The organism is Nocardia sp. GTS18, assembly GCF_013839555.1.
GTDB classification, from domain to species: Bacteria; Actinomycetota; Actinomycetes; order Mycobacteriales; family Mycobacteriaceae; genus Nocardia; species Nocardia rosealba.
Genome location: NZ_JACBIU010000033.1, coordinates 1 through 51823, shown reverse-complemented (window position 1 = coordinate 51823; position 51823 = coordinate 1). Strand labels below are relative to the sequence as shown.

General features: G+C 67.6%; 52 protein-coding genes. 29 read left to right on the top strand and 23 right to left on the bottom strand.

What is annotated here, in order from left to right:
* Positions 1–112: 112 nt before the first annotated feature.
* The 3 genes from HYG95_RS21100 to HYG95_RS21090 all read right to left on the bottom strand — a co-directional run bounded on the left by HYG95_RS21100 (position 113) and on the right by HYG95_RS21090 (position 4832).
* Complete coding sequence (locus HYG95_RS21100; RefSeq protein WP_181700321.1) at positions 113–1183, bottom strand: hypothetical protein; 1071 nt, start codon at positions 1181–1183, stop codon at positions 113–115.
* Positions 1184–1269: 86 nt separating this feature from the next.
* A complete protein-coding gene (locus HYG95_RS21095) occupies positions 1270–2781 on the bottom strand; it encodes a serine/threonine-protein kinase (protein WP_181700318.1) in 1512 nt (503 codons plus the stop codon).
* 116 nt (positions 2782–2897) lie between these two features.
* On the bottom strand, positions 2898–4832 hold the full coding sequence (locus tag HYG95_RS21090; protein WP_220139670.1) for an N-6 DNA methylase: 1935 nt from the start codon (positions 4830–4832) through the stop codon (positions 2898–2900).
* Positions 4833–5154: 322 nt separating this feature from the next.
* Here HYG95_RS21090 and HYG95_RS21085 point away from each other — a divergent pair, with 322 nt between their 5' ends.
* The 3 genes from HYG95_RS21085 to HYG95_RS21075 all read left to right on the top strand — a co-directional run bounded on the left by HYG95_RS21085 (position 5155) and on the right by HYG95_RS21075 (position 6758).
* Positions 5155–5742 (top strand): DUF4352 domain-containing protein, encoded by a 588-nt coding sequence (locus tag HYG95_RS21085; RefSeq protein WP_181700316.1) that lies wholly within the window; start codon positions 5155–5157, stop codon positions 5740–5742.
* Between the two features lie 72 nt (positions 5743–5814).
* Complete coding sequence (locus tag HYG95_RS21080) at positions 5815–6258, top strand: MarR family winged helix-turn-helix transcriptional regulator (protein WP_181700314.1); 444 nt, start codon at positions 5815–5817, stop codon at positions 6256–6258.
* Positions 6259–6320: 62 nt separating this feature from the next.
* Positions 6321–6758: a hypothetical protein gene (locus HYG95_RS21075; RefSeq protein WP_181700312.1), complete on the top strand. Its 438-nt coding sequence runs from the start codon at positions 6321–6323 to the stop codon at positions 6756–6758.
* On the opposite strand, the gene HYG95_RS21070 is transcribed toward HYG95_RS21075, so the two are convergent.
* Both HYG95_RS21070 and HYG95_RS21065 read right to left on the bottom strand, forming a co-directional pair.
* The gene (locus HYG95_RS21070; protein ID WP_181700310.1) at positions 6733–7431 is read right to left on the bottom strand and encodes a type 1 glutamine amidotransferase domain-containing protein; all 699 of its coding nucleotides are present in this window, start codon (positions 7429–7431) and stop codon (positions 6733–6735) included. The genes HYG95_RS21075 and HYG95_RS21070 overlap by 26 nt on opposite strands.
* A 29-nt stretch (positions 7432–7460) precedes the next feature.
* A complete protein-coding gene (locus HYG95_RS21065; RefSeq protein WP_181700308.1) occupies positions 7461–7796 on the bottom strand; it encodes a helix-turn-helix transcriptional regulator in 336 nt (111 codons plus the stop codon).
* A 78-nt stretch (positions 7797–7874) separates the two neighbouring features.
* Here HYG95_RS21065 and HYG95_RS21060 point away from each other — a divergent pair, with 78 nt between their 5' ends.
* From HYG95_RS21060 to HYG95_RS21035, 6 genes are read left to right on the top strand one after another with little or no spacing between them, the layout of a single operon-like run.
* Complete coding sequence (locus HYG95_RS21060; protein ID WP_370465869.1) at positions 7875–9461, top strand: ABC transporter substrate-binding protein; 1587 nt, start codon at positions 7875–7877, stop codon at positions 9459–9461.
* A gap of 20 nt (positions 9462–9481) precedes the next feature.
* Positions 9482–10435 (top strand): ABC transporter permease, encoded by a 954-nt coding sequence (locus HYG95_RS21055; RefSeq protein ID WP_181700306.1) that lies wholly within the window; start codon positions 9482–9484, stop codon positions 10433–10435.
* Positions 10428–11258: an ABC transporter permease gene (locus tag HYG95_RS21050; protein ID WP_181700304.1), complete on the top strand. Its 831-nt coding sequence runs from the start codon at positions 10428–10430 to the stop codon at positions 11256–11258. Before HYG95_RS21055 ends, HYG95_RS21050 begins: the two co-directional genes overlap by 8 nt.
* The gene (locus HYG95_RS21045) at positions 11255–12331 is read left to right on the top strand and encodes an ATP-binding cassette domain-containing protein (RefSeq protein ID WP_255495586.1); all 1077 of its coding nucleotides are present in this window, start codon (positions 11255–11257) and stop codon (positions 12329–12331) included. The genes HYG95_RS21050 and HYG95_RS21045 overlap by 4 nt, the downstream gene beginning before the upstream one ends.
* A complete protein-coding gene (locus HYG95_RS21040) occupies positions 12318–12965 on the top strand; it encodes an ATP-binding cassette domain-containing protein (RefSeq protein ID WP_181700300.1) in 648 nt (215 codons plus the stop codon). Before HYG95_RS21045 ends, HYG95_RS21040 begins: the two co-directional genes overlap by 14 nt.
* A 9-nt stretch (positions 12966–12974) precedes the next feature.
* Positions 12975–14360 (top strand): FAD-binding oxidoreductase, encoded by a 1386-nt coding sequence (locus HYG95_RS21035; protein ID WP_181700298.1) that lies wholly within the window; start codon positions 12975–12977, stop codon positions 14358–14360.
* Position 14361: 1 nt separating this feature from the next.
* Here the strand turns inward: HYG95_RS21035 and HYG95_RS21030 are convergent, their stop codons facing one another.
* A complete protein-coding gene (locus tag HYG95_RS21030; RefSeq protein WP_370465868.1) occupies positions 14362–15465 on the bottom strand; it encodes a cytochrome P450 in 1104 nt (367 codons plus the stop codon).
* Between the two features lie 214 nt (positions 15466–15679).
* On the opposite strand from HYG95_RS21030, the gene HYG95_RS21025 reads away from it, so the two are divergent.
* From HYG95_RS21025 to HYG95_RS21000, 6 genes are all read left to right on the top strand, one after another.
* A complete protein-coding gene (locus HYG95_RS21025; RefSeq protein ID WP_181700293.1) occupies positions 15680–16708 on the top strand; it encodes a 3-oxoacyl-ACP synthase III family protein in 1029 nt (342 codons plus the stop codon).
* Between the two features lie 6 nt (positions 16709–16714).
* Positions 16715–17581, top strand: a complete 867-nt coding sequence (locus tag HYG95_RS21020; protein WP_181700292.1) for a hypothetical protein — start codon at positions 16715–16717, stop codon at positions 17579–17581.
* Positions 17578–17940, top strand: coding sequence for a hypothetical protein (locus HYG95_RS21015; protein ID WP_225278892.1), 363 nt, complete (start codon positions 17578–17580; stop codon positions 17938–17940). The genes HYG95_RS21020 and HYG95_RS21015 overlap by 4 nt, the downstream gene beginning before the upstream one ends.
* A gap of 13 nt (positions 17941–17953) precedes the next feature.
* Positions 17954–18709, top strand: a complete 756-nt coding sequence (locus HYG95_RS21010) for a glycosyltransferase family 2 protein (protein WP_370465867.1) — start codon at positions 17954–17956, stop codon at positions 18707–18709.
* Positions 18706–20232, top strand: a complete 1527-nt coding sequence (locus HYG95_RS21005; RefSeq protein ID WP_370465866.1) for a class I adenylate-forming enzyme family protein — start codon at positions 18706–18708, stop codon at positions 20230–20232. Before HYG95_RS21010 ends, HYG95_RS21005 begins: the two co-directional genes overlap by 4 nt.
* Positions 20233–20370: 138 nt before the next feature.
* Entirely contained in the window at positions 20371–20784 is a 414-nt protein-coding gene (locus HYG95_RS21000) for a type II toxin-antitoxin system VapC family toxin (protein WP_181700290.1), read from the top strand.
* On the opposite strand, the gene HYG95_RS20995 is transcribed toward HYG95_RS21000, so the two are convergent.
* On the bottom strand, positions 20752–22056 hold the full coding sequence (locus HYG95_RS20995) for a hypothetical protein (RefSeq protein WP_181700288.1): 1305 nt from the start codon (positions 22054–22056) through the stop codon (positions 20752–20754). The two genes, HYG95_RS21000 and HYG95_RS20995, sit on opposite strands and share 33 nt — an antisense overlap.
* A 200-nt stretch (positions 22057–22256) precedes the next feature.
* On the opposite strand from HYG95_RS20995, the gene HYG95_RS20990 reads away from it, so the two are divergent.
* The 4 genes from HYG95_RS20990 (at position 22257) to HYG95_RS20975 (ending at position 24752) form a co-directional block, all read left to right on the top strand.
* Positions 22257–22976, top strand: coding sequence for a DUF4352 domain-containing protein (locus tag HYG95_RS20990; RefSeq protein ID WP_255495593.1), 720 nt, complete (start codon positions 22257–22259; stop codon positions 22974–22976).
* Positions 22977–23098: 122 nt separating this feature from the next.
* Positions 23099–23377 (top strand): hypothetical protein, encoded by a 279-nt coding sequence (locus HYG95_RS20985; protein ID WP_067491422.1) that lies wholly within the window; start codon positions 23099–23101, stop codon positions 23375–23377.
* Positions 23374–23697 (top strand): hypothetical protein, encoded by a 324-nt coding sequence (locus HYG95_RS20980; protein ID WP_067637425.1) that lies wholly within the window; start codon positions 23374–23376, stop codon positions 23695–23697. Before HYG95_RS20985 ends, HYG95_RS20980 begins: the two co-directional genes overlap by 4 nt.
* Before the next feature lie 305 nt (positions 23698–24002).
* Positions 24003–24752 carry a peptidase inhibitor family I36 protein gene (locus tag HYG95_RS20975; RefSeq protein WP_181700286.1) on the top strand — a complete coding sequence of 250 codons (750 nt, stop codon included), beginning with the start codon at positions 24003–24005 and terminating at the stop codon, positions 24750–24752.
* Positions 24753–24875: 123 nt separating this feature from the next.
* Here HYG95_RS20975 and secA read toward each other — a convergent pair whose 3' ends face one another.
* The gene (secA, locus tag HYG95_RS20970) at positions 24876–27677 is read right to left on the bottom strand and encodes a preprotein translocase subunit SecA (protein WP_181700285.1); all 2802 of its coding nucleotides are present in this window, start codon (positions 27675–27677) and stop codon (positions 24876–24878) included.
* Between the two features lie 264 nt (positions 27678–27941).
* On the opposite strand from secA, the gene HYG95_RS20965 reads away from it, so the two are divergent.
* The 6 genes from HYG95_RS20965 (at position 27942) to bluB (ending at position 34685) form a co-directional block, all read left to right on the top strand.
* Positions 27942–29351 carry a wax ester/triacylglycerol synthase family O-acyltransferase gene (locus HYG95_RS20965; protein WP_181700283.1) on the top strand — a complete coding sequence of 470 codons (1410 nt, stop codon included), beginning with the start codon at positions 27942–27944 and terminating at the stop codon, positions 29349–29351.
* Between the two features lie 10 nt (positions 29352–29361).
* Positions 29362–29913 carry a hypothetical protein gene (locus HYG95_RS20960; protein ID WP_181700328.1) on the top strand — a complete coding sequence of 184 codons (552 nt, stop codon included), beginning with the start codon at positions 29362–29364 and terminating at the stop codon, positions 29911–29913.
* Between the two features lie 147 nt (positions 29914–30060).
* The gene (locus tag HYG95_RS20955) at positions 30061–31194 is read left to right on the top strand and encodes a ferredoxin reductase (RefSeq protein WP_181700281.1); all 1134 of its coding nucleotides are present in this window, start codon (positions 30061–30063) and stop codon (positions 31192–31194) included.
* Between the two features lie 161 nt (positions 31195–31355).
* Positions 31356–32690 carry a fatty acid desaturase gene (locus HYG95_RS20950; RefSeq protein ID WP_181700280.1) on the top strand — a complete coding sequence of 445 codons (1335 nt, stop codon included), beginning with the start codon at positions 31356–31358 and terminating at the stop codon, positions 32688–32690.
* A gap of 94 nt (positions 32691–32784) precedes the next feature.
* On the top strand, positions 32785–34026 hold the full coding sequence (locus HYG95_RS20945) for a fatty acid desaturase (RefSeq protein WP_181700278.1): 1242 nt from the start codon (positions 32785–32787) through the stop codon (positions 34024–34026).
* Positions 34027–34049: 23 nt separating this feature from the next.
* Positions 34050–34685 carry a 5,6-dimethylbenzimidazole synthase gene (gene bluB / locus HYG95_RS20940; protein WP_181700276.1) on the top strand — a complete coding sequence of 212 codons (636 nt, stop codon included), beginning with the start codon at positions 34050–34052 and terminating at the stop codon, positions 34683–34685.
* Positions 34686–34732: 47 nt separating this feature from the next.
* Here bluB and hpf read toward each other — a convergent pair whose 3' ends face one another.
* From hpf to HYG95_RS20910, 6 genes are all read right to left on the bottom strand, one after another.
* The gene (gene hpf / locus HYG95_RS20935; RefSeq protein WP_181700273.1) at positions 34733–35428 is read right to left on the bottom strand and encodes a ribosome hibernation-promoting factor, HPF/YfiA family; all 696 of its coding nucleotides are present in this window, start codon (positions 35426–35428) and stop codon (positions 34733–34735) included.
* A 183-nt stretch (positions 35429–35611) separates the two neighbouring features.
* Positions 35612–36256, bottom strand: a complete 645-nt coding sequence (locus HYG95_RS20930) for a ComF family protein (protein ID WP_181700271.1) — start codon at positions 36254–36256, stop codon at positions 35612–35614.
* A gap of 33 nt (positions 36257–36289) precedes the next feature.
* Positions 36290–38086, bottom strand: a complete 1797-nt coding sequence (gene lpqB / locus HYG95_RS20925) for an MtrAB system accessory lipoprotein LpqB (protein WP_181700268.1) — start codon at positions 38084–38086, stop codon at positions 36290–36292.
* Positions 38083–39807 (bottom strand): MtrAB system histidine kinase MtrB, encoded by a 1725-nt coding sequence (mtrB, locus tag HYG95_RS20920; protein WP_181700266.1) that lies wholly within the window; start codon positions 39805–39807, stop codon positions 38083–38085. Before mtrB ends, lpqB begins: the two co-directional genes overlap by 4 nt.
* A gap of 22 nt (positions 39808–39829) precedes the next feature.
* Positions 39830–40507, bottom strand: coding sequence for an MtrAB system response regulator MtrA (gene mtrA / locus HYG95_RS20915; RefSeq protein WP_067491393.1), 678 nt, complete (start codon positions 40505–40507; stop codon positions 39830–39832).
* A 77-nt stretch (positions 40508–40584) separates the two neighbouring features.
* A complete protein-coding gene (locus tag HYG95_RS20910) occupies positions 40585–41232 on the bottom strand; it encodes a dTMP kinase (protein WP_181700264.1) in 648 nt (215 codons plus the stop codon).
* Positions 41233–41351: 119 nt separating this feature from the next.
* On the opposite strand from HYG95_RS20910, the gene HYG95_RS20905 reads away from it, so the two are divergent.
* Positions 41352–41609 (top strand): hypothetical protein, encoded by a 258-nt coding sequence (locus HYG95_RS20905; RefSeq protein WP_181700262.1) that lies wholly within the window; start codon positions 41352–41354, stop codon positions 41607–41609.
* Positions 41610–41690: 81 nt separating this feature from the next.
* Here the strand turns inward: HYG95_RS20905 and ahcY are convergent, their stop codons facing one another.
* The 9 genes from ahcY to cofD form a co-directional block, all read right to left on the bottom strand.
* Positions 41691–43172 (bottom strand): adenosylhomocysteinase, encoded by a 1482-nt coding sequence (ahcY, locus tag HYG95_RS20900; protein WP_067491386.1) that lies wholly within the window; start codon positions 43170–43172, stop codon positions 41691–41693.
* Between the two features lie 56 nt (positions 43173–43228).
* Entirely contained in the window at positions 43229–44386 is a 1158-nt protein-coding gene (locus HYG95_RS20895) for an alkane 1-monooxygenase (protein WP_181700260.1), read from the bottom strand.
* A gap of 153 nt (positions 44387–44539) precedes the next feature.
* The gene (locus tag HYG95_RS20890; RefSeq protein WP_181700326.1) at positions 44540–45088 is read right to left on the bottom strand and encodes a TetR/AcrR family transcriptional regulator; all 549 of its coding nucleotides are present in this window, start codon (positions 45086–45088) and stop codon (positions 44540–44542) included.
* 77 nt (positions 45089–45165) lie between these two features.
* Positions 45166–45348, bottom strand: a complete 183-nt coding sequence (locus tag HYG95_RS20885) for a rubredoxin (protein WP_181700258.1) — start codon at positions 45346–45348, stop codon at positions 45166–45168.
* Positions 45345–45518 carry a rubredoxin gene (locus HYG95_RS20880; protein WP_181700256.1) on the bottom strand — a complete coding sequence of 58 codons (174 nt, stop codon included), beginning with the start codon at positions 45516–45518 and terminating at the stop codon, positions 45345–45347. The genes HYG95_RS20885 and HYG95_RS20880 overlap by 4 nt, the downstream gene beginning before the upstream one ends.
* The gene (locus tag HYG95_RS20875) at positions 45515–46747 is read right to left on the bottom strand and encodes an alkane 1-monooxygenase (RefSeq protein ID WP_181700254.1); all 1233 of its coding nucleotides are present in this window, start codon (positions 46745–46747) and stop codon (positions 45515–45517) included. Before HYG95_RS20875 ends, HYG95_RS20880 begins: the two co-directional genes overlap by 4 nt.
* A 189-nt stretch (positions 46748–46936) precedes the next feature.
* A complete protein-coding gene (locus tag HYG95_RS20870) occupies positions 46937–47458 on the bottom strand; it encodes an NUDIX hydrolase (protein ID WP_181700253.1) in 522 nt (173 codons plus the stop codon).
* Positions 47459–47603: 145 nt separating this feature from the next.
* Positions 47604–48950, bottom strand: a complete 1347-nt coding sequence (locus HYG95_RS20865) for a coenzyme F420-0:L-glutamate ligase (protein ID WP_181700251.1) — start codon at positions 48948–48950, stop codon at positions 47604–47606.
* Entirely contained in the window at positions 48947–49915 is a 969-nt protein-coding gene (gene cofD / locus HYG95_RS24960) for a 2-phospho-L-lactate transferase (RefSeq protein WP_181700323.1), read from the bottom strand. Before cofD ends, HYG95_RS20865 begins: the two co-directional genes overlap by 4 nt.
* A gap of 515 nt (positions 49916–50430) precedes the next feature.
* Between cofD and HYG95_RS20855 the strand changes: the two genes are divergently transcribed.
* The 3 genes from HYG95_RS20855 to HYG95_RS20845 all read left to right on the top strand — a co-directional run bounded on the left by HYG95_RS20855 (position 50431) and on the right by HYG95_RS20845 (position 51775).
* Positions 50431–50664, top strand: a complete 234-nt coding sequence (locus tag HYG95_RS20855; RefSeq protein WP_133733920.1) for a WhiB family transcriptional regulator — start codon at positions 50431–50433, stop codon at positions 50662–50664.
* Between the two features lie 114 nt (positions 50665–50778).
* A complete protein-coding gene (locus HYG95_RS20850; protein ID WP_201449895.1) occupies positions 50779–51261 on the top strand; it encodes a metallopeptidase family protein in 483 nt (160 codons plus the stop codon).
* A gap of 85 nt (positions 51262–51346) precedes the next feature.
* Entirely contained in the window at positions 51347–51775 is a 429-nt protein-coding gene (locus HYG95_RS20845) for a DUF3499 domain-containing protein (protein ID WP_255495587.1), read from the top strand.
* The last annotated feature ends 48 nt before the right edge of the window (positions 51776–51823 follow it).

Here is a 51823-nt window from a genome sequence, read left to right as displayed (position 1 = left end):
ACACCCGCACCGCCCCCGCCTTACCCGCCTAGGGGACGAGCCGTCATCGGCGCCGCCGTCCGGCATCGTCACATCGACGTGCCCGCCACGCGGGACTGGGAGCGTTCGCGGGTCAGATGAGCGGACGGTAGCGGCCGTCGGGGTCGGTGGTGAGTCTGCCTCGACGGGTCGCGAGGGTGAGGGCGGCTTCGATGCGGTCTTCGGCGATGCCGGTGCGTTCGTGGGCGAACTGGGTGAGGGTGGACCAGACCAGGTCGTCGAAGGTGGGGCGGTTGTGCTGGGCGACATGGGTTATCGCGTTCGCGATCTCCTCGCCGCAGATCGTCTCGATGGGGCGGGTGGTGCCGGGTGGGGTGAAGCGGAAGCCACGCCAGGTGCCGGGGTCCACGTTCGACGGCCAGACGAAGACACCGAGCGGGGTCGCGCGCACCAGTTCCTCGGGGACCTGGCCGAGCACGCAGATCTGTTGTTTCTCAGAGGGTTTCGGCACACCGAAGCGTTGGGCGACCAGTGTCACCAGGCGGCCGCGTTCGATCGGGCCCTCGATGGCGATGAGCTCGCGGACCGCGTCACGCACCCGGACCGGGATCGTCGCGGCACTGTCGCGGTCGAGGTCGACGGGCGAACCGAGCACGCTGATCGGTGCGCTCGCGTAGGGAATTCCGGTGGGCAGCCAGTGGTGGATGCTGCGGGTGCTCGTCACCCACTCGGGTGTCTGGGCGACGGTCGCCGCGATCGGCGCCGAAGGCGGAGTGTAGGCCGCGTACGAGAGGGGTTTGGGCGGCGTGACCGGAGGTTCGGGCCCAACGGGTGGCTGTCCGTCGGATGCGTGGCCTGCCGGTGGCGACCCGAAATAGGCGGCACCCGAGGCGACCGGGCCGACGTGCGGGTGGCCGGGGCCTACCTGCGAGGAACCCGAGCCGCCCGCATGCGGGATGCCCGCGGGCGGGGTGTGCCAGGTTTGCCGAGGGTAGCCGCGCCTTTTATGACGGTCGCCGATGACGAGCTGCCAGATCGACACTCCCGCGAGCGCGCACCCCGACCCGAAGAACACCACGGCCAGGGTGATCTCGAACGGGCTGCCGTTGCCGATTCCGGTGAAGTACCCGACGCTGCCGAGCAGCACCCCGAATGCCCCGGCCAGCAGCCCGACGACCCACCCGATTCTGCCGACCCACTGCACGGCACGATCTCCACTTCCGACGGCCGACACCGTCCCCTGTCAGCGATGCGAGCAGCTTACTCCGCCGGGGATGCCCCGGACGCGCCTCAGCAGCGGAGTTCGGCCGCCAGTGCTTCGATCTTGCGGCGCATCGGGTCGTCGGGTGGCCGTAGCACCGCGAGGTCGTCCCGTAACCGGGCGACGAACCTCGCAGCCCGCGCGTGGTCGCCCGCGGCGGGCAGGTGCTCGGCGAGTGCGAGCCGGACCAGCAGCGCGTCGTCACCGAATTCGTTGTCTGCCGAACGTATTTCACCGAGCATCCGGTACAGCTCGTCGACCGCGGCCGCGGCGGTGAGCTCGCCGAGCGCGGCGCGGCAACCGATCGCGGCTACCCGCGCCCGCCTGCCCCTGGTGCCGGTGGGCTCCTCGATCGCTTCGACCCGCTGCCACTGTGCCAGCGCCCGGCGTTGTTCACCGGAGTGCTCGAGCGCGGTGGCGATATCGCGGTGCAGGTCACCCAACTGCGGGCTGTCGGGCCCGAAGCGTTGCTCGGCTTGGTCGACGACGCCGAGCAGCACGTCGGCCGCCTGCGCGGCCCGACCGAGCGCGAACAGTTCGCGATACCGCGCGGCGGCCTCGGAAAGCCCAGCGGCGGGCAGCTCATGGGAAGGCTTGGGCGGCAGCGGTTCCACCACGATGTCTGCGGGCGGATTGGGTCGGCGGAAGAGCCGCGTCGGGTCGGGATGGGTCCGCGAGGCAGGGTCCTCCGGCGCGCCCGGCGCGGGCAGGAACGGCAGCAGCCGCTCGTAGACGAGTTGCGCGCTCGACGGCCGCTGCGCCGGATCCTTGGCCAGCAGCTCGAGGACGAGCTGTTCGATCGGGGCGGGCACGTCCCGGCGCAGTGTGCGCAGTGGTGTCGGCGGGTCGGACAGATGCCGGTTGTGGGTGTCGAACTCCGATCGGGCTTCGAAAACTCTTCGTCCGCTGAACATCTCGTGCATCACGCAGCCCAGCGCGTACAGGTCGGCGCGTGGTCCCGCCTCCTGCCCGTTCACCAGCTCGGGCGGCATGTAGGCGGCGGTGCCGAGAACCGATCCGGTCCTGGTGATCCGGCCCGTGCTCCCGTCGAGCAGCGCCGCGATCCCGAAGTCGATCACCTTCACCGTGCCATCGTGTGCGACAACGATATTGGCCGGTTTCAGGTCCCGGTGCACCACCGGCAGCACATGGGCATACGACAGCACCGTCGCGATCTGCGCGGCGATCGCGACGGCCCAGCCGACCGGCAGCTCACCGATCTCGGCCAGATAGTCCCGCAGCGTCACGCCGTCGATGTGTTCCATCACCAGGTACACGCTGTCGGCCCGCGCGTCGAGCACGGCGTCGAACACCTGGGGCACGCCGTGATGCCTGATCCGGGCCGTCACTCTGGCCTCACGGCGGAACCGGGCGACGAACTCGTCGACCAGGTCGGCACGGGACGCGAACTGGCGCACCGCGATCCGCTTCACGGCGACGGGCCGGTCGAGCACCGTGTCGTAGCCGGCCAGCACCTCCCCCATCCCACCGGCACCGAGCACTCCGGTGATCTCGTACCGCCCGTCGACGATCTCGCCCACCACTACCCCCGCTCGATACCGGCACCGGACGCCAGCACGATACTGCCCGGCACCGACCGGCACCGCCTCGACTACGCCGTCGGGGGTTGGCAGCGATGTCGTCGGCGGCTCCCCGACTACTTCGCCGGTGGCTCCAGTGCGCCCGCGGTGAGGCCCGTGGCGATGAGGTCGGCGGCGGTGCGGGCGGCGTCGGCGGTGGTGCGGGCGCTCACCCGGAGCTGGTGCAGCCGGCGGAATGCCGCGCCGTAGCGTTGCTGTTCGGCGATCGGCAGCAGCGGGATGCGCAGGCGCGCGGGATCGAGGCGGATGGTGGTGGTGCCGAACATGGCGGCCGCGTTGTCGGGGCTGCCGATGAAACCCGCGAAGAACCAGGGATCCACACGGGCGGGATCGGTGCGGAAGACGAGCACGCCCGGCCCGGGAACCGCACCGATATCGGCACCCTCGGCGACGCGGGCGCCCTGGGCGGCACCGTGGTCGTCGCGCAGCCGCGACACCAGGACATCGCCTTCTTCGATCGGCTCCCCCACCGGCGACCCGGGCGTCGTGATGCCCGACGGGTTGCGGCTGCCGAGCAGGTCGTGGCCCGTGAGGACCGGGCGCGCGTCGTCGTCGGCGGGGGCCGGGTCGGTGGTCGCGGTGACGATCCGCACCGCCTTACCGGCGATCAGGTTGCCGACCGCCACGTAACGCCAGTCCGTGCCGGGGGCCGAATTCCATTCGCGCACAGCCTCGGCCACCGCCCGCAGCTCGCCGAGGTGGTCACCGAGTACACCGATCGCGGTGTGCGCGGCGGCCGAGGCGTTGCCCGGGTCGACCGCCGCACGCACCTGACGGGCGGGCGTCAGATCCACATCGTCGTCGAGGACATCCATCACCCGAACCACGGCGGTGACATCGGGGACCGTCGCGGCCTGCGCGTCACCGGCGTCGAACGCACGCCAGGACTCGAGCACCGTGGTCGCCAGGTGCTGCCAGTCCGGCTGGTCCCCGCGATTCGGCAGACGGGTGGTGTCGGCGAACAGCAACGTGTCACCGGGACTACCGACACCGGGCCGGCGCAGCACCCACAGTTGCAGCCCGACCTGACGCGGCGTCGACGCGCCCGGCGGCAGCGCGATCACCGCGCGCAGCGCCCCGGCCCGCAACAGTTCCATGCGGATCCGCCGACCCGAGGAGCGTGCCGCGACGGCGGGCGGCAGGAGAAGTACCGCGGTCGCGCCCGGGCGCAGGTGGGCGATGGCGTGCTGCGCCCAGGCGAGTTCGGACTCACCGCGCGGGGGCACCGAATACACCCAGCGTGGATCGAGCGCGAGCTCGTCGGCACCCCAATCACGTTGCGAATAGGGCGGATTCGAGATGACCGCATCGAATTCGGTCTCGGGGAAGGCGTCGGCGAGCAGGGCGTCACCGGCGCGGATGTCGGACTTCGCCCGCGGGACGAGGATGTCGAGCGCGGCCGCGGTGCGGCCGGCTTGCACCGGGAGGATGTCCTGCCCGTTCAGCTGGGTCGCGCCGATGCGCGCGGCTTCGAGCAGCAGGGTGCCGCCACCGCAGGAGGGATCGAGCACCGAGCTCGGCGTGGGCGAGGACGCGGCGGTGAGCAGGTCGGCCATGAGTGCCGCCACGGGCTGGTCGGTCGGGTAGACGCCGGTACTCGGCCCGTCGAGGCCACGTTCGGACAGCACCGCGAGCGTCTGGGTGACGCCGACTTCGTCGATCGCCTCGCGGATGGCCTTGCGCACGGGATCGGCGGCTTTCGCACGGTTGTCGGCGACGAATGCCATGAGCCCGACGACCTCGTCGGGGGCGACCTCCGAGCGCAAGAGGGTGCGCAGCCGCTGCACCGGGGAATCGGCGGCGGTGACGCCATGGCCGCGCAGCCACTGCTGCACCTCGGCGAGGTCGAACAGCGGCCGTTTCTCCGAGCCGCCCGGCACGGGCGCGGGGAAGTCGGCGTGGCGGCGCCGCCAATTGCTGACGGTCGCACGAGTGACGCCTGCCAACCGCGAGATCTCGGCGGCGGCCACGGTGGGCGTCGAGTCCGGCATGGGTCTCCTCTCGGCCCCCGGCCCTACGGCCAGGTAGTCAAGGTCAAACCTTACATGGACTGATTACTTTTCCGTTCTGTCGTACACATTCGAAATTCGTAAAGCTTGAAAACATTGTTCTTCTGTTGCCAATGATGCATGTTCGGTGTAGCGTCCTTGCCAACGGAGCGGCAACCGGCCAGAAACCGCTCCTACCGCGTAAATCCATTGCGCGACAACACATTCACGCTGCGGCATCCAGCCGGGCAACCCCATCCCCACGACGCCGGACGATCCGTCCCGGCGCGATCACACCTGACCTTTTCCAGACGAGGAGCCAGTCATGTCCCACCCCCAGCACACCAACCCCGGTGCCCCGCAGCAGCCCTACTACCCGCAGCCGCCGAAGAAGCGCAAGGTCTGGCCGTGGGTACTCGGCGGCTTCCTGCTCGCGGTTCTCGCCCTCTTCGGCGGCTGCGCGGCGCTCATCGGCGGGGCAGCCAACGAGGTGGCCAAGAGCGAGCAGGCACGGTCGGTCGCCGCACCCGCGGGAACCGAGGTCCGCGACGGGAAGTTCGCGTTCACGGTGACGCAGGTCGACCCGCCGGTCCGCACGGTCGGCGACAACCCGTACCTGCAGAAGACCGCCCAGGGCGAATTCGTGCTCGTGCACGTCGAGGTGACCAATGTCGGCGATGTCGCCCAGCAGTACTTCGGAGCGAACCAGAAACTGATCGACGATCAGGGTCGCGAGTTCGCCAACGACACCTCGGCGGAGATCAATGTCAACGACGAGCTCGTCGCCGAGATCAATCCGGGCAACAAGATCTCGATGGTCCTGGTGTTCGACGTGCCGACCGGCACCGCCCCGGCAGCGGTCGAATTCCACGACTCGGCCTTTTCCAACGGTGCGCGGGTAGCGCTGAAGTAAGCGACCACGAGACTCGGCGCCCGGCGGTATCCGCCGGGCGCCGAGCCGTGTGCGTACGGGAAAATGCGGGGTATGACCACTGACGACGGGCGACCCGGACCGCCGACCATGAGCCCGAGCATCCTGGTGATCACGCTGTGCCGGCGGGTGGAGGCGGCGTTGGGAGCAGGGTTGGCGCCGTTGGATCTGACGGTGGCGCGGTTGGGGCTGCTCGGGCACATCAACGGCGTGCCGGGGGCCTCGTTCAGCGAGCTGGCGCGGATGTCGGGGACGAGCGTGCAGAGCGTGCACACCTCGGTGAAGGCGCTGGTCGCGGCGGGGTTGGTGCGAGACCGGACCGCACGGGCAGGGTCGGCGTCCACGATCGAACTCACCGAAGAGGGGGTCCGCTTGCTGGCGGCGGCACGAGAAGTGGTGTCGCAGGTCGATATTCAGCTCTTCGGTCCCGGGGCGGATCCGATCCAGCGACAGGTGGGCGCGGCGATTCTCGAGGCATTCTCGGGCGCCGCGCCCTAGTACTTTCAACAACCATGAAGGTTGCGCTACGCTTCAGCCATGTTGAAGGCTGGAGGTCGGTAGTGGAACATTTCTTGCTGTCGGTGCATGTACTCGCGGGCATCGTTTTCGTCGGTGGCTCGGCGGTCGCCACCAGTCTTTTCCCCCGCTACGCGCCGATCGCCGCCCCCGAGCCCGATTCGGTGCGCAGCCGGTCGGTGGCTGTCGCGATGCACCGCATCACCGGCAACTACGCGAAACTGGCGATCATCGTGCCGGTGGTGGGGATCATCCTGGCCACCATCCAGGGCCGGATGAACGAAATCTGGATCACCTCGGCCATGATCACCACGGCCATCGCGGGCGGCCTGCTCGCCGTGCAGATCCACCCGATGCAGCGCGAGGCACTCGACGAGCCCGACGACGGCAAACGCCTGCGGATGCTGTCGATGCTCGCGGGGATCTACAACCTGCTGTGGACGGCCGTCGTCGTGCTCATGATCGTGCGCCCGGGCGGCTGAGCGCGTCGAGGAAGACGGCGACGAGGTCGGAGGTCGAGGCGGGGTTCTGGCCGGTGTGCAGGCAGCGATCCGATTCCACGTGTGGCGCGAAGGGTTCGGCGCAGCGATAGTCGACACTGAGTTCGGTGAGCCGGTCCTGCAGGAGCCAACGCGCCCGATCGGCCAGCCCGTTGAGGTCTTCCTCGGCATTGCTGAATGCGGTCACGCGGTAGCCCGTGAAGTCGTCGCCGGTGGCGAGCAGGGCTGCGGGGCCGTGGCTGATCAGCGCCGTCGGCTTGTCCGCGCGGAGGGCGTCGCGGAGCAGCGCGGCGGAATCGGCGTTGCCTGCGAGGTCTTCCATCGGCCCGTAACCGCCGGGGTAGTAGAGGGCGTCGATGTCGGCGGCGGAGATCTCGCCGAGTGCGACGGGCTTTTCGAGAACCGTCGCGCCCTTGATCGTTTCGGCTACTTCCTGCGCTTTGTCGTTGCCGCCGTTGGCATTCGGCGCGAGGCTGCCCAGGTCGACGGGTGGCACCACCCCGCCGGGCGTCGCCACCGACACCTCGTGTCCCGCCTCGCGGAAAGCCAGGTAGGCGATGGTGAATTCGGCGGCCCAGTAGCCGGTGTAATGCTTGGCGCCGGTGGTGAGACTCCAGCGGTCGGCACCGGTCATCACGAACAGGATCTTCGCCATAATCGCCTCCCGAACAGGGCCGATCGACGTCAGGTGTGTTTGGCGCCGATGGTGTGCAGAATCTCGTGGATGATCGGGTCGGCGAGCCGGTTGGTGACCGTCCGGCCCTCCCGGCTCGATACGACGCACCCCTCGTGCCGCAACACGCGTAGCGCCTGAGAGATCGCGTTCTCGGTGCGCCCGATCGCGGCGGCGAGCTCACCCACGCTGATGCCGGGGGTGCGGTGCAGGCAGAGCAGGATCTCCAGCCGGTTGGGGTCCGACAGCAGGTCGAATCGCTGCGCCCAGGCGCGGATCTCGACATCACCGATCGCGCGCCTGCCGAGCTCGACCGGCGACCCGTCCAGTGTGCGTGGCTCTCCCATAACGCCCTCAGCTTAGTCGCCGTGTTCGGCACCGGACTATCATCTGTCCATCTGTTCAGATAAACAGCTAGGAACATCATGATGCGAATTCGGACCGCCACGGGGGCCGCGTTCGCGCTGGTACTCACCGCCTGCGGTGCGCCGACCGCCACGACCACTGATTCGCTGGTCCTCGCGGATGCCGCCGAACTGGGCGGATACAACCCGATCGCCGGTTACGGCGCGGCAGGCGAGGCGAAGGTCTACGACGGTCTGCTTCGGCTCACCGGTGGTTCCGGGATGCCCGGTTTCGCACCCGCACTGGCCACCGAGTTGCCGACCGCCGAACCTGGCGCCGCCGCGTGGACGGTGCCGCTGCGCACGGGCGTGCGGTTCAGCGACGGAACCACGTTCGACGCGGCCGATGTGGTGGCCACCTATCGCGCGATCCTCGACCCGGCCTCGGCTTCGGAGGTCCGTTCGTCGTTTTCGATGATCGAGCGGGTCGAGGCCGTCGATCCCGCCACCGTGCGATTCACGCTGCGGCATCCGTATGCCGCGTTCCCCACCAAGCTGCTCATCGGGATCGTGCCGTCGGAGGCGGTGGCCGAACCAGGACCCGCCACCGAGTCGGCGCTCAATACGAAGCCGGTCGGCACCGGGCCCTACCGGCTGACGACCCTCGAACCGACCCGCGCCGTCTTCGTGGCGAACGAGAACTATTGGGGCGGTGCGCCTGCCGTGAAGCGGCTCACGGTGCTCCACGTCCCCGACGACAACACCCGCGCCCAGCGGATGGCGAGCGGCGAGCTGGACGGAACCTCGCTGCCGCCGCTGCTGGCCGCCACCTTCGCCGATCGCGCGCCGATGTCGGTGCACGCCAACTCCTCTGCCGATTGGCGCGGTGTCTCCCTGCCTGCCGGTGATCCGGTGGCCGGCGATCCCGCTGTTCGGCTCGCACTGAATTTCGCCGTCGATCGGCAGGCCATGATCGACAACATTCTCGGCGGATACGGCCGCCCCGCTTACACCGCGATTCCGGAGGTATACGGCGAATCGCACAATCCCGCTGTATCTTTCGCGTTCGACCGGGCACGGGCCGAGCAGATTCTCGACGCGGCGGGCTGGTCGCGCGGTGCGGACGGCGTGCGCGCGAAACAGGGTGTGCGAGCCCGGTTCACGGTGATGTACAACTCCACCGACACCTTGCGCCGTGACCTCGCCATGGCTTTCGCCTCCGATGCTCGCCGGGTCGGTGTGGAGGTGGATCTCGAAGCGTTGTCCTGGGATCGGATCGAACCCCGGATCGAACGGGCAGGCATTCTGCTCGGCGGTGGCAGCGAGCCCTTCGATCCCGACACGCAGGCCTACAACACCCTGCACACCGTCGATCCGGGCGCGGGTAGCCCGTACGACAATGCGAGCCGCCACTCCGATCCCGCGATCGATGCCCTGCTCGAAAAGGCCAGGCGCACCCTCGATCCGGCTGACCGGGCGGCTGCCTACCGTGCGGTGCAGACCCGCTACGCCGAGGACCCGAGCCACGTCTTCCTCGTCCATCTGGACCACACCTATGTGGTGAAGGATTCGGGGTGGACGATGTCGGGACCGGTACTCGAACCACACGCGCACGGTGTGACGTGGGGGCCGTGGTGGTCGCTGCAGACCTGGACGCACGGCTCGTGAGGGGGCGTGGCATCGCGCGGATGACGCGGCGGCGGGTGCTGACGATGATTCCGGTGCTGGTCGCGGTGTCGGCGGCGCTGTTCGCGGCGGCCGCGGTGTCACCGTTCGACCCGCTCGTCGGGTACCTCGGCGACCGCTACGAAACCACCGGCGCCGCCGATCGCGCGGTGCTCGCCGGGCAATTGGGGCTCGACGTGCCCTGGTACCGGCTCTACGCGCAGTGGGCCGCCGACCTGTGCACCGGCGACCTCGGGGTGTCGCGCAGCTTCGCCCAGCCGGTGGATGACCTTCTCGCCCAGCGCATTCCGTGGACGATGCTGCTGGTGGCGGTCGCCATGACGGTGGCGGTCGCGGTGTCGCTCGTCGCCGGCGTGGTCGCCGGGATGCGGCGTGGTGGCCTGCTCGACCGGGTGGTGAGTGCCGCCTGCGTCGCCCTGCAGGGTCTGCCGCCGTTCGTGGTGTCGCTGGCCGCGATCGCGGTGTTCGCGGTGGGGCTCGGCTGGTTGCCGCCTGCGGGGCTCACCGATGCGGGCGCCGAGGTCGATGCGGGACAGGTGGCGCGGCACCTGGTGTTGCCCGCCACCGCCCTGGCGGTCTCACAGCTGCCGTGGTTGCTGCTCGCCGTGCGGGAAACGGTGGCCACCAATCGCGGTGAGGATTTCGTGGTGGGCGCGGTGACGCGTGGCATCGACACCGCGACCGTCACCCGCCGCCACATCCTGCCTTCCTCGCTGGCCCCGTTCGTCACGATCCTCGGTGCGCGGCTACCCGAAGTGGTGGTCGGTGCGGTACTGGTGGAGGAGATCTTCTCCTGGCCGGGGGTGGCCGGCGCCTTTGTGCAATCGGCGAAAGACCTGGATATGGCGTTGCTGGCCACGCTGACGGTCGCCACGACGGGTGCGGTATTGCTCGGCTCGCTGCTCGCCGACATCGCGGTGGTCCTGCTGGATCCACGGGTGCGAGCCGATGGGTGAGCGTGCTCGGCGGCGGCTCGTCGTCGCGGTCGCGGTGCTGGTCGCCGTGCTGATCTACGCGCTGGTCGTGCCGTGGCTCGGCGGCGTCGACGACCGGCTCACCGATTTCGCCGAGGCGCGGCGGGCGCCGTCGGCGCAGTGGTGGTTCGGTACCGATGCTGCGGGACGGTCGCTGTTCGTACGGATCGCGGCGGCGTTGCGCACCTCCTTGGTGGTCGCGGTGTGCGCGGCGGCGGTGTCGACGGTGCTCGGTGTGCTGGTCGGTGCGGTATCGGCGCTGGCAGGCGGGTGGGTCGACCGGGTGATGATGCGGTTCGCCGACACCGCCAATGCCCTGCCGCATCTGCTGCTCGGCATCGTGATCGTCGCGCTGTTCCGGGGCAATACCGTGGCCGTGGTGTTGTCCATCGGGCTCACGCATTGGGTTCAAGTGGCGCGGATCGTGCGGGCGGAGAGTCTGAGCCTGCGTGAACGCGACTATGTGGCGGCCGCAGTGCTTGCCGGGGCCGGACGTACCCATCTGTTCACCCGGCACCTGTTGCCCGCCGTGGCACCGCAAGCGTTGATCGCGGTGGTTCTGCTTCTGCCGCACGCGATCTGGCATGAATCGACGCTGTCGTTCCTCGGGTTCGGGTTGCCGCCGCACGAACCGAGTCTCGGCACACTATTGGAGGAGGCGCGGGGTTCGCTGTTGCTCGGCGGGTGGTGGACGTTGGTGTTCCCGGCGGGATTCCTGGTGGTGACGACCATTGCGGTCGCTGTGGCCGGGTCGTCGCTGCGGGGGCTTCTGATGCCGCCCAAACCTTCCCGGATTCCGCGATGAACGGGGCGGCCACAAGCCCCTGGGCGGACCTTCGGAAGGGGCTGCGGATCGATGGCCTGACGGTGCGGATTCCTGTGCGACGTGGCGCTGTCGTGCATGCGGTGAGTGAGGTGACGCTCGAAGTCGCGGCAGGCACGGTCACGGCGCTGGTCGGTGAATCCGGTTGTGGCAAGTCGATTGTCGCGAGTGCGGTGATGGGGGTCTTGCCGCAGGCAGCGGTGGTGAGTGGAGCTGTTCAACTCGATCTGAGTGACCGGAGCGTGCATATTCTCGGTGACCGCGTCGGTTCGAGCTCGTCGGCGAACGCTGGAACTGATTCCAGCCCTACGCGATTCACCAACCCGCAATCGATACCGGGGATCGCGGACACAGATAAACACAGGGGCAGCGCGTCCCGATGGTCGGCGCGTCATCGTCGCCACGTCGAACCGTACCGTGGTCGTCATATCGCGCTGGTACCTCAGTCCGCGAGTACACATTTCACGCCGGTTCGCACGATCGGCTCCCAACTCGCGGAGACTGTTGCGACGCTGGGAACCTCGCACACACCGGCGGACCTGCTACGGCGAGCCGGGCTCGAGCCTGCAACGCTGGACCTCTATCCACACCAGCTGTCCGGCGGAATGGCCCAGCGGGCGGCGGTCGCGGCGGCGCTGGCCGGTGATCCGGCGGTGATCGTCGCCGACGAACCGACAGCCGGACTGGACCGCGACCACACCGATCGGATCGGCGCCCTGCTGCGTGAGTGCGCCGACGCGGGTGCGGCCGTCCTGCTCATCACCCACGATCTGAGCCACCTGCTGCGGGCGGGAATCGCCGACACGGTGGCGATCATGTACGCCTCGCGGTTGATGGAGGTGGGGCCCGCGGCCGAGGTGTTCGCGGATCCGTGGCACGACTACACGCGCGATCTGCTCGCCGCGCTGCCGGAGAACGGTCTGCACCCACTCCCCCATCCACCACGGGAGCTGACGAATCTGTCCGACATCTGTCCCTACGCGGGCGGACCTACTGCGCTGGTTCCGCTGCGGCAACGCATGATTCGGAAAGGAATCGACGGTGCTCATCGCTGATTCGATCACTGTCGGTTACGGCAGCCCCGTACTCGAGGACGTGACGCTGACGATCTCACCCGGTGAGATCGTCGGACTCGGCGGCGAATCCGGTTCGGGCAAAACAACTCTCGCCGCCACATTGGCGGGACTACGCACACCCGCTGCGGGGCGGGTCACGGTCGACGGCGTACCACCCCGACGCGCACGCGGCACCACAGCCATGGTCTTCCAATCCCCCCGCGCCGCGACCAACCCTCACTTCACCGTCGCACAGATCATCGCCGAGCCCGCCCGAATCCATCACCGCCCCATCGATATTCCCGCCCTGGCAGCCGCGGTCGGCCTCACCCCCGACCTCCTCGACCGCCGCCCCCACACCCTCAGCGAAGGCCAGCTCCAACGCGCCTGCCTGGCCCGCGCCCTCGCCCAGAACCCGCGCTACCTACTCCTCGACGAACCGACCGCCATGCTCGACGCGGCGACAACCGCCGCCGTCATCCGCCTGGTCATCCAGCACGCCACCACCCTCGGCGTCCTCCTCATCAGCCACGACCCCGCCCTCCTCGCCGTCGCATGCAACCGCGTCCACACCCTCAACAAGGGCACACTTTCTCCACAACTCCCTCAGGCGGGGCTCAGCGAACCGATTTAGCGTGGCCGGGTGACATCGACGCAGGGGACATGCACGGCAACGCGACGGCGTCTGAGCGGGTGGGGGCGTACCGCACCGAGCGTCGCCGAGCTACTGCGCACCCCCGATCTGGACCTGATCGCCGAACGAGTGCGCACGGCCGGCGCACGCGGAGTGATCGCGCGCGGGCTCGGCCGCAGCTACGGAGACCCCGCCCAGAACGGCGGCGGCCTGGTGGTCGACATGACCGCCCTGGACCGGATCCACCGCATCGACCCCGACAGCGGGATCGTCGACGTGGACGCGGGCGTGAGCCTGGACGCGCTGATGCGCGCCGCCCTGCCCTACGGCCTGTGGGTCCCGGTGCTGCCCGGCACCCGCCAGGTGACCGTCGGCGGAGCGATCGCCGCGGATATCCATGGAAAGAACCATCATTCACAGGGCAGCTTCGGCAACCACGTGCTTTCGCTCGACCTACTCACCGCCGACGGCGACCTCCGCACCCTGACACCCGACGGCGACGACCACGAATTGTTCTGGGCCACCGTCGGCGGGATGGGACTCACCGGAATCGTCACCGGTGCACGAATCCGGTTGAAGCACACCGAAACCGCGTACTTCCTCGTCGACAACGACCGCACCCGCAATCTCGACGAGACCATGGAATTGTTCACGGGTGGCTCCGACGACGGCTACGACTATTCGATGGCGGTACCCGACACCATTTCCACCGGGGCGAAGCTCGGCCGGGCGGGTTTCAGTCGTGGGTCGCTGGCCACACTCGATCAGCTACCTCCGAAACTGCGCGCCAGGCCGCTGACTTTCGATGCGCCACAACTGTTCACGGTGCCCGACATCTTCCCCAACGGCATGGTCAACGCCGTGACCACGCGCATCGCCGGGGAGGCGGCGCACCGGATGTTTCCACGCCGGGCACGCGGTCGGATCCAGAATCTGACGCAGTTCTATCACCCGCTCGACCTGCTCGGGGAATGGAATCGCGCCTACGGCAAACGGGGTTTCCTGCAATACCAGTTCTCGATGCCCTTCGGCGCCGAACAACACCTTGCCGACACCGTCCGCGCCATCGCCGAATCGGGCAATCACTCGTTCCTCAATGTGTTCAAACGCATGGGCGCGAGCAACCCGGCACCCTTGTCCTGGCCGCACCCCGGCTACATGCTCAGCCTGGATTTCGCCTTCACCGGCGGCCTCGGCCGGTTCTGCGCCGAGCTCGACGAACGCGTCCTCGCCGCGGGCGGCCGCCTCTACTTCGCCAAGGACTCCCGCACCACCCCGCGGATGATCGAAGCGATGTACCCCCGCCTCGACGAGTGGCGGCGCACCCGGAACCGAATCGACCCGGAGGGTATATTCGCCTCCGATCTCGCCCGCCGCCTGCGTCTCCTCGGCTGACTCAGATGAGCCGGATCTGCAGGGATTCGTAAGTGGGGATGAAGACTTTGCGGCGGTAGCGGCGCTCGACGATCTCCCACGGACGGCCTGCGGCGGTGAGGGATTCGAGGAGGGCGGTCAGTTCGGAGTGGACCAACTGTGCGCCGAGGCAGAGGTGGCGGCCGCCGCCGAACCAGAGCTGGCGGGTTTCGGGGTTGTAGTCGCGGTGGATGTCGAAATCGCCCGCGGCGTTGTTGATGGTCCAGGTGAGGATCTTGACGTGGTCGCCGGCTTTCAGATCGCGATCGGCGACGCGGACGTCTGCGGTGACGGAGCGGCCGACGAGGTAGGCGGGGCTCGTGACGCGCAGGGTTTCGCGGACCGCGTCGGGGAGGCGGTGGGGGGCGGCGAGCAGGGCGCGGTGCTGGTCGCTGTCGTGCATGATGGCGACCATCCTGGTCATGGCGCTGGCCAGGGTGTCGGTGCCCGCGACCGCCATGAGGATCGCCAGCCCGGCCGCGTGTTCGACGGCGAGACCGAGTTCGCGGCAGCGGCCGAGGGTGGTGTCGGGGTCGGCGCGCTCGTAGGCGGCGGGAACATTCACGGCGAGCCGGGTGGCCAGTTCCCTGGCCCGCGCCACCGCGACCGGGTCGAGGGTGGTGGAGGTCATGGTGCCGAAACCCAGGTTGACAAGCTCCTCCACATGATGGAACAGGCGAAGGAACAGCGCGTCCTGATCGGCGTCGGGATCGCCGCCGATGGCGGCGGCGATGTCCTCGGGTCGCATGCCGACCAGATCGGAGACGCTGCGGCCGACGAGGATCTGCGCGCGGGCCGCAATGTCGACGGTCTCGCCCGCCGCCAGCCGCTCTCGCAGATCGCGCAGATCGGGACCGATGACCCGCCGGACCAGGGCATCGGTGTGGGTGAGGGTGAACAGGTCACGCACCTTGGTACGCAATTCGGTGTGCCCAGGGCCTTCGAACAGGTCCTGCACCCAGTCACCGATCACCTGCGACCACCAGTGCCCGGCCGCGCCCTCGGAGACGATGCTGAAGTGCGTGCTGTCGTTGTAGATCTGCCGGGCGATCACGGGATCGGCGACGAACCAACCGAGTGCGGGCACTTTGCGCACCGGCCGCGCGACCCGTCCCAGCAGCAATAAGCCCGGTAACCAGGGCTGACCTGCGGCTAGTAGGGTGAGTTCACGGCGACGAGCAGTACTCCACACCCCGGCAGAATCTAGCTGACCAGGCCCGATTAGTGAAGGTCTGTGACTAGGATCGGCGGGACGCGCGGTGGCGGAGCCGGCCTTCGCGCGATAGCTGGAAGTGACACACATGGTGAGATCGACAATCGAAGCGATCGGCGCGTACCTGCCGTCCCGCGAGCTGACCACGACAGAACTGATGAGCGGACTGGCCGTCGAGGCGCCGCTGGATCTGGAGAAGGTCAGCGGGGTCAGGGCCCGCCGGGTGCGCGGTGAGGACGAGGACTCGTTCACCATCGCCCTGGCCGCGGCCCGCACCGCACTGGACAACTCACGCTACGAGGCCGCCGACCTCGATGTGGTGATCTCGTGTTCGATCACCCGCACCCGTGGCACCGACTTCTGTCTCGAACCGTCTTTCGCGCTGATGCTGCGCAACACCCTCGGCGCCACCCGCGCGATACATTTCGACGTGTCCAATGCCTGCGCGGGCATGCTGACCGGAGTTCTGGTGCTGGACAGGATGATTCGTTCCGGCGCGGTGAAACGCGGCCTGGTGGTCTCCGGTGAGTGCATCACCCCGATTTCCGACACCGCCGTCCGCGAGATCTCCGAGAAGTACGACCCGCAGTTCGCTTCGCTCACCGTCGGCGACGCGGGCGCGGCCGTGCTGCTCGAGGCCACCGACGGGCCCGGCCTGGACTATGTGGAACTCAATACCAGCGCGGCCTACGCCAAGTTGTGTCTCGGTATGCCGAGCGACCGGAGCGCGGGCGTTGCGCTCTACACCGACAACCGGGCGATGCACAACGAATCGCGGTACCTGCTGTGGACCTCGCGTCAGCAGCGGTTCCTCACCGAGCGCGACTCGAGTTTCGCCGCCGAAGGCTACGACTACCTGATCCACCACCAATTCAGCGGCCCGGCAGTGGAATTGATCGACAAGATCGCCGAGCGCGAGTTCGACTCGGTGATGCCACCCAAGCTCGCCGTGCTCGACAAGTACGGAAACACCGCTTCGACTTCACATTTCGTCGTTCTGCACGACGCGCTGCGGGACGGCCGGATCGCGCCGGGGTCGAAAGTATTGCTCGTGCCCGCCGCCTCCGGGGTGGTCGCGGGATTTTTGTCGGTGACACTGGGCGATCTTCGGGTATAGGACAGTATGGGAATTATCATTTCGGCGGCAATCACATGCACCGGCGGCGTCAGCTCGGTGGGTCAGGCGGCCGAGGCCGCCCGCGCCGCGCTCGACGCGGCGGGCTGTCCGCACGAGCAGGTCGACGCGCTCATCAATGTCGGGGTGTACCGCGACGCCAACCTGGTGGAACCGGCGGTTGCGGCGCTCATCCAGCAGGCCGCCGGTGTGGGCCTCGAGTACCGGCCCGGCGATGTGCCGTGCCTGTCGTTCGATCTGATGAACGGCGCCTGCGGGCCGGTGAACGCCATCGGCGTGGCCGCCTCGCTGCTGGCCGACCTGCCCAACGGGCACGTGGTGATCGTCTCCGGTGACGCGCATCCGTCGATGAGCGCGGACGCGCACTTCCCGTTCCAGCCGGTCGGTGCGGCGTTCGTCCTCGAGAACCGGGCCGACGTGGCCGGTTTCGGTGACGTCCACGTGAGCGCCGGCGACACCCTGCCCGACGCGCAGGGGTATGTCGCGCTCGCCGAGATGGGCGCCGAGGGTCGCTCCGCGCTGACCGTCGAACTCGCCACCGGCACAGCCGAACTCGTCGAGCACGCGGTCATCGCGGCACGCGACGCGCTGACCACCGACGGTCTCGACGCGGCCGATACAGTACTGGTGTGCGGCAAGCCGACGCCGGAATTCGCCACCGAACTGGCGCGCGAACTGGGCGTCGCGGCGGTGGTGACCGACGACTTCGCCGGTGATGCCCATACCTCCGCCCTCACCGGTGCCTACGTCGCCGCGCGAGCGGCGGGACACGACAATCGTGCGCTGCTGTTCGTCGCCGCCGACGGCGGGCCGACGGCGGCGGCGGTGACCTACCGAGGACAGGGAGTGCGGTGAGCAGTCGTCCGTTGCATGCGGTCTCTACGGAGGGTGATTTCTGGCAGGTGAGTGTGCCCCAACCGGGCCGTCACCGGGCCGAACCCCCGCGTGCCCCGAGCCGCGAGGCGGTGCTCGCACTGCGGGCGATCCCGGTTTTCGGGTGGTTGTTCCTGATTCTCGGTGTGGTCCGCCCGTTCCGCGCCAAGCTGCTGCGGGTGGCGTTCTGGATCGATGTGGTGCTCAGTGTCGGCGTGCATGCCGCGCAGATCCCGGCCGCGCGGCGGGTGGCCGCCGAACGCGGTATCCCGGCCGGCCGCGCCGCGCTGATGACGATGCTGCTCGGCGCCACCTGGTGGAAAACCCTGGGCGAGCCATGACCAACCGGCGCCCGTGAAAAAGCCGCTGTGGGTGGTGATCCCCGCGTTCGACGAGGAACGCGGGATCGAGGCGACGCTGGAAGCTCTTGCCGCCCAACGCGACACCGATTTCACGGTGGTCGTCGTCGACAACAATTCGACCGATCGCACCGTCGAGGTGGTGCGTAAATTCGCCGCGGCGCACCCCCTTCCGGTGATCGAGGTGATCGACGAGGCGCAGAAGGGCACCGGCGCGGCGGCCGACACCGGTATGCGGTACGCCATCGCACAGGGCGCGGAACTGCTGGCTCGCACCGACGCCGACTGCCTGCCCGCACCGGACTGGACGCAGCGGATCCGCGCCGGGTTCGACTCCGGGCTGCGCCTGGTGAGCGGGCAGCTGATTCCCCGGACCGACGAGGGGGTTTCCTGGCGGGACCGCACAATCATCCGGGTCGCGCTCGAGGTGGCGTCGCTGTTCGGAAAGGTGCGCTCGGGCAATCGTGACCCGAGATATCTCGGGCCGTATGTGATGACACCGGGGTGCAATATGGCCATCACCGCCGAACTCTATTCGGCCGCAGGTGGATTCCCGCGTACCGCCATCGAGGACCTGCACGAGGACCGTGCCCTCGTGAACGCGGTGCGCACCATCACCACCGATTACGGGCTGCGCCGTGACGTGCGGGTATACGGGTCGAACCGGCGGGTGCGCGCGTGGGGTATTCGCAAGACGCTGGCCTGGTACGCCGATCACCGGTACCGGCCCGAGGTGGTCGACATCCGGTGAGCTCGTTGTTTCCCGATTTCCTCGACCGTCTCGCCACCCACGCCACCCGCATTCCGGACGCCTCCGCGCTCGGAACCGTCGGGAAGCGGGCGCTCACCTATCGAGAACTGGTCGACACGATCGGCCGGGTGGCACACAATCTGCGGATCGCCGGGTTGCGGCCGGGTGATCGGATGCTGTTCTCGATCCGGCCATCGGTGAATTCGGTCGGCTTGATCTTCGGCACCATCGCCGCGGGCGGGACCATCGTGTTCGTGGATCCCGGCGTGGGGCCGGAGTTGTTCGCCAAGCGCATCGCTCTCGTCGAACCGCGCTGGGCGGCAACAGAATCGCTGCTCTATGCGGTGAGTGGGCCGCTGGCCGGATTCGGGCGCAAGCGGGGGCTGACGTTGCCCCGGTTCAGCGAGCTCGAGGTTCGGCACCTGCACAGCGGGGTGTGGTTGCCCGGCACGCCCATGCGATCTCTCCCGCTGCGCCGCGTTTTCGGTGATGCGCCGGATTCGTCGCTGCCCCAGGGTGATCCGGAATCGGACGCACTGATCGTGTTCACCTCGGGCACCACCGACGAGCCGAAAGCCGTTGTGCATACCCGAGCTTCGCTCAGCGCAGGGCTGGCAGCGATGGGTGGGCAGACCAGCCTCGCGCCCGGTGCGTTCCTGCACACCGAACAGCTCATGATGGGCCTGCCCGCGCTGATGTCGGGTGCGCGCTGGGCCATGCCGAAGTATCCCCGCTTCGGCACCCACATCGATCCGGTGCGGTTCACCCGCAACCTGCGCAGCGCCACCCACGCCTTCTACACACCCGCCGACCTCGCCGTCGCCCTCGACGCGCTGGAGGCGGGCCGGATCGCCGCGCCGCAGTACCTGCGTCAGGTCGCGCTCGGCGGCGCGCCGGTAACGGCGGCCCTGCTGCGGCGCGCACAGAAGTCGCTGCCGGACACCGAATTCCTCGCCGTCTACGGCATGACCGAGATCCTGCCCGTGGCTGTCGCCACCGGCGCGGACAAGCTCGCACACGACGGCGACCTGCTCGGCACGCCTGTTCGGGGCGTCAAGGCACGCATCGCCGACGACGGCGAACTCTTCCTGAGCGGCCCCAACCTGTGCCGCGGCTACCTCGGTTCCCCACCGATGACCGAGATCGCGACCGGCGACCTCGCCCGCTTCGACGGCACCCGACTGGTCCTCACCGGACGCAAGAAGGACATGATGATCCGGGGCAAGACCAACATCTATCCCGGACTCTACGAACCGGCGATCGCCGGCGTCGACGGGGTGCGCGAGGCCGTGCTGGTCGGGCTGCCCGACGAGATCGGCGACGAACGCATCGTCCTCGCGATCGTCGCCGAGCCAGGCGCGGGCGATGTGGTCGACCGCCTCCGCACGGCGCTACCGCAGCTCATCGACACTTCCGCCCTCCCGGACGACATCGTGGTCGTCGACCGCATCCCTGTCACAGGCCGGACAAGCAAGCCCGATCGGACCGCGCTGCGCGAAATGGTGCGGGCTCTGCTGCCATAACCGCATCCGTAGCATTCTGTACACGCCGTAGCAGCAGAGTGTCCGAACTCGCGCGCACCAGCGCGACCTTGCCTGCTGTCGGATACGAACAGTGGCGTGCCGACCTCGATGCGATGATCGATCCGGAAGTCCCCGGCCGTGAGTGAGGCTGCCGAACCTCTCAATATCCTGCTGGACACTTCGGTCCTCATCGATTACGCCGAGATCCACACCGAGCTTCCCAGTCAGGCCGAAGCCGCGATCAGCGCAGTCAGTCTCGCCGAACTCGCGGCCGGAGTCCACGCGGCGAAGGACCCCGTGCATCGAGCACAGCGACAACTCCAGTTCCACTGGGTAGTACGAACATTCGATCCCTTGGTATTCGACGCCGAGACAGCGCATGTTTACGGATCATTGGCTTTACTGGTCGAACAGCTCGGCCGCAAACCCCGCAGTCGCGTCGCAGACCTGCAGATCGCCGCGACCGCTGTCCAACATGCACTGCCGCTCTACACACGGAACCCGAGCGATTTCAAGGACTTAGGACCTCTGCTCAACGTTGTCCCGGTCTGAGTAATCGGCTATGGCGATCATGGTGTCGGCCAGGGCTTCAATGGTTGCCCTGGGGAGCATGGTGTCGACGTAGCAGAAGGTGATCGACATGGTGTTGTCGAAGGTGGCGACGCCTACGGTGAGGGCGCTGGCGCAGGAGTTGGTTCCCGCCACCGTGACGTCGGTGATGTGCAGGGGCTCAGGGGTTTTCGGTGCGGTTACCAGGCCGAGGTTGCTGAGGGTGACGTTCCAGGGGGCGCGTCGGTCGATGAGTTCGATGGTCCGCCTGCCGGATTCGAGGGTGCGGGGACAGCCGTAGCGGATGGCCGCCAATGAGCGGAGATCGGTGTGGCGGGCGATTCCCCTGTCCAGCTGGGCTTTTGCGGATCGCGCGGCGTCGGGCAGATTGGCACCGAAGGGGACGAAGGTGGGGACTACTGCGGTGAACATGCCTGGTTCGTCCTCGGCGGGCGGCGGATTCAGGCGGGTGCGGATGTCGACGGGGATGCCGATACCGACCGTGCCGGTCTCTTTCGGTGTATAGCCGCCGATCGCCTCGGCCAGCGCTGCTGCCAACAGCGCGTTGACAGTGACACTTTCGCGTTGGCAGCGGGCTCGCAGAGCAGTGAGCTTCTCCCCTGCGAGCGTGCGCACGACCGTGCGGGTGCGGCGTATCGGCAGCGGTGGCGGACAGCCGGGCAGGCTTACCGCGCGGCGGGCGAAGGCGGTGAGCTGGGCGGACACATTCGTCCACAGGCAGCGCGACATTCGGGTCTGCGCGGGAGGGATGAGATCATCCGGCGCCGGAATCACCGGGCGGGCGGTGACCACGGGTTCGGCTCCGAAGGCATAGGCGAGCAGTCGCCAGACGAGCGCGACCATCGAACGCCCGTCGAGATAGACATGCGAGAACACCACGATCAGGTCGTGATGCTCGTCGTCGGTCCCCGGCCGGAAGGCCAGATCGACGATCCGACCCGGCGCGGTCGCGGAGTCGACCGGCGTAGCCAGCTGAGTGTCGAACACGGTACGCCAGTCATCGAGACCGGCGACGATGCGATGCAACACCGGCAGATGTGGGTCCGCCGACGCGACAAAACACGGCCCCTCCCCCACCACCGACCGCAACAACGGAAACTCCGCGACCAGCGCTTCGGCCGCGGATTCCAGCCGATACGCACCGATGGGCCCCCGCACCCGAATCCGCACCACACAATTCGCGGGCGACAACTGATCCACCAGCCAGAACCACCGCTCCGACGCCGACAACGACCGCTCCACCGCCACCCGCATCGCCCGAGCGTACGACGCCACCCGCCCGCTCGAGGTCGTGTTCACACACCGCGCCGCAAACCAGACGCAGGTCTGCGTTATCCCTAGAACTTCCATTCGGAGCTGAATCGAAACCCTCGACCAGATGATCCGCTGACAGAATTTCCTGATCAAGCAGTAAAAATCCCAGTGCGACTATCACCGAACCGAGGTGTTTGGACATGTCGAATCCACAAGATCCATCGCATGATCAACCGCACGGCGAGCAACCACCGCACGGGCAGCCGCAGTACGGCGGCGGACCGGGATACGGCGGGCAGCCCGGATACGGCGGACGGCCTGGTTTCGGTGGGCAGCCGGGATACGGCGGCCAACCGCCGTACGGTGCGCAACCGTATCCGCCGCAACCGCCGAAGAAGAAAAGCAAAGTGTGGTTGTGGGTGTTGCTCGGTGTGCTTGCCCTCGTCCTGGTTGTGTGCGGCGGTTGTTTCGCGCTTCTCAACAACGCCAGCGATGACACCACCAACAGCTCCGACCGCGCGTCGTCGGCCGCTCCGGTGGGCTCGGAGGTCAGAGACGGCAAGTTCGCTTTCGTCGTCACCCAGGTCGACCCGCCGGTGGCCACCGTCGGCGACAACGAATACACAAAGCAGACCGCACAGGGTGAATACATTCTCGTGCACGTCGACGTCACCAACATCGGCGACGAAGCGCAGTCCTACTTCGGGGAGAACCAGAAGCTCATCGATGGCGCGGGCAAGGAATACTCCAACGACACCGGCGCCGAGTTGGCCATCAATCCCGATCTGACCTCGGAGATCAATCCGGGTAACAAGAAGTCGGTCATCATCGCCTTCGACGTTCCCACGGGGACCGATCCCGCGGCCCTCGTGTTGCATGACTCTATGTTCTCGAACGGTGCGCGCGTGGCTTTGAAATAGGCCGGAACCGCACGCACCGCCACCGCATCGGCCCCGGGCGCACGAAGCGCGCGGGGCCGCGCACGTACCGGTTCGATACACAGCTCTTTCACAGTCCGTTACTACGTGCGTATTATGGACTTATGGGTTTCGAGTGGCCTGATTGGGCGATCGCTCACCTGATCGGCATCGAACCCAGCGAGGTTCGGCAGGTCCTCGCAGCGTCACGACGGTGGCCGCGCCCGGCCTTCGACGGCCAGGTGACCGTCTTGACGGTGTGGGGGCGCACCACGGCCGGGCGTCCGTTGATCGTGGTGACACGTCAGCGCGACGACTGGACGTGGGTGATCATCGGCGCACGGACGATGCGTGCCGAGGAGCTGGCGCAATTCGAGCAGTGGGAAAGTGGGAATCCATCATGAGCGATCAGGACTTTCCGTCCAGCCGAGAGGAACTCGCCGATTTCATGGACCGGCTGAGTTTCTCCGACGAGCCTGCCGACGCGCCGCCCCGACTGCCGGCCAACGAGGACATCATGGTGACCACCTCGATTCGGTTACCGCTCGGCCTGCATTCCCGGCTCAAGGATCTGGCCGACGAACGGCGCGTCGGAGTATCGACGCTACTGCGCGAATGGGCCGAGGCCGCCGTCGCCGAAATCGACGACGAAGACCACATGATCTCCCTGGCCGAAGCCAAACGCGCCCTCTCCCGAGTCCACCCCATCCACCGCGCCAGCTGAGCGCCCCGACTAGATCGGCGCAGTATTCGCGGCCGTCAGCACACGCACCGCGTAGATGATGCCCGGCGCGTTCGCCGGCCTCGAGCGGCTTGCTCAGGGGTGATGGTGCCCGCGCGAACGAAACGGCCGATGGCGGACAGAACCTCGACCGTCCAACGCCGAGTCCCGCTCGGAGCGTTCATCGCCCGCCGCCGTCATAGCCGAGAAGTTCGTTGTGCTGAGCAATCGAAACCACGCCCGAGCGCGGGTTTCGTTGCGGACGGAACCGGCTGCGGGAGAGCAGCTTCCAGTTGCATTCTGACGCCGTGCGGACAGTGTTCACGGTGATACTCGCGGTGCTTGTCGGGTTCGGTGCGGTGGCATGTGACCACGAGAAGGCGACCGAGACGACACAGGATGTCGTGTGCGAGATGGTGGTGCCGGTCGTCGAGGTCATCGCGCTGAAACTGCGCGCGGGGGTGACGGTGACGGCGGCACTGGTCACGGCGGCCACCGGGATCGCGCTGAGCGCGGCCTGTGAGTACGTGATCGATCGGCTCGGCGCGGCGCCCGACGAAGAACACACCGTTGAGCTCGAAAGCGGAAACGGCAGCGAGACAACGACAGTCAGCGCCAAGACATTCACCAGCGTCACCGAGGACTGGTGCAACAAGACCGGCGGCTGCACCGGCTTCGAGCGCTGCCCCACCTCGTATGTGTGCGTGTTCACCGGACACGAAGGCGCGGGCAAGATGTCGCTGTTCAAGATCGGTTCACCCGACCTGAGCGGCCAGCACATCGATGCCGCCGCCGTCTCGGTGTTCAATCGGACCGGCAAGACGGTCACCCTGTTCGACACCGCAGGCCACGAGGGCGACAGCTACACCATCGCCGTGTCGACCAAGGGGAATCTGCCCGAGGAATGGCAGGGCCGCGCCCGGTCGCTGACGGTGGGACCGGTGCCGACCACCTCCTCGAAGACGACCACCACGACAACCGCACCGGTCCCGACGAGCACGACGCGCAAGCCGACCACCACGACGTCGACGGTGACAACCGCCGCCCCACCCTCCTGACCGAGTGCATTGCCTTTCTCACCTCGCAGCGAGAACAACGGTTTCGGGGCCGATGTGTTCGAGCACATACAACGAAGGCTCCCACGAATAATCGTGGGAGCCTTCGTTGTTCAAGAGAACCGATCAGCGGCGGCGCTTGCCCTTGGTTTCGGTGCGGGCGGCCTCGCGGCGTTCGCGGCGGGTGCCGGTGGTGGGGCGGCCGCCGTATTCCTGGGCGTCGGAGTGGGATTCGGCGCGGCCGTCCTCGGCGGGACCCGAGTAGTTCAGGCCGCGCGGGGTGGACTCGTCGATTCCCTTGGCGCGCAGGGCAGGCGGGGCCTGGGTCTGCGGAGCGGCGTCCTGGGGGCGGGGGGCGCCGACCGGGGAACGCAGGCCCTTGTCGATGGAGACGCCTTCGGGCTGGGGCTGCTGGACCTCGACCTGCAGGTTGAACAGGAAGCCGACCGACTCCTCCTTCAGGCCTTCCAGCATGGCCGCGAACATGTCGAAGCCTTCGCGCTGGTACTCGACCAGCGGGTCGCGCTGGGCCATCGCGCGCAGGCCGATGCCCTCCTTGAGGTAGTCCATCTCGTAGAGGTGCTCACGCCACTTGCGGTCCAGGACCGAGAGCAGGACCTGGCGTTCCAGGTTGCGCATGGCGCCCTCGCCCGCGAGGCCGTCGATTTCCTGTTCGCGCTTCTCGTAGGCGTTGTGCGCGTCCTCGAGCAGAGCCTCACGCAGTTCGTCGCGGGTGAGTTCGCCCGCCTCGCCCGCGGCGGTCTCGCCCGCCAGCTCCTTGTAATCCAGGCTCACCGGGTACAGCGTCTTCAACGCGGTCCACAGCTTCTCCAGATCCCAGTCCTCGACGTAGCCCTCGGCGGTCGCGCCGTCGACGTAGGCGGTGATCACGTCGGTGATCATGTTCTGGACCTGACCCTCCATGTCCTCGCCACGCAGGATCCGGTTGCGCTCGCCGTAGATGACGGTGCGCTGCTGGTTCATCACCTCGTCGTACTTCAGAACGTTCTTGCGGATCTCGAAGTTCTGCTGCTCGACCTGGGTCTGGGCGCTCTTGATGGCCTTGGAGACCATCTTCGCCTCGATCGGCACGTCGTCGGGCAGGTTCAGGCGGTTCATGATGGCCTCGAGCGCGGCGCCGTTGAAGCGGCGCATCAGCTCGTCACCCAGCGACAGGTAGAACCGCGACTCGCCCGGGTCGCCCTGACGACCGGACCGACCACGCAACTGGTTGTCGATACGACGCGACTCGTGCCGCTCGGTGCCGAGCACGTACAGGCCACCGGCCTCGCGCACCGTCTCGGCGTCTTCCTCGGTCTGCTTCTTCACCTGCTCGAGCGCCGAATGCCAGGCGGCCTCGTACTCCTCGGGGGTGGTGACCGGGTCGAGGCCCTGCTTGCGCAGCAGGATGTCGGCGATGATGTCGGCGTTGCCGCCGAGCACGATGTCGGTACCACGACCGGCCATGTTGGTCGCCACGGTGACCGCGCCGGGCCGACCGGCCTCGGCGATGATCTGGGCTTCCTGCTCGTGGAACTTCGCGTTCAGCACGCTGTGTGCCACACCGCGTTTGGTGAACTGCTTGGACAGGTACTCCGAGCGCTCCACGCTGGTGGTACCGATCAGGACCGGCTGGCCCTTCTCGTGCCGCTCCACCACGTCGTCGACGACGGCGTTGAACTTGGCCTCTTCCGACTTGTAGATCAGGTCGGCCTGGTCCTTGCGGACCATCGGCTTGTTCGTCGGGATGGGCACCACACCGAGGCCGTAGATCGAGTGCAACTCGGCGGCCTCGGTCTCGGCGGTACCGGTCATACCGGACAGCTTGTTGTAGAGGCGGAAGTAGTTCTGCAGGGTGATCGTGGCCAGGGTCTGGTTCTCCGGCTGGATCTCGACCTTCTCCTTGGCCTCGATCGCCTGGTGCATGCCCTCGTTGTAGCGGCGCCCGACCAGGATGCGGCCGGTGAACTCGTCGACGATGATGACCTCACCGTCGCGCACGATGTAGTCCTTGTCGCGCTGGTAGAGCTCCTTGGCCTTGATGGCGTTGTTCAGGTAGCTCACCAGCGGTGAGTTCGCGGCCTCGTAGAGGTTGTCGATACCGAGCTGGTCCTCGACGAACTCCACGCCCGCCTCGTGCACGCCGATGGTGCGCTTCTTGATGTCCACCTCGTAGTGGACGTCCTTCTTCAGCAGCGGCGCGATGCGCGCGAACTCGGCGTACCACTTGGAGGAGGCGTCGGCCGGGCCCGAGATGATGAGCGGGGTACGGGCCTCATCGATGAGGATGGAGTCGACCTCGTCGACCACGGCGAAGTTGTGCCCGCGCTGGACCAGGTCGTCCAGCGAGTGGGTCATGTTGTCGCGCAGGTAGTCGAAGCCGAACTCGTTGTTCGTGCCGTAGGTGATGTCGGCGGCGTAGGCCACGCGGCGCTCGGCCGGGGTCATGCCGCCGAGGATCACGCCGACCTCGAAGCCGAGGAAGCGGTGCACACGGCCCATCCACTCGGCGTCGCGCTTGGCGAGGTAGTCGTTGACCGTGACCACGTGCACGCCGTCGCCGGAGATGGCGTTCAGGTAGGCGGGCAGCACACAGGTCAGGGTCTTGCCCTCACCGGTCTTCATCTCCGAGATGTTGCCCAGGTGCAGCGACGCGCCACCCATGATCTGCACCTTGTAGTGCTTCTGGTTCAGCACGCGCCACGAGGCCTCGCGGGCCACCGCGAACGCTTCGAGCAGCAGGTCGTCGAGGGTTTCGCCGGCGGCGTAGCGCTCACGGAACTCGTCGGTCTTGGCGCGCAGTTCCTCGTCGGTCAGCGCCTCGATCTCGTCGCCGTACGCGATGACCTCATCGGCGAGGTTCGACAGCCGCTTGACCATGCGGCCTTCACCAATCCGTAGCAACCTCGTCAGTGTCAGCGCAGGCACGGGTCTCGTCAGTCCTCTGGTCGGAGTCGGGTTCGGGCTAGTGAGCCACAGTGTTGTGGGCAATGGTAGTCCGCAGACCACCGTACCCGGCCGCACGTACCGCTGCCCGGTGTACCGGGTGCTCACATCCGCCCAGGTCACGGCATTCGGTGAGGCGCCTTGCCCGGCATCACGATTCACCTACTGTGCCGTAGGATGTAGCCGGTGCCCGATCTGCGCCTCCGAAGGCGCGCGAAGCGTGCAACGGAAGGAGCATCGGAGCGCGTGATCACGAGATTGACGCCGCAGGACGCGGCGTTCTACCGGCTCGAGTCGAGCAGTAATCCGATTCATATCGGCTCTCTCGCGATCCTCCAGAACTCCTCCGGCGACGGCTCCGGCCAGGTCCTCGACTACGAACAGCTCATCGAGCTGGTCGAATCCCGGCTGCCGCTGGTTCCCCGCTACCGCCGCAAAGTCCGCGAGATCCCGCTCGCGCTCGGCCGCCCGGTGTGGGTGGAGGACAGCCGCTTCGACATCAGCTATCACATCCGCCGCTCCGCGCTGCCCGCCCCCGGCACCGACGAACAGCTCTACGACCTGGTCGCCCGGCTCGCCTCCCGGCCGCTGGACCAGGGCAGGCCGCTGTGGGAGATGTACCTCATCGAAGGGCTGTCCGACGGGCGAAGCGCGGTGTTCACCAAATCGCATTCGGCGCTCGTCGACGGCGACACCGCCCTCGAGATCGGGCACGTGATCCTCGACAACAACCCGCTGCCACGCGAACTGGCCGACGACGCCTGGCGCGCACCACGCGAACCGACCGATGTGGAACTGCTCGCCGGCGCGCTGTCGCAACTGGCCGCGCAACCACGCGAGGCCTACTCGGCGGTGCGCGACGCGGGCTCGAACGCGTTCGGCGTGGTACGCGGCGCCCGGATGGCGGTGCACGCCGCGGCCAATGCCGTCCGCGCGGCGACCTCGGGCGCACCCGACAGCCCGCTCAACGCCCGCACCTCGCGCAGCCGCCGCTTCGATGTGGTGCGCACAGACCTCGAGGATTACCGCAAGATCCGCAGGCATTTCGACTGCTCGATCAACGACACCGTGCTCGCGGTCGTCACCGGCGCCCTGCGCAATTGGCTGCTCTCACGCAACGAGGCACTCGTCGAATCGACGAATCTGCGTGCGGTGGTGCCGATGTCGGTGTACGTCGACGGCGACAACCAGCTGACACCGGCCAGCGAGGTGTCCTCGTTCCTCATCGATCTGCCGGTGGGCGAACCCAATCCGACGATGCGGCTCTCGCACATCTCGCACGCCACCGAGGCCGCGGGCAGGCAGCGCCGAGGGGTGCGGGCGCGCACCCTCGTGCACCTGGCAGGTTTCGCACCGGCCAGCCTGCACGCGATGAGTGTGCGTGCGGCCAGTACTTTCGCCGACAACACTTTCAACCTGGTGATCACCAACGCGCCGGGGCCCCAGAACGCGATGTACATCGGCGGTGCGCGCATGCTGGAGATGTATCCGGTGTCGCCGCTGCTGCGCAATCAGACCCTGAGCTTCGGGCTCACCTCGTACGACGGTCAGGTCTTCTACGGACTCAACGCCGACCGCGACGCCATGGCCGATCTCGACGTCCTCGCGGCGTCGGTGCACGAATCGATGGAGGAGTTGCTCGGTGCCTGTCTCTGAGAACGCCAAGATGCGCGTCTACATCCCGGCGACGATCCCGATGCTGCGGCAGCTGGTCGACGAGCGCGAACTGTTCCCGCTCGGCGCGACCGCGTTCGCGGTGACCCCCGCGCTGCGCGAGGCCTACGCCGCGGGCGACGACGACGAACTCGCCGAGGTGGCGATGTCGGAGGCCGCGCGTGCCTCGCTGCGGCTGATCGCCGCCGAACGCGACGGACTCGACGATGCCGACGACGACACCACCGCGCCGGACGAGGCCGCCGACCCGGGCAGCCCGACCTACCGGCGCTGCGTGATCGCCGCCGACGTCACCGGCGCGAAAATGCGCCCCGACCTCGACGACGCGGTGGTGAAACTGGCCGGGCCGATCACCTACGACCAGGTGGCCTCGGTGCATGTCGACCTGGCCGAAGCCGAACCCCAGGTGGCCAAGGCCGTCGACGTGATCGACGTCGCCGACATGGGCGACCCCGATGCCGAGTTCGTCCTCGGCGACGCCGAAGACCACCAGCTGGCCTGGTACGCCACCCAGGAACTGCCCTTCCTCCTCGACCTGCTGTGACATTGGCGGCTGGCGCCGCGGTTCTCGGCGCTTGACTCCGAGAACACCCAGTCCTTCGGCTGGCGCCAAACCTACGATGCCGTAACCTTGCTGCGAGTGAGCCACCGCGGGTGGCTCGGATGCACGACAGGGAGTAACGGCGAAGCAATGGTCCTGAACAAGTTCCGGGAATGGCTCGAGGCACCGGCGGCGCAGGTCGCCGATCGCGGCGGCGGCAAGCTGAACGTGCTACGCGGCGCGGTCGCCCGGGTGACCACACCCCTGCTGCCCGACGACTACTTGCACCTGGCCAATCCGCTGTGGTCGGCGCGGGAACTGCGTGGGCGCATCGTCGACGTGCGCAAGGAGACCGCCGACTCGGCGACGCTGGTCATCAAGCCGGGCTGGGGATTCGACTTCAAGTATCAGCCGGGTCAGTACATCGGCATCGGCATCCTCATCGACGGCCGCTGGAACTGGCGTTCCTACTCGCTGACCTGCCCGCCGGACTGGACCGGCGAGGGCGGCAAGCGGCTCATCTCCATCGCCGTGAAGGCCATGCCCGAGGGCAAACTGTCCAGCCACCTCGTCAACGGGGTCGCCGCGGGCACCATCGTCCGGCTCGCCGCACCGCAGGGCGGGTTCGTGCTGCCCCAGCCGGTACCCGAGAAGGTGCTCTTCCTCACCGCGGGCAGTGGCATCACCCCGGTGATGTCGATGCTGCGCACCATGGACCGTCGCGACGGTGTGCACGACGTGGTGCATGTGCACTCGGCGCCGACCGACGCCGACGTGATGTTCGGCGCCGAACTGCGCGCCCTGCACGACAAGCACCCGAGCTTCGTCTCGCACCTGCAACTCACCGACGAACAGGGCCTGTTCGCGCTGTCGAGCCTCGACGAGCTCTACCCGGACTGGCGCGAGCGCGAGACGTGGGCGTGCGGTCCCGCGCCCATGCTCGACGCCATCGAAGCGCACTGGAAAGCGGCGGGCATCCCCGAGAAGCTGCACGTCGAGCGTTTCGAGGTGGAACGGTCCGCGGTCGGTGAGGGCGGCACGGTGACCTTCGGCACCACCGGACGCACCCTGACCGTCGACGGCGCGACGAGTCTGCTCGAGGCCGGCGAGTCGGTTGGCGTGCAACTGCCGTTCGGCTGCCGGATGGGAATCTGCCAGACCTGCGTGGTCACGCTGTCGGCCGGACACGCCCGCGATCTGCGCAACGGTGACGAACGCCAGCCGGGCGACAAGGTTCAGACCTGTATCTCCGCCGCGGCGGGTGACTGCACACTCGACATCTGATCCCACCGTCACGCTTCGGTTACGGGTATCCTCGAATCATGCGCCGGTCATATGACTGATCGGCAGCGGCTGGTCTCGGCAGTGACGCCGTAGCGTCACCGCCGGGCCCCTCGTGTGTGGACCGAGCGTGCAGGCCGTCAACCGAACAAGAGAGGACCCCGGTGGCCATCACCGATATCCAGGCCTTCGCCCATCTGACGGCGGCCGACATCGAGACCCTGGGCAAAGAACTCGACTCGATCCGACGATCTGTCGAGACCTCGCGCGGTGAGCGCGACGCCAAATACATCCGCCGCACCATCGCCGCCCAGCGGGCCCTCGAGGTCGCGGGCCGCGCGGTGTTGTTCGGCAGCCGCAACCGCTGGGCGTGGCTCGGTGGCACCGCGTTGCTGTCGGTCGCCAAGATCATCGAGAACATGGAGCTCGGGCACAACGTCAGCCACGGGCAGTGGGATTGGATGAACGATCCCGAAATCCACTCCACCTCTTGGGAGTGGGACCAGACGGGTCCGTCGGCGCAGTGGCGGCGCGCGCACAACTACTCCCATCACACCTACACCAACGTGCTCGGCAAGGACGAGGACCTGGGTTTCGGCATCCTGCGGATGACCCGTGACGAGGCGTGGGAACCCAAGCACCTCGTGCAGCCCGCCGCGAACCTGCTGCTGGCCGCCACCTTCGAGTGGGGCATCGCCCTGCACGACCTGGGGATCGAGAAGGAACTCGCGGGCGTACCGACCAAGCAGCTGATGTCGGAGCCGAACAAGGACTTCGCCCGCAAGGCGGGCCGCCAGGTGGTGAAGGACTTCGTGCTGTTCCCGGCGCTCACCGGTCCGGCCTGGAAGTCGACGCTCAAGGCCAACGCCACCGCCAACCTGGTGCGCAATCTGTGGGCCTACGCCGTGATCTTCTGCGGGCACTTCCCCGACGGCGCCGAGAAATTCACCATCGAACAGCTCGACGGGGAAACCCAGGGCGAGTGGTACCTGCGTCAGATGCTCGGTAGCGCCAACTTCAAGGCGGGCCCGGTCATGGCGTTCATGAGCGGCAACCTCTGCTACCAGATCGAGCATCACCTGTTCCCCGACCTGCCGAGCAACCGGTACCCGGAGGTCGCCGCGCAGGTGCGTCAGCTCTGCGACAAGTACGACCTGCCTTACACCACCGGTTCGCTCGGCAAGCAGTACCTGCTGGCCTTCCGCACCATCCACAAGCTCGCGCTGCCCGACCGGTTCCTCAAGCGCACCGCCGACGACGCACCCGAGACGTCCTCGGAGCGCAAGTTCCACGGCATCTCGCTGCCGGAGGCGCTGCGCGTGGACCCGGAGACCGGCAAGCGCCTCGGCCTGCGTTCGGCGCTGCACGACGCGAAGGTGAGCCTCGAAGCGAAGGCGCGGCACGAGAAGGAAGTATTGCGCGAGGCCAAGGTGGCGCTGAAGAAGCGGGCGCGGCAGGAAGAGGCCGCCCTACGGAAGAGGGCGCGCGGTCTCAGATAACATCTGTGTCTCGATCGCGCAATAGGACACATCCCACAATCCATCGCGGAAATCACCAACCTACGCTCTCGTAACCTACGGTACTGTAACCGCCATGGCGATCTCGGATGTCAAGGAATACGCGCACCTCACCGCCGCGGATGTCGAAGCTCTCGGTGCGGAGTTCGACGCGATCCGCCGCGAAATCGAATCTTCGCGAGGCGAAGCCGACGCCCGGTATATCCGCAACGTCATCCGGTTACAGCGGGCCCTGGAGATCAGCGGCCGCACTGTCCTGTTCGCCAGCTTCCTGCCCCCGGCCTGGCTGGCCGGCGTCGCCCTGCTCGGCACTGCCAAGATCATCGAGAACATGGAGATCGGGCACAACGTCATGCACGGGCAGTGGGACTGGATGAACGATCCGGAGATCCACTCCACGTCCTGGGAGTGGGACAACGCGGGCCCGTCGGCGCACTGGAAGATCACCCACAACTTCCTGCACCACAAGTACACCAACGTCCTCGGCATGGACGACGACATCGGCTACGGCCTGCTGCGCGTCACCCGCGACCAGCGCTGGATGCCGTTCTACCTGGGTAACCCGATCTACAACTTCCTGCTGCAGGCGCTGTTCGAGTACGGCGTCGCGATCCAGCACCTCGAGCTGGGCAAGGTGGCGAAGAAGAAGTGGGACAAGGATTCCCCGGAGTGGAAGCAGTTCGACGCCGACCGCAAGCTGGTGCTCAAGAAGATCGGTAAGCAGGCCGCCAAGGACTACGTGATCTTCCCGCTGCTCACCGGGCCGTCGTTCTTCTCCACCCTCACCGCCAACTTCGCCGCCAATGTGGTGCGCAATGTGTGGACCAACGCGGTGATCTTCTGCGGGCACTTCCCCGACGGCGCCGAGAAGTTCACCAAGGCCGACATCGAGAACGAGACCAAGGGCGAGTGGTACCTGCGCCAGATGCTCGGCAGCGCCAACATCAGCGGCGGCCCGGTCATGCACTTCATGACCGGCAATCTCAGCCACCAGATCGAACATCACCTGTTCCCCGACCTGCCGAGCAACCGCTACGCCACCATCGCGGTGCGGGTGCGCGAGCTGGCCGACAAGTACGACCTGCCCTACACCACCGGGTCGCTGCCGGTGCAGTACTTCAAGTCGTGGCGCACGATCCTCAAGCTGTCGCTGCCCAACAAGTACCTGCGCCACACCGCCGACGACGCTCCGGAAACCAAGTCCGAGCGCCTGTTCGAGGGCAAGGCCGTGCCGACGATCGACCCGGTGACCGGTCGCAGGCGCGGGTTGCGCACCGCGCTGGCCGCCGGACGACGGATGGCGCGTAGGTCTTCCTGACCTCGCAATGCCACACTGCACCGGTGTGTGCTGAGCAACTGAGCGTCTACGACGCGATACGTCTGCGTCGCGATGTGCGCGCCGAATTCACCGGCGAACTCGTCGACGACGACACGTTGTGGCGGATTCTGTCCGCCGCCCACCGGGCGCCGAGCGTCGGCAATTCCCAGCCCTGGGACTTCGTCGTGGTCCGCGAAGCGGCGACCTTGCGCCGCTTCGCCGAGCACGTGGCGGACAAACGCGTCGAGTTCCGTGACGCGCTGCCGGCCGACCGGGCCGCGACCTTCGACCCGATCAAGATCGAGGGAATCGTCGAGAGCGGCACCGGGATCGTGGTCACCCACGACGACCGGCGCGGCGGACCTCAGGTGCTCGGCCGGGCCAGCGTCCCGGAGACCGGTGTGTATTCGACCGTACTCGCCATCCAGAACCTGTGGCTGGCGGCGACCGCCGAACAGGTCGGTGTGGGCTGGGTGTCGTTCTACGAACCCGGGTTCCTGCGCGATCTGGTCGGCCTGCCCGAGGGCATCACGCCCATCGCCTGGCTGTGCGTCGGACCGGTGCACGAGTTCCAGGAAGTGCCGGATCTCGAACGCTTCGGCTGGCGGGCCCGGCGGGCGCTCACCGACGCCGTGCACTACGAAAAGTTCGGTGGCTGAACGCGATCCGGGCACCCGCGCCGCGGGTGCCCGGTGTTCCGGAAGGGTCAGACCAGCCGGATGAGACCGTAGTCGAAGGCGTGTCTGCGATAGACCACCGACGGCCGGTCGGTTTCCTTGTCGTGGAAGAGGAAGAAGTCGTGCCCGACCAGTTCCATCTGGTACAGGGCGTCGTCGACCGTCATCGGCGTAGCCGGATGGTCCTTCGTGCGCACGATGTGGCCGGGACCCTCGTCCTGGGTCTCCTCGTCGTGCTCGTGCGCTACGTGCCCGTTGGCCTGGGCGAACAGCGAGTCGTCGACCAGGGACGCGGTGGCCTGGGCTACCGAGACGGGCGTCTTGTCTCCGTAGTGGACCACGCGGCGCTTGTCCTTCGACCTGCGCAGCCTGCTCTCGATCTTCTGTGAAGCCGACTCGAACGCGGCATAGAAGCTGTCGGCGCACGCCTCGGCACGCACGATCGGGCCACGCCCGCGTGCGGTGATCTCGACGCGCTGGCAGGCCTTGCGTTGACGACGGTTGCGCTCGTGGAACAGTTCCACATCGAAGAGGAAGATCGACGGATCGAAGCGCTCCAGCCGAGAGAGCTTCTCCGAGACATAGATTCGATAGTGGTCGGGTACTTCGACATTGCGACCGGAGACCACCACTTCCGAGTGGGGCGTCCGAGTCGAGTCGGTGGCACTGTCCTCCAGTGCCGAAGGGTCAGCATCGTGCACTGATGCCCGTGCAGAAGTCGTCACGCGAGTACCTCCCGGATATGGCCGCACACCAGAGCGAGTGCGGCGGGATTGAGCTGTGCCGATCGGGAATCGCTCGACACCAGAGTTCGCGGCGCCACCTCCCAGAAGCTGTGGTTCGGTGTGTGTTCGCGACGCTAGTCCGCCACGGACGAGTCCGCCACTGTTCACGCAAATTTCGCTGAGTCAAGCCGAACAGGTCACCAAAACAGCGCACGGATGTATGCCGATCCGGCTAAGAACACGTATCGATTCGGTGGCGGTGGTACCGGTGGTCAACACGTCGTCGACCAGCACTACCTCGGCATTCGCCGGAATTCGCGCCCGCGCGGTGGCCGGGGTCACGGCGATGATCTTGTGCGCGAGATTGTGCGCACGCTCGCGCGAGCCGAGCCCGACGGAGTCGCGGACACCGGGCCGCAGACGAAGCAGACCGACCGTCCGGCAATCGATCAGCCAACCGGCAGCGCAGGCCGCAGAACGGGCTACGGGATCGCCGCCGCGGCTGCGGGCTGCCGACGTCCGGGTGGGCGCCGGAATCAGCACCAGCGGGCGGTCAGCCGACCGTAACCGTGCCAATGCCGCGGCGAGTGCGGCGCCGAGCGGGTCGGCCAGGTCGCGTCGGCCGTGCTCCTTGGCCGCCAGCACGGCGCGCTTGGCCGGACCGCGATAGGGGCGAAGCGCCCAGCACGGAACACCGGGGTCGGTTCGTGGGCGTACCCGCACCGGACCCGTCGCCAACTCGGCCGCGCACGCACCACACCAGGGCGTGCCTGCCAGCGCACACCCACCGCAGCGGACCGGCAGCACGAGATCGAGCAGAGCCTTCATAGCCGGTGAGCATGACAGCGGGTACCGACAGATTCAGGTCGGCAGGACCGGGACCACGCCTTCGCCGGTTAGCCCGGGTACCTCGCGCCAGAAGCGGTCGGTTCGGGTGGGGTCGGCGGTCTGCAGTTGCAGCACCGCGCGGGAATCGGCGACGTACTGAGTCGACTGCGTCGCCGTGACCACCCGGACCGGCGGAGTCAGGTTCTGCGAGGTCACCGGCGAGAACTGGGAACCGTCGATGGACACGGTGAACACCGGGTCGACATTGCCTTCCCGGGCGACCATGAGGGTGTCGCCGGTCACCCAGCTCAGCGACACCGCGGGCGTGCTCAGCCCGATCGCCACCGGCAGCGGGGAGGTGAGCGCGTACTTGCCGTCCGGCCTGCGTTCGATCACCGCCACATACACCTTGCCGTCGGCGATCAGCGCGGCCCGCACGCCGGTCCGCGAGACGACCACCTCGGTGATCGGCAGTCGCGGCGCACCCGTGCCCTCGAACAGCGCGGAAGTGTCCACGTCCTGCAGCGACACATTGCCGGTGGCGCGATCGGTGACCGCGCGCACGACGCGCTGCTCGTCCAGGACGGTCCACGCGGCGCCACCGTCCATGGTCCAGGACGGCCGGGCGATACTCGCCGCCTCGACCACACCGAACGCGCCGGCGCCGTAGTTGCCGATCAGCAGGGTGCGGCCGGGTTCCGGTGCGGGCCTTCCGGTGTCGGCGACGGCGGCGACGAACTGACCGTCCGACGAGATGCCGACCGACTGCAGGTTGGTCGCTTCCCCGAATGCCCCACTGGGCGCGACGATCCCGTCCGGTGTCACCTGGACGAGGGTGCCGTTGCGCAGCGCGTGCAGCCCGATCTTGTTCCCGCCGGGCGCCGCCGCACTGAACTGGTCGACATCGGCGACCGACCACCCGCTCGCGAAGCGTTCGTCGAGCGGTTTGCCGTCGGCGAGCAACACATACGGGCCGAGGATGTCGGCGCGCGACAGCGTCGTCACCACCTGGGCGGCCAGCAGTTCGCGACCACGCTGATCGAGCGTCCCGATCCCGCCGAAATCGATACGCACCCCACCGATCCCGACACCCACCTCACCGGGGTCGTTCTCCGCTTTGGTGATCGGGCTGCGCAACGCGGTCGGCGGGGCGAGCAGGTTGCGGACCACCCCGGCGATGGCGGGTTGTGGGCCCCCGCTGAGCAGGCCGACGAGCCGCTCGGTGAGCTGACCGCGCGGCACCGAGATCCAGCGCGGGTCGGGCACGAGCAGCTGGGCGGAGCTGTCGAAGTAGTACAGGACGTAACGCTGGTAGGTGCTCGCGAACGACGCGGAATCCATCACGACCCCGTCGGGTAGGTCGGTGATGCGCCACTCGCCGTCGATCCTGCTCAGCTCGATCTTGTTCTCGAGCATGCCGTCGGTGGCGCGGTAGGCGCCGTCGCGGCCCAGCTCGCCGACCTTGCGCGCGCGCACCACGTACGTCGCCCGGTCGCCGGTGCGGGATTCACGCAGCGTGTCCGGCCGATCGACGATGGTGATGCTCGCCTCGTCGTTCCACTCCCCCGCCGTGTCGTCGCGCATGTACTGGCGGGCCGCGGCATGTCGGTTGGTCGGGTCGGCGCTGGCACCGAGGAAATCGCCGACGAGCAGGTCGGGATCGCGGCCGGGCTCCGGCGGCGGCGGACCCGCCGACGTGGGTTCGCGCTCGATGGTGCCGAGAGCCTGCGGCGCCGACGATTCGGGCAGGCTCGCGCACCCGGTGAGGACCAGCAGGCAGACGAGGGCGAGCAGCCCCACACCCTTGCGAACACCACCCGCGTTGCTCATGACTCTCGGTCTCCGGTCTCGGTCGCTGCGGCTTCCTCGTTGTCGTCGGCGGCGTCGTCGCGCCGGGTGTCGAGTACCTCGGGTTCCGGATCGGCCTCGGGTAACGCGGGCACCTTGCGCAGCATCGGTTCCAGCGCCAGCGGGCTCGGGCCGAGTTTGCGGCCGCGCACCATCGGCAGCAGCAACCGGAAGCTGGCGCCGACGCCGGGATCGCCCCAGGCCTCCAGTCGGCCCTCGTGCAGGTTGGCGTCCTCGACACTGATCGACAGGCCGAGACCGGTGCCGCCGGAGCGGCGCACCCGCGAGGGGTCCGAGCGCCAGAACCGGTTGAACACCAGCTTCTCCTCGCCCGGTCGCAGACCGACACCCTGATCGCGCACGACCGTCGCCACGGCATTCGAGTCGGCGTCGCCGCGCATCCGGATCAGAACCGGTTTGCCCTCGGAGTGGTCGATCGCGTTGGCGAGCAGATTGCGCAGCACCCGCTCCACGCGGCGCGGATCGACCTCGGCGACCACCGGCTCTTCCGGCAGGTCGACGACGAGCTCGACCCCGGCATCCTTGGCCAGGTGCCGCACGGTGGTGATCGCGGCCCGCGCGCACATCCGCACGTCGAGGGACTCCACCTGCAGTTCGGCCACACCGGCGTCGTGCCGCGAGATCTCCAGCAGGTCGTTGAGCAGGCCTTCGAACCGGTCGAGTTCGTTGACGAGCAGTTCCGAGCTGCGCGCGAGCGCCGGATCCAGGTCGTCGCTGGAACCGTGGATGAGGTCGGCGGCCATGCGAACCGTGGTGAGCGGGGTGCGCAACTCGTGGCTGACATCGGAGGTGAACCGGCGCTGCAGATTGCCGAATTCCTCGAGCTGGGTGATCTGGTTCGACAGGCTCTCGGCCATCTCGTTGAACGCCTGCGCCAGCCGCGCCATGTCGTCCTCGCCGCGCACCAGCATGCGTTCCTTCAGCCTGCCGTCGGCGAAGCGACCGGCGATGCGCGCGGCCGAACGGATCGGCAGCACCACCTGCCGGGTGACCAGCGCGGTGATCGCGGCGAGCAACACGAGCAGCACCACGCCACCGATGAGCATCGTGCCGCGCATGAGCGACAGGCTCGACTCCTCGCTGGCCAGCGGGAAGATCAGATAGATCTCGAGAGTCGCGATCTCGGCGCTCGGGCTGCCGATGATCAGCGCGCGGCCACGGTAGCCGTCCGGGTCGGCGACGGTGGTGAACTGGTAGGACACCTGGCTGCGCTGTACGAACCGGCGCAATTCCTGTGGCACCTCGGAGATGAGATCGGTGGTGATCTCCTGCGGCGGGGTACCACCGACCATGGCCAGCGCGGAGTAGAAACTACCGGCGGCGCCCGTGGATTGTCCCGTGCCGCCCCGGCTGGACAGCGCGCTGCGGGCGTCGGCCAGTTGCTGCTGGCGGCTGTTGGCGCCCTCGACACCGTTCAGCTCGTTCTCGATCGTGCTGCGGGCACGATCCATCTCCTCGACCGCCGCGTTGATCTTGGCTTCGAGGAGCCGGTCGGTGATCTGACCGGTCAGCACGACCCCGAGGATCGTGATCACGATGAGGGAGAGAGTCAGCGTGGAAACGATGACCCGCAATTGCAGCGAGCGACGCCACAGGTGACCCAGCGCGGTGCCGATGGTCTGGAACCAGTCGAGCACCGGGGTCGCCCACCGCCGCAGCCGCGCGATGAGCCCGTCGGTCACCGCGGCGCCTCACAGCGACCGATCACGGCGGTCCGGCCTTGTATCCGACGCCACGCACGGTGAGCACGATCTCCGGGTTCTCCGGATCCTTCTCGACCTTGGCGCGCAGCCGCTGCACGTGCACGTTCACCAGGCGGGTGTCGGCGGCGTGCCGGTAACCCCACACCTGTTCGAGCAGCACCTCACGGGTGAACACCTGACGCGGTTTGCGCGCGAGCGCCACCAGCAGGTCGAACTCCAGTGGGGTGAGCGAGATCTGCGTGCCACCGCGGGTCACCTTGTGCGCGGGCACGTCGATGACGATGTCGGCGATCGAGAGCAGCTCGGCCGGTTCGTCCTCGGTGCGGCGCAGGCGCGCACGCACGCGGGCGACGAGTTCCTTGGGCTTGAACGGCTTGACGATGTAATCGTCGGCACCGGACTCGAGGCCGAGGACCACATCGACGGTGTCGGTCTTGGCGGTGAGCATCACGATCGGAACGCCGGAATCGGCCCGCAGCACCCGGCATACGTCGATGCCGTTCATGCCGGGCAGCATCAGGTCCAGCAAAACCAGGTCGGGGCGGATCTCCCGCACCGCCGACAGGGCCTGCGTGCCGTCGCCGACCACGTGCGGGTCGAACCCTTCCCCGCGCAAGACGATGGTCAGCATCTCAGCGAGTGCCATATCGTCGTCGACGACCAGAATCTTGGGCTTCATAATCCTATGTTGTCATCTTCCAGGCCAGGATCGGGCCGCCACGCCATTAATGGTGTGAACCCGTCGCTTATCCAACCTTATCCGGCAAGAATTTCCGTGCACACAGTGAGGAGGGCAGGCCGGTCGTGTTCGGATCGGTATGTCCACCACCGGCCGAACCAATCGCGGTCGGCCAGTTCACGATAGACCTCGCCGGTGCGCTGCTGTAGACCGCTGTCCTTCTCGTAGGCGTCGAGGGCGCGTGCGGTGTCGAGTTCACCACGGCGACGGGCACGTTCGGCGGCCACCTCGGTGCCGACGTCGACGAGGACGGTGAGGTCGGGCACCGGGAGCCCCAGCCTGCCGTACTCCAGATCGCCCACCCAGGCGACGATTTCGCCGTCGGCGTCCTGCACGGCGCGGGCCGCGGAATAGGCGGCGTTGGAGGCGACCCAGCGATCCAGGATCACGATGTCGTTGGCGTCCAACAGGTTCGACAGCTCCGCGCTCGCCTCGGCGCGGTCCAGGGCGAACATGATCGCCATCGCGTTGATCGAGCCGGCGAGGTCGCCGTGCGCCCCGCGCAATGCCTCGGCCGCGAGGTCGGCGTGTATCGATCGGCCGTATTGCGGAAAGGCGAGTCTGCCCGCGCGAAGTCCTTTCGCGGCCAGTTCGTCGACGAGTCCGTCGATAAGCGTGCGTTTACCCGCCCCGTCGAGCCCTTCCACCGCGATCAACACACCCATGCCGTGAGATTACCGCGCCGCGCGCCACGCCCTTCGACACGAGCCGCTCCGGCGATTCCGGCCCGTTCCGAGATTGTGAGGTGTTTTCATTTCAGAGTCTGTTCTACCCAGGAGTCACCATGCGCTCACGCATCACCCTGCACACCGCCGTCGCCGCCACCGCCCTCGGACTAGCCCTCGCGGGCGCGGGTACCGCGTCGGCCGCCCCCGCCGACCCGATTCGCCACGGTCACCACAACCACCCCGGCCTGCTCTCCGGCTCCGCATCCGCGGGCTCCGCCGCCGCGGGTTCGGCCGCCCGCGGCTCGGCCGAACTGGCAGGCTGCCTCCTGCTGGAAGTCGTCGTACCCCTCCCCCTCTGCTTGCTGCTGAGCTGACCGCTCTGGTGCGGTCCGTGACTCACGCGGGCCGACGGTGGCCCGCCGACCGGAACGGTCGACGGGCCACCGGGTGTCGACTCAGTAGCGGTAGTGGTCGGGCTTGTACGGGCCTTCCACGTCCACGCCGATGTACTCGGCCTGGTCCTTGGTGAGCTTGGTCAGGGTGCCGCCGAGGGCCTCGACGTGAATCTTGGCGACCTTCTCGTCGAGGTGCTTGGGCAGGCGGTAGACCTCGTTGTCGTATTCCTCCGGCTTGGTCCACAGCTCGATCTGAGCGATGACCTGGTTGGAGAAGCTGTTGCTCATCACGAACGACGGGTGACCGGTGGCGTTGCCCAGGTTGAGCAGGCGGCCCTCCGACAGCACGATGATCGACTTACCCGACTCGAAGGTCCACTCGTCGACCTGCGGCTTGATGTTGATCCGGGTCGCACCCGAACGCTCCAGCGCGGCCATATCGATCTCGTTGTCGAAGTGACCGATGTTGCCGAGGATCGAGTGATCCTTCATCGCCTTCATGTGGTCGAGGGTGATGATGTCCTTGTTGCCGGTGGAGGTGATGACGATGTCGGCGTCGCCGATCGCCTGCTCCACGGTGACCACGTCGTAGCCGTCCATCAGCGCCTGCAGGGCGTTGATCGGGTCGATCTCGGTGACCTGCACGCGCGCGCCCTGGCCGGCGAGGGACTCCGCACAGCCCTTGCCGACGTCGCCGTAACCGCAGATCAGCACCTTCTTGCCACCGATGAGCACATCGGTGCCACGGTTGATGCCGTCGATGAGCGAGTGGCGGGTGCCGTACTTGTTGTCGAACTTGGACTTGGTGACCGAGTCGTTGACGTTGATCGCCGGGAACACCAGCTCGCCGGCGGCGGCGAACTGGTACAGGCGCAGCACGCCGGTGGTGGTCTCCTCGGTGACGCCCTTGACGGAGTCGGCGATGACGCTCCACTTGGTCTTGTCGCGCTCGAGGCTCTCGCGCAGCAGGTTCAGGAACACCGTGTACTCGGCGGAGTGCTCCTCGTCGGCGGGCGGGACGACCCCGGCCTTCTCGAACTGCGCGCCGCGCAGCACGAGCATGGTGGCGTCACCACCGTCGTCGAGGATCATGTTGGCGGGCTCGCCCGGCCAGGTGAGCATCTGCTCGGCGGCCCACCAGTACTCCTCGAGGGTCTCGCCCTTCCACGCGAAGACCGGCACGCCCTTGGGCTCCTCGACGGTGCCGTGCGGCCCGACGACGACCGCCGCGGCGGCGTGGTCCTGGGTGGAGAAGATGTTGCACGACGCCCAGCGAACCTGCGCGCCGAGGTCGACAAGCGTTTCGATCAGGACAGCGGTCTGCACCGTCATGTGCAGGGAACCGGAGATACGGGCGCCCTTCAGCGGCTGCACGTCGTGGTATTCACGGCGCAGCGCCATCAGGCCCGGCATCTCGTGCTCGGCCAGGCGGATCTCTTTGCGGCCGAATTCGGCCTGCGACAGATCTGCCACCTTGTAATCGATGCCGTTGCGGACGTCGGCGGTGAGCTCGGTGCGCGGGGAGAGTTCTGAGGTCGTCACGCAGGCAAGGCTACCGTCTGCGGCCGCCCCTGTTCCCGCCTCCGCCCAGGTCGGAGTCAGGCGGCCGCGCGGTATCTGGCCAGCAACCGTCGCTGTTTGACCGGCGCTACGTTCGCCAGGCTGAGATCGCCGCCGTAATGGGCGGCCACCCGGGGGTCCATCACCGCACGCCACAGGGGTGGGACGGCCGCGAGCACGATCATGGTCGCGTATCCGGCCGGCAGCTGCGGTGACTCACTGGTGCTGCGCAGGGTCTGGTAGCGGCGGCCGGGGTTGGCGTGGTGGTCGCTGTGACGCTGCAGATGAAACAGGAAGATGTTGGTGACCAGGCGATCGGAGTTCCAGCTGTCGCGCGGGGAGCAGCGTTCGTAGCGCCCGTTGGGCTTGCGCGCGCGCAGCAGTCCGTAGTGCTCGACGTAGTTGACGGTCTCGAGCAGCATCACTCCGATCACTGCCTGCAGCACCAGCCAGGGCACGATCGCGAGCCCGAAGACCAGCACCAGCGAACCGAACAGCAGCACCGACATCGACCACGCCTGCAGGATCTGATTGCCGGGGTTCCACCAGCGCAGACCCTTCCTGGCCAGGCGTGCGCGCTCCAGCTGCACGGCGGAGCGGAAGCCACCGATCACGCTGCGCGGCAAGAACTCCCACAGCGACTCACCCATGCGGGCACTCGCCGGATCCTCGGGTGTCGCGACCCGCGCGTGATGGCCGCGGTTGTGCTCGACGAAGAAGTGGCCGTACCCCGACTGGGCGAGCGCGATCTTCGACAGCAATCTTTCAGCACGCTCCACCCGGTGGCCCAATTCGTGGGCGGCGTTGATGCCGATGCCGCTGACGAAGCCGACCGTGGCGGCCAGACCGAGCTTGTCGACGACATCGAGGTCGCTGCCCGCCCACATCGCGCAGGCCAGCAGCAGGCCGATGAGCTGGATGGGCAAGAACAGATAGGTGCACCAGCGGTAGTAGCGGTCCCGCGAGAGCGCTTCGTAGTCCTCGTCGCGCGGGTTGTTGCCGTCCTCGCCGACGATCCAGTCCAGGACGGGAATCGCGATCAGGACGATCACGGGGCCGATCCACCAGAACGCTTCGGCGCCGGTGCGGTATACGAGCTGGGAAGGCAGCAGCGCGCACGCCGGCGCGATCAGCCCGAGAGCCCAGAGATACCGTTTGGGATCACGAAAACCCCCCGGTTTGCCAACCGTTTGCACACCCGCTCCGCTACAAAAAGACCAACTGCCGACGGATGTGAATACTGACAGACCAGGGGCACGTTACACAGCGGCCGCTCCTCAAACGTGGTGATGGTTACATCACCGCGAATAAGAGCAGATCACCCCTTATAGTGATCCGTCCCACTCCGTCTAGGGGCGGATACCGCGTGCCTGAACAATCGCCTCCACATAGGGACTCAGCAACGCGGCCATCTCGGCGGGTGCGTCGCGTTCGGGGACCGGCGGATTGGGGATGTAACTCAGCGCGATGCGCACCAGCGCGTGCGCGAGGACATCGGCCTCGGTTTCGGTGGCGTTCACCCAGCTGTGCTGGAAGACGTCGGCCAGGCGCGCGGTGGCGTGTTCGAGCAGGGGGCCCGCGTCGAGGGTGATGAGCCGCAGCAGATCAGGCTTCATCTCCCCCGCGAGCAGCGAGCGGACCAGCGGGTCGGCCGCGGCGGCGAAGAAGAAGCCGGTCATGCCGTCGCGGATGGCCTCGTGCGCGTCGCCGACGTGCCGGTGGATCGCGTCACGCACCTGGTCGACGAGGGAGTCGGCCAGGCGCAGGGCGTAGGACTGGGAAAGGCCCGCGCGCGACCCGAACTCGTTGTAGAGCGTCTGCCTGCTCACCCCGGCCCTGGCGGCGACGTCACCGAGGGTGATCTTGGACCAGTCCCGTTCGGTGAGCAGCTCGCGCATGGAGTCCAGGACCGAGGTACGCAGCAGTTCGCGCGCGGCCTCCTGGTACGGCGGGCGCGCACCCTGGCGCGCCGCGCTCACGAACGTTCGATCTCGACCATGAAGAAATCGGATTTGCGGGCGCCGCAGTCCGGGCAGGTCCAGTCGTCGGGGATGTCGTCCCACCGGGTGCCGGGGGCGATGCCGTCGTCGGGCCAGCCCTGCGCTTCGTCGTATTCGAATCCGCACTGGGCGCACTGGAAGAGCTTGTACTCGGTCATTGCGCTACTCCTACCGCCTCGAAATCGATCTTCTCCCGCACTCCGCAGTCGGGACAGCACCAGTCGTCGGGCACCGCCGACCACGAGGTGCCTGCCGGAAAACCCTCGCGGGGAGCGCCTTCGGCTTCGTCGTAGACATAATCACAGACGGGGCATTTGTACGCACTCATGGCGCCTCCGTTCCGTACTTCGCCAGCACCTGCTCGCGGCGCTTGGGTTCGATATTGGCCAAGGTGACATCGCCGCCGTAGTGCGCGAGCAGTCGCTTGTCCATCACCTTGCGCCAGATCGGGGGGAAGTAGCTCAGCAGGATCATGCTGGCGTAACCGCTCGGCAGGTTCGGTGCGCCGTCCCAGCTGCGCAGCGTCTGGTATCGACGGGTCGGGTAGGCGTGATGGTCGCTGTGGCGCTGCAGGTGGTAGAGGAAGATGTTGGTGACCAGGTGGTCGCTGTTCCAGCTGTGCTCGGGGGCAGGCCGCTCGTAGCGCCCGCTCGGTGTCTTCTGCCGGACCAGGCCGTAGTGCTCGAGGTAGTTCACCGACTCGAGCAGGCTGAAGCCGATCACCGCCTGCAGGATCAGGTACGGCAGCACCTCGATACCGAAGGCCAGGATCAGCCCGAGCCACAGCACCACCGACATGGCCCAGGCGTTGAGCACGTCGTTGCGCAGCGTCCAGGGGCCCTTGTCCAGGCGGGCGAGCCGTTCCTTCTCGAGGTGCCAAGCCGAGCGCAGGCTGCCCCAGACGGTGCGCGGCCAGAAAGCCCAGAAGGACTCGCCGAGACGTGAACTGGCGGGGTCCTCCGGGGTGGCGACCCGCACGTGGTGACCGCGGTTGTGCTCGATGTAGAAGTGCCCGTAGAACGATTGGGCCAGCGCGATACGCGAGAGCCAGCGCTCCAATTCGACCTTCTTGTGGCCCAATTCGTGCGCGGTGTTGATCCCGATGCCGCCGATCATGCCGACGCTGATCGCGATGCCGATCTTGTCGACCACATTGGCACCGCCCGGGAAGCCGAGCCAGTGCAGGTTGTCGGCGGTGATGATGTAGCAGGCGAAGATCAGCGAGGCGTACTGGAACGGCAGGTAGAGGTAGGTCAGGTAGCGGTAGTACTTGTCGTTCTCCAGCTGTTCCATGACCTCGTCGGGCGGGTTGTTGCCGTCCGGGCCGAAGAACAGGTCGGCCAGCGGGATCACGATGTAGACCAGCACCGGGCCGAGCCAGAACGGCACTTCGGCCAGGCGGTGCCAGCCGAGCTGGTTGAGGCCCCAGATCATGGGGATCGCGATCGTGAACAGTCCGGTGGGAGCGAACAGGCCCCACAGCCACAGGTATCGCTTGGAATCGCGCCATTGCGGCGGCGCTGCCGTCCGTTCGGACGGGTTGGCGTCGGTGGACATCGTTGTCTCCATCCTGAGGCACATCTCACACATGTGATGTGCGTAACTCTCTGTCACAGACGATAGGCCTCACCTCCGGTCGATGTCTAGACAAATTTGCGAATTTGTAAAGCAGATAACGGGGAGATAACGGAAAAGGCGGCCGCACCCGTTCGGGTGCGGCCGCCACGATCGCCGGTCAGCGAGGGGTCAGTCTTTCAGCGCCACGTCGGCGCCAGGTGGTAGCCCGTCGACCGGCCACCACCGCAGATCGGTGGATTCGGAGCTGCGCACCGGTACCGCCCCGGGCGGGGCGACGACCTCGAACAACAGGTCGAGATGACGCGTCGGCACACCGAGCGAACAGGTGATCGGATGCGCCTGCGCACCGTACAGACCGGGCATCAGCGACAGGTCGGGGATGCCGGATTCCTCGACCGCCTCGCGCAGCGCGGCGTCGGCGACGGTGTCGTCGCCGGGCTCGCAGTGGCCGCCGAGCTGGATCCAGCGACCCACGCGCGGGTGCAGGGTGAGCAGCACTTCGCGGCGGTCGTGCGACAACACGATCGCCGAGGCGGTGATGTGGCCGGGCGCGTGTTCACGCAGACATCCCCGCGGCGCGGACCCGAGAAACGCCAGCATCGCTTCGCGCAGTGAGGAATCCGCGTCGGTCGGTGGTTTCCAGGAGGTGAGGAGGTCGGTCGCGGAGGCGTGCAGCGATTCGGCGCTCATGACGGCGTCTCCGCACCGGCCCGGCGCCACATCGAGCCGGCGGCACCTGAATGCACCGAGCGGCGCGCCGCCCCCACACGGCTCACAGTTCGACCCGACACGGGACGGCGTCGCCGACCGTGTCCGCACGCGGTCGCTGTGCGGTTCACAGTTCGACCAGACCGGGGCCGGGGTCGCCGACCGTCCGGGGCTCGGGTGTCTCCTGCGGATGGCCGATCGCAATGGCGCCCAACGGATTCCAGTCTCCGGGGAGACCGAGGACCTCGCGGGTCACCTCCGGTGCGAAGATCGTCGAGCCGATCCAGCAGCTGCCGAGACCGTCGGCGGCCAGCGCCACGAGCAGACCCTGCACGGCAGCGCCGACGGCAACGGTGAACATCGTCTGCTCGGCCGCCTGGCGACGCGCGTCCGGGTAGTCGTGGGCACCGTCGGGTACGCAGAACGGGATCACGACCTCCGGCGCGTCCACCAGGATCTGCCCGCGCGCGACGCGACGTTCGATGCGCTCCGGGTCGAGTCCGTCGGCCGCGAGATCGGCACGCCACTTGTCGGCCATGGCGGAAAGCAGCCGGGCACGCACTTCGCGATCACGCAACCAGACGAAGCGCACCGGCCGGGTGTGGTGCGGAGCCGGGGCGGTGAGACCGGCGGCGACCGCGGCCCTGAGCCGTTCCGGGTCGACCGGCTCGTCGCTGAACCCGCGCACCGAACGACGAAGCGGCACAGCCTGTTTGCGGCCGAGCTCGATCGCCTCGGCGGTGCCGAGCCAGAACAGGTCGTCCACCCCGCCACGCAGCAGCGCCGCCGCGGTGGAACCGTCGTCGACGGTCGGCAGGCCGCGCACCACCGCGATCGGCACCGCGCCGAGCTTGCCCTTCACCAGGTCGGCGGCGGCGGCCAGTTCGTCGGCGACGGCCACCTGGGTGACCTGCAGTTCGTTGCCCTGCCCGTCGACCGCACCCGCGTAGTCGTGCAGCACGCGCAGGCCGGCCGAGCCGATGGCCGCGTCGATCTGGCCGTTGCGCCAGGCGCGGCCCATCGTGTCGGTGACGACCACGGCCACGTCGACGCCGAGCCGCTGGGCGACGGCCGTGCGCAGCGCTTTGGCGCTGGCGTCGGGATCCACCGGGAGCAGCACCAATTCGCCCTCGGCGACATTGGAGCCGTCGACACCGGAGGCGGCCTGCACGATGCCGAGCCGGTTCTCGGTGATGAGGGTGCGGCCCTTGCGCGCGAGCACCCGCACCGCCTCGGCGTCGACCAGCTCGCGGCGGGCGGTGTCGCGTTCCTCGGGGTCGGTCGGGGCGGCGACGATGCGGCCCTCGGCCTTGGACACGATCTTGCTCGTCACCATGAGGATGTCGCCGTCGGCGAGCCAGGGTGCCTGTGCCACAAGGTGTTCGGCGATGTCGTCGCCGGGCCGGAACTCCGGCAGTCCGGTGACCGGCAGGATCCGCAGTTCCCCCGCCGCGTGGTCGGTCGGCGTGTTCACGCCTTCACCCCCGCCAGTTCCAGTGCGGCGCGGGCCATCTCGGCCGTCGCCTCGGGATCGGACATGAGCAGCGGCACGCTGCGCACCTCCACGCCGGGCACCTCGGCGGTGTCGGTGGAGTGGACGAGCCAACCGTCGAGGATGCCGGTGGCCGAGCGGGCGCCGTAATGCCTGCCGACTCCTTCGGCCGTCGAATCCACCCCGATCACCTTCAGGCACTCATCGGCCATGCCGCGCAACGGCTTTCCGTCGATCACCGGAGACAGGCCGACGACCTTGGCTTCGGTGGTGCGCAACGCGCCGCGGATACCGGGCACGGCGAGGATCGATCCGATGCTCACGACGGGGTTCGAGGGAGCGAGCAACACGGCGTCAGCCGAGGCTATGATATCGGTCACATTTGGTGCGGGAGAGGCTTGTTCGGCGCCGATGGAGGCAAATCCGTGTGTCGGAAGCGCCGCGCGGTACCGCACCCACCATTCCTGGAAGTGGATCGCGCGACGTTCGCCAGCATTGTCGGGATCGCTGACCACCACGTGGGTTTCGCAGCGGTCGTCGGTTGCCGGAATGAGTTTCACGCCCGGCTGCCACCGATTACACAGCGCTTCGGTGACCGCGGACAGCGGAAATCCGGCGCGCAACATCTCGGTGCGAATGAGGTGAGTGGCGATATCGCGATCGCCGAGCCCGAACCAATCGGGTTTGGCGTTGTATTTCGCCAGTTCCTCCTTGGCGTGCCAGGTCTCGTTCGCGTGGCCCCAGCCACGTTCGGGATCGATGCCACCACCGAGGGTGTACATGCAGGTGTCGAGGTCGGGACAGATGCGCAGGCCGTGCATCCAGACGTCGTCACCGACGTTGACGATGGCCGAGATATCAGCGTCGGGCAGCAGTTGCCTGACACCGAGGAGGAACCGTGCACCCCCGACACCACCGACGAGAACGGCGATCTTGGGCTCGCGCACCGCGTGTTGTGCAGTCACAGGGACACAGCCTAAGTGGTGCCGGTTGCCGGGTTGTTTCCCCGTGCTGAAGAACAAAGTTGCTGGTCATTTGCCACGGCACATAACAAGATCAACACGAAAGGCGGGTCCGGAGTGTAACGGAAGGGTGACGGCGGGTTGACCACCGGCAAGTGCGGCGTGTCTAATCACAGACATGTCATTCCGGTCACCGCGAGAAGACATAGCGCGGGGGCGTTTGCGAGAGGGTGCCGGCGCGCCGGAAGGCAGGCTCGGGGAAGCCCGCGAGACTACGTCGCGGTGTTGGGCCGTCGGGGTTCTAGTTGGTCCGACGGAAATCATTCTGCGCTAACACATAGTGAGGAGGCGGAACGATGACCGAAAACCTGGTCTCGCCGACCGATTCCACAGCAGGCGCAGCTAACGCTGTCTGCGCTGAAACGAGCTGGCCGGAACCGGACGCGGCAAGCGAAGTCGCGGCCCCCCGGCTGAGTCTGGTCGTCACGGGCTTCGACGAAATGTTCGAGTCGATCGAAGAGCAGTGGCAGGAACGTGCCCTCTGCGCTCAGACCGACCCCGAGGCGTTCTTCCCCGAGAAGGGCGGCTCGACCCGTGAGGCCAAGCGCATCTGCTTGGGCTGTGAAGTGCGTGACCAGTGCCTGGAATACGCGCTGGCGCATGACGAACGTTTCGGCATCTGGGGCGGTCTCTCGGAACGAGAGCGTCGCAGGCTGAAGCGCGGAATCGGATAAGTGACTGTTCGAAAGTAGACTCTCCAGGCCTGGCCCGGAGCCACGCAGGCGCAGTACGTCGGTGTCTCCGGGCGAACGCCCGTTTACCGGTCAGGCGAGAGAGGCGAAGTACCCATGGCACGTTCCCGGCGACATCTTCCGGCGCCGACCGCTCGTTCGGTGACCCGCCGCGGTCGCGGTGTCCGTGGCCCCATGCTCCCGCCGACGGTGCCCGCCTGGCGCACGCGCGGCCAGAAATTCGACCGGCTGGTGCTCGAGGCCTTCGCACCGCTGGACACCCGCTGGCACGACCGGCTGACCAAACTCGACATCGCCGTCGACGATGTACCGAAAATCCGTCCACTGCATCCTGATTCGGTCACCTGGCCGGACGAAGTCGTCGCCGACGGTCCGGTCCCGCTGTCGCGGCTCATCCCCGCGGGAGTCGACCGCCACGGTGCCGCCACCCGCGCGCGCGTGGTGCTCTTCCGTAAGCCGCTCGAGCTGCGCGCCGCCGATCCCGACGATCTCGTCGAGCTGTTGCGCGAGGTTCTCGTGCAACAGATCGCGACCTACTTGGGTGTCGATCCCGACCTGATCGACCCCGAACCGGAGTAGCGGCGCGCGAGAACGACGCCCTTGTCACCGCGTGTCCGTATCCACTTTTGTGGGCGGGAGGGTTAATCTCGACGTCGTGATCCCTATGCGTCGTTGCTGCCGACCCGGCTGCAAGAACCCGGCTGTAGCGACGCTGACGTATGTGTACTCCGACTCGACCGCCGTCGTCGGACCCCTGGCCACCGTCGCCGAACCGCATTCCTGGGATCTGTGCGAAACCCACGCCTGCCGCATCACCGCCCCCAAGGGCTGGGAACTGGTGCGCCACGAAGGCGGCTTCTCCTCCAGCACCCCCGACGACGACGATCTCACCGCCCTGGCCGAAGCCGTTCGCGAAGCAGGCCTACGCCGCCGCCCCGCCGAACCCGACCAGCCCGGCTACCGCGACACCTCCCCTCCCGGCGGCGCCTACTTGGCCCGCGTGCAACGCGATCATCAGGGTGAGTACTGTGTCTTATACACATCTCCGAGCCCACGAGCCGTAGAGGAACCTCGTATGCGGTCTTCCGCTTGAAATCGACCAAAACATCTACACGACCAAGCTGCCGTTCCTGACATCCTA

What these genes read in the sequence shown, in the direction of transcription:
- HYG95_RS21070 (WP_181700310.1), bottom strand. Translation starts at nt 7,431, where the DNA reads ATGGCGAAGATCCTGTTCGTGATGACCGGTGCCGACCGCTGGAGTCTC.
- HYG95_RS21020 (WP_181700292.1), top strand. Translation starts at nt 16,715, where the DNA reads ATGGGAATTATCATTTCGGCGGCAATCACATGCACCGGCGGCGTCAGC.
- HYG95_RS20880 (WP_181700256.1), bottom strand. Translation starts at nt 45,518, where the DNA reads ATGAGTGCGTACAAATGCCCCGTCTGTGATTATGTCTACGACGAAGCC.
- HYG95_RS21065 (WP_181700308.1), bottom strand. Translation starts at nt 7,796, where the DNA reads ATGGGAGAGCCACGCACACTGGACGGGTCGCCGGTCGAGCTCGGCAGG.
- HYG95_RS20955 (WP_181700281.1), top strand. Translation starts at nt 30,061, where the DNA reads ATGGTCCTGAACAAGTTCCGGGAATGGCTCGAGGCACCGGCGGCGCAG.
- HYG95_RS21050 (WP_181700304.1), top strand. Translation starts at nt 10,428, where the DNA reads ATGGGTGAGCGTGCTCGGCGGCGGCTCGTCGTCGCGGTCGCGGTGCTG.
- HYG95_RS20845 (WP_255495587.1), top strand. Translation starts at nt 51,347, where the DNA reads ATGCGTCGTTGCTGCCGACCCGGCTGCAAGAACCCGGCTGTAGCGACG.
- HYG95_RS21045 (WP_255495586.1), top strand. Translation starts at nt 11,255, where the DNA reads ATGAACGGGGCGGCCACAAGCCCCTGGGCGGACCTTCGGAAGGGGCTG.
- mtrA (WP_067491393.1), bottom strand. Translation starts at nt 40,507, where the DNA reads ATGAAGCCCAAGATTCTGGTCGTCGACGACGATATGGCACTCGCTGAG.
- HYG95_RS20855 (WP_133733920.1), top strand. Translation starts at nt 50,431, where the DNA reads ATGTTCGAGTCGATCGAAGAGCAGTGGCAGGAACGTGCCCTCTGCGCT.
- HYG95_RS21080 (WP_181700314.1), top strand. Translation starts at nt 5,815, where the DNA reads ATGACCACTGACGACGGGCGACCCGGACCGCCGACCATGAGCCCGAGC.
- HYG95_RS20875 (WP_181700254.1), bottom strand. Translation starts at nt 46,747, where the DNA reads ATGTCCACCGACGCCAACCCGTCCGAACGGACGGCAGCGCCGCCGCAA.
- HYG95_RS21025 (WP_181700293.1), top strand. Translation starts at nt 15,680, where the DNA reads ATGGTGAGATCGACAATCGAAGCGATCGGCGCGTACCTGCCGTCCCGC.
- HYG95_RS20980 (WP_067637425.1), top strand. Translation starts at nt 23,374, where the DNA reads ATGAGCGATCAGGACTTTCCGTCCAGCCGAGAGGAACTCGCCGATTTC.
- HYG95_RS21085 (WP_181700316.1), top strand. Translation starts at nt 5,155, where the DNA reads ATGTCCCACCCCCAGCACACCAACCCCGGTGCCCCGCAGCAGCCCTAC.
- HYG95_RS20995 (WP_181700288.1), bottom strand. Translation starts at nt 22,056, where the DNA reads ATGCGGGTGGCGGTGGAGCGGTCGTTGTCGGCGTCGGAGCGGTGGTTC.
- HYG95_RS20930 (WP_181700271.1), bottom strand. Translation starts at nt 36,256, where the DNA reads ATGAAGGCTCTGCTCGATCTCGTGCTGCCGGTCCGCTGCGGTGGGTGT.
- HYG95_RS20960 (WP_181700328.1), top strand. Translation starts at nt 29,362, where the DNA reads ATGCGCGTCTACATCCCGGCGACGATCCCGATGCTGCGGCAGCTGGTC.
- HYG95_RS20850 (WP_201449895.1), top strand. Translation starts at nt 50,779, where the DNA reads ATGGCACGTTCCCGGCGACATCTTCCGGCGCCGACCGCTCGTTCGGTG.
- HYG95_RS20890 (WP_181700326.1), bottom strand. Translation starts at nt 45,088, where the DNA reads ATGCGCGAGCTGCTCACCGAACGGGACTGGTCCAAGATCACCCTCGGT.
- HYG95_RS20985 (WP_067491422.1), top strand. Translation starts at nt 23,099, where the DNA reads ATGGGTTTCGAGTGGCCTGATTGGGCGATCGCTCACCTGATCGGCATC.
- HYG95_RS21055 (WP_181700306.1), top strand. Translation starts at nt 9,482, where the DNA reads ATGACGCGGCGGCGGGTGCTGACGATGATTCCGGTGCTGGTCGCGGTG.
- HYG95_RS20905 (WP_181700262.1), top strand. Translation starts at nt 41,352, where the DNA reads ATGCGCTCACGCATCACCCTGCACACCGCCGTCGCCGCCACCGCCCTC.
- HYG95_RS20870 (WP_181700253.1), bottom strand. Translation starts at nt 47,458, where the DNA reads ATGAGCGCCGAATCGCTGCACGCCTCCGCGACCGACCTCCTCACCTCC.
- lpqB (WP_181700268.1), bottom strand. Translation starts at nt 38,086, where the DNA reads ATGAGCAACGCGGGTGGTGTTCGCAAGGGTGTGGGGCTGCTCGCCCTC.
- HYG95_RS21090 (WP_220139670.1), bottom strand. Translation starts at nt 4,832, where the DNA reads ATGCCGGACTCGACGCCCACCGTGGCCGCCGCCGAGATCTCGCGGTTG.
- HYG95_RS20885 (WP_181700258.1), bottom strand. Translation starts at nt 45,348, where the DNA reads ATGACCGAGTACAAGCTCTTCCAGTGCGCCCAGTGCGGATTCGAATAC.
- HYG95_RS20945 (WP_181700278.1), top strand. Translation starts at nt 32,785, where the DNA reads ATGGCGATCTCGGATGTCAAGGAATACGCGCACCTCACCGCCGCGGAT.
- HYG95_RS20990 (WP_255495593.1), top strand. Translation starts at nt 22,257, where the DNA reads ATGTCGAATCCACAAGATCCATCGCATGATCAACCGCACGGCGAGCAA.
- HYG95_RS21060 (WP_370465869.1), top strand. Translation starts at nt 7,875, where the DNA reads ATGATGCGAATTCGGACCGCCACGGGGGCCGCGTTCGCGCTGGTACTC.
- HYG95_RS20910 (WP_181700264.1), bottom strand. Translation starts at nt 41,232, where the DNA reads ATGGGTGTGTTGATCGCGGTGGAAGGGCTCGACGGGGCGGGTAAACGC.